The following is a 54829-nucleotide window of genomic DNA, read 5'->3' as shown; positions in this document are numbered from 1 at the left end:
ACTTTTGGCACGCTGTTGAGTTCTCAAGGAACAGACGCTCATCCATCCAGGCCATCACAACCCGTCCGGAGGCAACCGCTCAAACTTAGCGGAACCGCTTCGCGGAGTCAAACTCCGCTTCTGCCGCTCCCCACATCCCGGCGCGACCGTTCCCGACGCCGAAGCGTCGAACCCGTTCAAGTCGGAGTGTTTGGGCCCCGGGGACCGGCCTGCGAGGTGTTCCTCGCTGTCCGTTCCTCCCTTGCGGGCCGAGAGACAACACTACGTGGCGCCGGGCACCGGTGCAAGTCGGGGGCCGTTGGCCCCCGTGCCAGGCTCGTCGCGCGGCGCGCCCACGGGTGCCGGCCGCCTGGGGACTGCGCCGTGTGCCCGCTCTGGCCGGCGCTCTCGCAGCAGCTTCCCCAGCCCGCTGGCCGGCTCAGCGGAGGTCGTCGTCAGGGTCCTGGGCGCGCGGCCGCTCCGGAACGCCCTCGTGATGGCACGCGGGTGCCGCGGCGAGCGCGACCATGTCCCGTCCGGCGGCCTTCGCGTCGTAGAGCGCGGCGTCCGCGTCGTCGAGCAGCTTCCCCACCGAGCCGCGTGCAGCAAGCTGTGCGACCCCGACGCTCACCGTGACGTGGCCGTCGGGCGACCCGCCCGGGAGCGTGACGCCCACGCACCGGGTGCGCAGGTCTTCCGCGCGCTGCGCGGCGTCGGGCCCGGTCACGCCAGGCAGGAGCATCACGAACTCGTCACCGCCCGTCCGGGCGACGACGTCCTGCGGGCGTACCCCCGTCTGGAGGACCCGTGCCACCTCGACGAGCACGCGGTCGCCCGCCGCGTGTCCGCACCGGTCGTTGACCTCCTTGAAGCGGTCGACGTCGACCATGAGGACCGACAGGGGGCGGTCGTCAGCAAGCGCCGCCTGCACGGCCTCGGGGAGCACCCGCTCGAGGTGGCGCCGGTTGAACAGGCCCGTCAGCACGTCGCGCAACGCCTGCTCCGACAGCTCTGCGCGCATCCGCTCGACTTCGGTCACGTCGCGGATGACGACGACCTCGCCCTGGAGCCGGCCGGCAGCGGTCACCACCCTGCTCACCCGCACGTCGAGCGTCTGACCGTCCGAGCCGGTGATGAACCGGTGCTCCGCGCCGGCCAGCGTCTCCACGATGCGCGGCGCCACCAGGTCGGTCCACGGCCGGCCGATGACGTCACCCGCCAGCTCCGGTCGGTAGCGCAGAAGGTGAGCGGTGCCCGCCCGGTTCGCGTCCACCACCCGGCCGGCGGCATCGAGCACCACCACCGCGTCCGTCAGCGCGAACAGGACGTGCCTGGTCGTGAGCGGGACGGCCCGCAGGTCGCCGGAGAACCGCTCGACCCAGAGCCAGACGCCTGCGGTGACGAGGAAGCCCGCCGGCGCCAGGTCGAGCGCTCCCTGGCTCGGCGGACGCACCACGGACTCGACGCTCGCGACGAGCGGCACGAGCACGCCCCCGAGGGCGAGGGCGAGGAGCCGTCGCTGGCCACGCACCGTCCGCGCGACGCCACCCGCCAGGAGCCACACGACGACGGCCAGCGCGCCGTAGCTGTAGGCCGCGTGGACCCAGAACAGCGGGCCGAAGGTGATCCGGAACGTCCCGTCCGGGGTGTAGCCGATCGCCGCGAAGAGGAGCCGGTGCCACGGGTCCGTGACGACCACGAGCACGAGCAGCGTCGGTTCGACCGCGAGCCAGCGGAGGGTCGCGCGGCTCGGACGTTCCCCTCGGCCCGAGAGCACTGTCGCGTGCCACACCGCACCGGCGACGACCGCCGCGACGCCCGGCATCGACGCGTACTCGAAGGCGATCTTGACCTGCTCGTCCGCGGCGAGCGAGGCGACGGACTCCGCGAAGCCCCACTCCGCGACGCCGAACATCACGAGGGTCAGGGGCGCGGACAAGGGTGACGTCCCGTGCCGGCGCAGCACGAGCACGCCGGTCACCGCGGCGACGGCCGCGCTCACCACGCTGACGAGCTCGAGGATGGACGGCATCCCGACCTCCGGACCTAGGTCACCAGGCATACCGGGCCCGGTACCGAGCCGCGAGGCCGAAGGTCCTTGATGCCCCGTTTTCACCCGGTACCTCACCCGCACGCGCGCCGGCAGGTCAGCGCCGCGTCACGGACGGCTGTCGGCGGCGCCCTCCGGGTTGAGGAGGCTCGCGAAGTCGGCGGTCAGTGCGAAGGGGTCGACCGGGCCCGCGGCAGAGCGCCGGCCACGGCTCGCCATCATCTCCGCGAGCTCGTACGCACCCCGCTCGACACGGTCCGCGAGGGACGTGGCGTCGTCGTCCGCCGTGCCTGCCGAACGGCCGAAGTCCTCCGTCGCCGCGAAGACGCCCGTCGGGACGACGGCCGCGCGTAGGTAGCTCAGCAGCGGGCGCACCGCGTGCTCGAGGGCGAGCGAGTGGCGGGCCGTGCCGGCCGTCGCCCCCATGAGCACCGGCGTCCCGGCGAGCGAACCGTGCTCGAGGACGTCGAAGAAGGTCTTGAACAGGCCCGTGTACGACCCCGAGAAGATCGGCGTGACGGCGATGACGCCGTCCGCCGTCGTCACGGTGTCGATCGCGTGCCTGAGCGCCGCCGAGCCGAAGCCGCTGAGCAGCATCCCGGTGAGATCGGTCGCCACCTCACGGAGCTCGACGACGTCGACGGTCACGTCGATCCCGCGCCGGCGGAGCTCGCGCGCAGTCGCGTCGGCGAGGCGGTCGGCGAGCAGGCGCGTCGACGAGGGCTCACGCAGGCCCGAGGACACGACCGCGAGGCGTCGCGGCCCCGAGCGGTCCGGCGTCCCGCCGTCGGCGGTCATCGCTCCCGCCCCGTGGTGGCCGCGGCGGCGGGCTCGGGCGAGGCGCCCGTGACGTCGTCGGCCGCGGCGTAGACCGTCGCATCCTTGGACCCGCCGGCTGCGGCCACCAGCCCGGCGTGCGTCGGGGCGTCCGGGACGTGGGCGGGCCGGTTCACGGCCAGCTCCTTGCGCAGCACGGGCACGACCTCACCACCGAGCAGCTCGAGCTGCTCGAGGACGGTCGCGAGCGGGAGGCCCGCGTGGTCGATGAGGAACAGCTGACGCTGGTAGTCGCCCACGTGGTCGCGCATCGCCGCGTAGCGGTCGATCACCTGCTGGGGGCTGCCCACCGTCAGTGGCGTCTGCGCCGAGAACTCCTCCAGCGACGGGCCGTGCCCGTAGACCGGCGCGTTGTCGAAGTACGGCCGGAACTCCCGGACGGCCGCCTGCGAGTCCTTGCGCATGAAGACCTGCCCACCGAGCCCGACGATGGCCTGGTCGGCGCGACCGTGCCCGTAGTGCTCGAAGCGCTGGCGGTACAGCTCGACCATCCGGACCGTGTGCTCCATGGGCCAGAAGATGTTGTTGTGGAAGAACCCGTCGCCGTAGTACGCGGCCTGCTCGGCGATCTCCGGGCTGCGGATCGACCCGTGCCACACGAAGGGCGGGATTCCGTCGAGCGGCCGAGGCGTCGACGTGAAGGACTGGAGGGGCGTGCGGAACCGGCCCTGCCAGTCGACGACGTCCTCGCGCCACAGGCGGTGCAGGAGCGCGTAGCTCTCGACAGCCAGCGGGATGCCCTGACGGATGTCCTTGCCGAACCACGGGTACACCGGGCCGGTGTTGCCGCGACCCATCATGAGGTCGACGCGGCCGTCGGCCAGGTGCTGGAGCATCGCGTAGTCCTCCGCGATCTTCACCGGGTCGTTGGTGGTGATGAGCGTCGTCGCGGTCGAGAGCAGGATGCGCTCCGTCTGCGCCGCCACGTACGCGAGCGTCGTGGTCGGCGACGAGGAGAAGAACGGTGGGTTGTGGTGCTCGCCGAGCGCGACGACGTCGAGGCCGACCTCCTCGGCCTTCTTGGCGATCGCGACGACCGCCTTGATGCGCTCCGCCTCCGACGGCGTGCGGCCCGTCGTCGGGTCCGTGGTGATGTCGCTGACCGTGAAGATCCCGAACTGCATCATCTGAGGCTCCCGCCTATCTAGTGCAACATTCAATCAACCTGACGGCAGAACACCTCGTCGTGGCCAGCTATTCCGTCCTCCCCGCTCCCCCATGGTCGCCCGCCCAGGCCCGGCGCGCACCTACGGCCCTCGGGACCCGAGCGGGTGAAGTGCCCGCACGCGCGCCTGTGGACGGCCCCGTCAGGGCGCACCCGTACGCCATGATGAGCCCGGCGATGCGGGGGGCGCACCGCCGGCAGGGGGGCAGTGCGATGACGTCCGAGGCAACGGAGCCGGCCGGTCCCGGTGCGTGGCGACCCGATGCCGAACCACCCCTGGCGCCCTGGTCCCGACGGCTCGTCGCAGCCCTCCTCGACAACGCGCTCCTCGCCGCACTCGCCTACCTGGTGCTGCCCGTGCAGCCCGCGGGAGCACCGAGCCTCACACCCTTCCTGGACGTCGGCGCCGTCACCGGGCCCGGCCAGCCGTGGACCGAGAACGGCGTGCTCGTCGCGAGCCTGCTCGCCGTGCTCGCCATGCAGGCGTACCTCGGGTCGACGCCCGGAAAGCTCGCCGTGGGCATCGTCGTCGTCGGCGACGTCGACGCCCGGCCCGTCGGCCTGCTCCGCACACTCGTCCGAGGCGCCGCGCACCTGCTGGACGCGCTCTTCCTCGTGGGCTACCTGCGCCCGCTGTGGAACCCGGCGCGCAAGACCTACGCGGACAGCCTCATGCGGACGACCGTCGTGCACACCGACAGGCCGCGACCGCACCGCCGGTGGGCCATGTCGGACCCCGACCACGGCGCCGCGCGGCCGCTGACGTGGGAGGTCGACGCCGAACCCGTGTGGAGGCGCAGGCTCACGCACGTGATGACGCCGGTGTGCGTCGCCAGCGCGGCACTCATGCTCGTCCAGTCGTACCAGTCGGGCCCGGCACCCGCGTCGCGGTGCGTGGTCGGCGCCGCGACCGAGCGGCAGAGCCTGTCCCCGCGGCTCACGGAGGGCACCCTCACGTACGTGGACGGCACCGCGACCATGAGCCGGCTGGGGATCGAGCGCACGGTCCTGGCGCCCGGCGACGACCCTGGCCTGCGGGCCGTCTGGACGTGGGAGGGCGAGCTGAGCAGCGACGACGACGTCACCCTCCGTCTCATGCTCGGACCGGTCGACGGTCCGGCCCGGCAGATCGACCACCGCGTCGAGGGCGGGGTGGTCCAGCCCGGCGTCGGGACCCCGCTCGCGTCCCTGGAGACCGGCGTCACCCTGCCGCTCAGCGAGGTCGAGCCCCTCGGGCAGCGGTGGACGTGGACGATGACGATGGTGGTCGACGGCGTCGAGTCACCGCCGTGCCGAGCGACCATGGACCTCGACGAGGCCTGACGCCGGACCCGACGACCGACGACCGCCGCGGTCGACACCCAGCCGTGCGCGACCTTGGACCCTCCCGCCCGTCACCCTGCGGGTGGCAGCATCCGAGGTATGGCAGCGTCCGCCGGCTGTGCCGCGCGGGACCGGTCCACCGGCCCTGTCACGAGCGCGCGCCTGGTCGTGGACGGGGTGGTCCAAGGAGTCGGGTTCCGGCCGTTCGTCTGGCGCCTCGCCAACGAGCTCGGGCTCGAGGGGCAGGTGCGCAACGTCGGCGGCCGGGTGGAGATCGAGGCCACCGGGACGCCCGGCGCGCTCGCCGAGCTGACCCGGCGGCTCAGGGCTGAGGCCCCACCGCGAGCGCGTGTCGACGAGATCAGGTCCGGGCCGCTCACGACGCCCCGCTCGCGCCAGGCCCGGGACCTCGGGGCCTTCGTGATCGCCGGGTCCGCCCCGGGTACGCAGGTCGAGCGTCTCTTCCCACCGGACCTCGCCACCTGCCCGGCCTGCCTGGCCGAGCTCCGCGACCCCGGCGACCGTCGCTACCGCTACCCGTTCCTCAACTGCACGGACTGCGGGCCCCGGGCGACGATCATCGACGACCTGCCGTACGACCGGGCTGCGACCAGCATGCGGGACTTCCCGCTGTGCCCGGCCTGCGACCGCGAGTACCACGACCCGGGCGACCGGCGCTTCCATGCCGAGCCCGTGGCCTGCCCGACGTGCGGCCCGCACCTGACGTACCGACGCTCGGGCGACGCCGCACCCGGCGCGCACGGAGACGACGCGCTCGCCGCCGCGGTCACGGCTCTGCGCGCGGGGCAGGTCGTCGCCGTCAGCTGCGGGTCGCAGCGGGTTGCGGCGTCCACCGCAGCGCGGCGGCCTCCGCGGTGATGTCGATCGCGGCCGGGCACCACGTGATGCACCGTCCGCAGCCGACGCAGCCGGACATGCCGAACTGGTCGACCCACGAGGCGAGCTTGTGCGTCATCCACTGCCGGTACCGCGACCGGCTCTCCGGCCGCACGGAACCGCCGTGGATGTAGGAGAAGTCCTCCGAGAAGCACGAGTCCCACACGCGCCGCCGCTCGGCGACGTCCCCCGTGAGGTCCGCGACGTCCTCGACGGACGTGCAGAAGCACGTCGGGCAGACCATGGTGCAGCTCGTGCACGCCAGGCACCGTGAGGCCACGTCGTCCCAGCGCGGGCTCTCCGCGCTCGCGTAGAGGAGCTCCTTGAGGCCGTCCGTGTCAAGCTCACGACCCATGCGGGAGGCCGCCGACCGCGCGATCTCGTCGGCCGCGCGCACGTCGGCCTCGGGAGCGGGGACGCTCACGACGTCCGCGAGGACCTCCGCACCACGCGACGAGCCGACCTCCACCAGGAAGCGGTGCGACGCGCCGTCGAGGAGCTCGGTCAGCGCGAGGTCGTACCCCTGCGTCGGACGTGGGCCCGTGCGCATCGAGGCGCAGAAGCACGTGCCCCCGGGGTCGGAGCACGTGACAGCGACGACGAACGCCCCCTGGCGCCTGACCGCGTACCGGACGTCCGCGTACGTGCGGGACGTGAGCACCGCGTCGTGGATCGCGCTCGCGCTCGTGTCGCAGCCCCGCACCCCGAGGAACGCGTACGGGCCCGCCGGGACGGAGCCGTCGGCAGGGGCCGCGTCGTGGACCGTGAACTCCGTGCCGGTCCTGCGCCCGCGCCAGATGACCTCCTCCGCGGGGAAGAGCACCGGCTTGACGGCCTGCGGCGCTGCGGCGCTGCGGCGAACCCGAACAGCGCGTCGTCGTCCCGGCGGCGGAGCCGGTACGAGCCCGCGTCCTCGACGTCACCCCAGCCGCGCGGCAGGTCGTCGACCCGCGTCACGGCCGACAGGACCACGGCTCCGTCCCGGACGACCGGGCCCACCACGTGGTAGCCGCGCGCCCCCAGGACGTCGATGAGTCCTTGCAGGCCCGCCAGGTCGATGACCCGTGTCTCGTCCGTCATCGGACGCCTCCCCGCTGGGTGACACCTCCACGCTCGTTCGCGGGGGTGCGCGGGGCCAGGGACCTAGGTCGCGGCTCCGGGACCGTCAGACGTAGTCCGCGTACGCCGGCAGGTCCAGGACGCCGTTGCCCGACAGGCCGATGACGAGGACCTCGCCCTCGGCCGCCGTGCGCGCGTGCGCGATCGCCGCGGCCACCGCGTGCGTCGACTCGGGCGCGGGCACGATCCCCTCCGCCCGCGCGAACAGCACGCCCGCGGCGAACGCCGAGTCCTGGTCCACCGCGACGGGGTCGATGAGCCCCAGGTTCACGGCGTGCGACACCATCGGCGACATGCCGTGGTACCGCAGACCGCCCGCGTGGATGGCCGGCGGCACGAAGTCCTTGCCGAGCGTGTGCATCTTCAGCAGCGGCGTCAGCCCGGCCACGTCGCCGTGGTCGTAGCGGTACTCGCCCTGCGTCAGCGACGGGCAGGCGGCGGGCTCGCACGCGACCGCCCGCGTCGTCGTGCCCTCGCGCAGGTTCTGGCCGATGAGCGGGAAGGTGAGGCCTGCGAGGTTCGAGCCGCCGCCCGCGCAGCCGAACACGACGTCCGCCTGCCGCTCGCCCGCCGCCGCGAGCTGGGTCAGCACCTCCTGGCCGATGACCGTCTGGTGGAGCATCACGTGGTTGAGCACGCTGCCCAGCGAGTAGTGCGCGCCCGGGTCCTGCGCGGCGACCTCGACGGCCTCGCTGATCGCCATGCCGAGCGATCCCGTCGTGTCAGGCGTCGCGGCGAGGATCGCCCGGCCCGCCTCCGTGAGCTCGGACGGCGACGAGTGGCAGACGCTGCCGTACGTCTCCATCTGGAAGCGGCGGTACGGCTTCGCGTCGTACGAGGCCCGGACCTGCCACACCTCGCACGTGAGGCCGAGCAGCGAGCAGGCCATGGCGAGCGACGCGCCCCACTGACCGGCGCCCGTCTCGGTCGTCAGGCGTGTGATGCCCTCGACGGCGTTGTAGTAGGCCTGCGCGACCGCGGTGTTGGGCTTGTGGGAGCCGACGGGGCTCACGCCCTCGTACTTGTAGTAGATGCGGGCCTTGGACCCCAGGGCGCGCTCCAGGCGGTGCGCGCGGACGAGCGGTGACGGCCGCCACAGGGCGTAGATCTCCCGGACGGTCGTCGGGATCTCGACGTACCGCTCGGTCGTGACCTCCTGCTCGATGAGCGCCATCGGGAAGAGCGGTGCGAGGTCCGCCGGGACGAGAGGCTCGTGCGTCCCGGGGTGCAGGTGCGGCGGGACCGGCTCGGGGAGGTCGGCCGACAGGTTGTACCAGTGCGTCGGCACCGACGACGGGACGGCGAACCCGAGCGGGTCGGTGAGCGGCGTCGTGGGGGTGGACGTCACGGGCTGGTCGGTGGTGCTCACGGAGCCGTCCTTCGTCGTCGAGGGGAAGTCGTCGCGAGCATATCGACGCGTCCCGGTGCGGCGGACGGGCGACCGCGGACCGGCCGTCCCGTCCGTCGCGGCCGGGTCAGAGAGCGCTGGCCATCGCGAAAGCGGCGTGCACGGCGTCGCCCACCTTGGCGGGCTCGAGGCAGTCGCCGACGACGTGCACGCGCGGGTCCTCGAGGAGGCCGACGCCCGTCAGGGTCGCGTTGGGACGCATCCCCAGGGCGACGACCACCGAGTCGGCCTCGATGCGCCCGACGCCCGCGACGCCCGCCGCCACGACCGCGCCGGGCTCGACCGCGCTCACCGTGTGCCCCGTCAGGACCGTCACGCCGACCTCGTCGAGCTGCCGAAGCAGGGCGCGGCGGTTGAGCGCGAGCATGTCGCGCGCGATCTCGGCCTCCTGCTCGACGACGACGACCTCGTGCCCACCGGCGGCCAGGTCGAGCGCGAGGTCCGCACCCGAGAGGCCACCGCCGACGACGACGACCCGGTGGCCGACAGCCGCGCCGCGGTGCACGGCGAGCACGTCGAGGACCCCCTCGCGCCCGAGACCGGAGATGGTGACCGGGTGCACCGGGAGCGCACCCGTCGCGATGACCAGCTCGTCCGCCCCGGCGAGCGCGGGCGAGCCCGGCGTGATCTCCCAGTTGAGGTGGACGGTGACACCCAGCTCGCTCAGCTGGCCCCGCCACCAGCCGACCATGGAGCGGAGCTCCTGCTTGAAGCGCGGCGTCGCAGCAGGCCAGAGCACGCCGCCGAGGTGCCCGGCGCGCTCGTAGAGGTCCACGGTGTGACCGCGCAGCGCCGCGACCCGGGCAGCCTCGAGGCCTGCGGGCCCGCCGCCCACCACCACGACTCGCTTGCAGCGCGTCGCACGGCCGACCGTCACCGAGCTCTCCCGACCCGCGAGCGGGTTCACGGAGCACGCGAGCGACGCCCCGGCGGCCACGTTCCCGATGCACAGCACGTTGCAGCGCACGCACGGCCGGATCCGGCCCGGGCGTCCGGCGGCGAGCTTGCGCGGCAGGTCCGGGTCCGCGACGAGCGGGCGTCCGAACGCGACGAAGTCGATCTCCCCGTCCGCCATGGCCTTCTCGGCGAGCTCGGGCGTCATGTTCCCGGCGACCGCGACAGGGATGCCCAGGACCTTGCGGACCGCCGCGGCGGTCGCGACGAACGGGGCGTCGCCGAGGTAGTACGGCGGGAACGCGTAGTCCGCCGCGTCCTGCGCACCCTCGTCCACGACCATGAGGTCGACGCCGGCGGCCTGCAGCATGCGCGCGACCTCGAGCGACTCCTCGAGGTCGCGGCCGCCGAGGACGTGGTGGACCGTCGAGAGCCGGAAGGACACCGGGAGGCCCGGCGCCGCGTCGCGGGCGGCCCCGACCAGCTCGGCCGCGAAGCGCACGCGGTTCTCCAGCGACCCGCCGTAGACGTCGGTGCGCCGGTTCCAGAGCTCGGACATGAACTGGTCCACGAGGTGGCCCGTGTGCCCGTGCACGTCGATCATGTCGACGCCGGCCGCAGCCACGCGCGCCGCGGCCTCGCCGAACCGGCGGACGAGGAGGCGGACCTCGTCCGTGCCGAGCTCGCGGCACGTGCGCGCCGGGTCGGCGAGCCACGGCGTCGGCGACGAGGACACGGGGACCCGCCGGCCCGGCTCGGGCGCCCCGACGCGTCCCAGCCCCGGCGAGAGCTGCGCGGCGACCTTGGCCCCGGCCTGGTGGACGGCGTCGACGAGGCGTGCGAGCCCGGGCACGAACCGGTCGTCGTCCACGCGGTTCATGCCCGGCCGGGGCGCTTCGACGTCCGTCCCCGTCAGCATGCCGCCCGTGACCAGGAGCCCGGCCCCGCCGCGCGCCCGCGCCACGAGGTACGCGATCTCCCGTGCGCTCACGGTGCCGTCGGGGTGGGCCATGCGGGTCCCGATCGGGGCGAGCACGATGCGGTTCTCGAGCTCGAGCGAGCCGACGCGGCCCGGAGCAAGGACGTGGGCGAAGGAACTCATGGGGCCGTGCCTCTCGACGTTGAGCAGCAGCGGGGTCGCCCGACCACTGCTGCGGCGCTGCGGCGGTGCGGCCCACGGACGACCCATTGTCTGGACGGCGGGGGGCACGGAGCGGGGCCCATGGTCCCGCCCCGCGGTGCTCAGCCGACCCGGAAGCGCTCCACGAGCCGGTCCATGAGCGCGTCCATCCGGGTGTCGACGACCTTGCGGGCCGGGTCAGCGTCGAACCAGTCGACGATCTCCCGCGCGCCCTGCTCGAACGTGATCGTCGGCCGGAACGACGGCACGACGCGTCGCACCTTGCTGTTGTCGAAGACCATCGAGTGCGCCTTGTCGCCGAGGAGGCCCGCGCCCCAGCCGGGGTCCTCCGCCGCGATCACGTCGGACGGCACGTGCACGATGCGCGCCTCGACGCCCGCCGCCGACGCGAGCGCCCGGGTGATCTGGTCCCATGTGAGGGCGTCGTCCGAGGTGATGTGGAACGCCTCGCCGAGAGTCCGCGGGTGCCCCAGGAGCGGGACGAACCCGGTGGCGAAGTCCGCATGGTGGGTCAGTGTCCACAGCGACGTGCCGTCGCCGTGCACGACCACCTCACGGCCCTGGCGCATGCGCTCCACGGCCGTCCACCCGCCGTCGAGCGGGACGAGCGTGCGGTCGTAGGTGTGCGACGGCCGCACGATCGTCACGGGGAAGCCGTCATGCCGGTACGCCTCGACGAGCAGGTCCTCGCACGCGATCTTGTTCCGTGAGTACGCCCAGTGGGGGTTGCGGAGCGGTGTCGACTCCACCACCGGCACACGGCTCGGTGGGGTCTGGTAGGCGGAGGCGGAGCTGATGAACACGTACTGGCCGACCCGGCCCGTGAACAGCTCGAGATCCGTGCGCACGTGCTCGGGCGTGAAGGCCACCCAGTCGACGACCGAGTCGTACTGCGCGTCGCCGAGCGCCGCACGGACCGATGCGGGGTCCCGCACGTCGCCGCGCAGCACCGTGACCCCCTCGGGGAGCGGACGCGTGGTGCTCTCACCGCGGTTCAGGACGTGCACGTCGAGGCCACGCTCGACCGCCAGGCGGGTCGAGGCGGAGCTGATCACGCCGCTGCCACCGATGAACAGGACCTTGGGTGCGCTCATGGCGCCACGCTAGACCCGGTCGGCGACACGGGCCCGGCCCGGGCGCACGGGACGTCAGCGCCCGGCGCCGACCGCACCGCGCAGCACGAGGCCACGCACGTAGCCGGCCTGACCGGCGTGCTCGAGGTCGTCGTCGACGACGCTCACCAGCCGGACCCCGAGCGTCACGGGCGGGTCCCAGGACGTGTCGACGACCCGGTCGAGGTCGGCGGCGCTCGCGCCGCGCAGCGCCTCGACCGTCCGGTCGTGCACCGCGTCGTGGTAGCCGAGGAGCAGCGACGCCGGCACGACGCCCAGCGCGTCGACCTCGCCGCTGCCGTGCCCGTACCCTGTGTCCTCGAGCGGCAGCGCGAGGCCGAAGCGCGACGCCCAGCCGTCCGCGAGCCACACCTGCTCGAGGCCGAAGGCGTCGGCGACGTGGTCGTCCTGCACGCGCGTGAGGTGCCAGACGAGCCAGGCGATCGAGTTCGCCCCTGGGTCCGGGCGTGCGGCGAGCTGCTCCTGCGCCAGCCCCTCGACCGCGGCGTGGACCGCTCCCCTGACCCTGCCGAACGCGTCCTCGAGCACCCCTGTGGCGTCCATGTGCACCTCCGGTGCCAGGCTGCCCGACGACGCGGCGGCCCGCCAGTGCTGCGTCGAGCGGTGCGGTGCCTTCCGCCGACGGCGGCCGCGGCGCGCCTGAGCCTGGTCCGCGGGCCGTAGCCTGGTCCGCGAGCCGGGTGGACGCACCGCCCGGGGTCTGGAGGCGGTGTGGCGGCGACCGGGGACGCCGAGCCGGAGGGCGTGCAGCCGTCGGACGCACCCCTGCCACGGCCCGTCGAGCCCGGCCTGCGGGTCGGCATCGTCGACGGCGTCACCCTCGCGAAGTGGTCGCGCGTGTGGGCTGAGCGGCACCCGGACGTCGCGCTGCACGTCGAGGCGCTCCAAGGCGATCCCCGTGACGCCCTCGACACGCGCGCCGTCGACGCGTGCTTCGTCAGGCTCCCCGTGCGGGCGGATGGCCTGAGCGTGATCCCGCTGTACGAGGAGCGCGCCGTCGTGGTCGTCCCCGCCGAGCATCCCGTGGCCGCGTTCGACGAGGTCGGTGCCGCGGACCTCGTCGACGAGGACCTGCTGCAGGACCCGGACGAGGTGCCGGCCTGGCGCGACGCCGCGCGGGCCGGCCGTGCACGTCCGCTCCCGCCGGTGCCGCAGGGCTCCACCGCCGAGCTCGTCGCGCTCGTCGCCGCCGGCGTCGGGCTCCTCGTCGTCCCCCAGTCCGTCGCGCGGCTCCACCACCGCCGGGACCTCACCTACCGGCCCCTCACCGACGTCGAGCCGACGCGCATCGCGCTGGCGTGGCCCGCCGACCGCACCACACCGCTCGTCGAGGAGCTCGTCGGGATCGTCAGGGGTCGCACCGCGCGCAGCTCGCGGACGACCTCGGCGGTCGCCCCGTCGGACGCGCCGGCCGCGCGTGAGGACGAGCGGACACCGGGGACGAAGCGCGCCGGGACGGGTGCGCGGGGTGGCCGTGGCGGGGCCGGGGGTGCGAGGCGTGGGCTGGGCAGGTCGGGCGGGTCGGGCGGTACCGCACGCCGGGGACGGCCCGGCCGGAGCCGCTGACGCGCCCAAGCGGGCAGCCGCACCTCCGCGTCGACGACGGCGCGCGTGCACTCCCGCGTGGGCCGTGGCGCCGTCACGACCGCATGGAACTGGCTTCCATGATCGCCGGGTGAACGCGGGACTTTGGTCCGCTCACATTGTCCCTGCGCCGCCCGAAGTAAAGGCCGACGGCGCACGGATGCGCCGGAAGCCGCGGGGGCACGGCTTGTTCGACGCAGGACGGCGTCCCCCTTCGAGAGGGACGACCACCATGAGCTCCGCCCGCACCCGTACCACCCCGGTCTCCTGGTTCCAGGACCTCGGGGTGAGCACGAAGATCCTGTCCGCGGTCGCCGTCGCCACCCTGGTGGGCGTCCTCGTCGGCGTCCTCGGTGTCTCCGCGCTCGGCCGGACCAACGCCGCGACGACCGCCATGTACGAGGGGAACGTCCAGGGCATCGTCGAGATCACCGCGATCAGGCGCCTGACCCTCGAGATGCGCCTCAACACCGTCAACCAGGTGTCCTCGCTCGACGCCGCGTCGATCGCGCGGTACGAGACCGCGATCTCCGCCGCCGACGCCGACCTCGCCGAGCGCCTGGAGACCTTCCGCGCGGGCGCGGCCGACGCCCAGACCCTCGAGACCGTCGACGCCTTCGAGGCCGGCCTCGCCGACTACGTCGAGGTCCGCGACGAGCAGCTGATCCCCCTCGGCCGGGAGAACGACGTCGCCGAGTGGACGCGGGTCCGCGACGACGTGGCCGCGCCGATCATCGAGTCGATGATGGGGCACCTGAACGACCTGGTCGAGGCCGAGAAGGCGGCTGCGGCCGACGCGGCGCAGGACGCCGAGGACGCGTACGCCGCGAGCCGTCTGCAGGTGGTGGTCCTCCTCGTCGCCGGGGCGGTCCTCGCCGTCGGGCTGGGCATCGCGGTGGCCCGTTCCATCGTCACCCGCCTGCGTGGCGTCCAGTCCGTGTGCGACGCGCTCGAACGGGGCGACCTCACGGTCACCTCGGGCGCGACCGGCGGCGACGAGGTCGGCCGGATGGGAACGGCGCTCGACACGGCGCTGGTGAGCCTGCGCCAGGTCGTGTCGACCATCGAGGAGTCCGCGGGCTCGCTCGCGGGGGCGGCCGAGCAGATGTCCGGAACCGCCCAGCACATCGCCGCGGGTGCGGAGGAGACCGCCGCGCAGGCCGGTGTCGTCTCCGCGGCCGCCGAGCAGGTCTCACGCAGCGTGCAGACCGTCGCGTCGGGCACCGAGCAGATGGGTGCGTCGATCCGCGAGATCGCGCAGAACGCGACGGAGGCCGTGCGCGTCGCCGCGAACGCCGTCGACGCGGCGCACTCGACCACCGAGACCGTCAACCGCCTCGGCGCCTCGAGCAAGGAGATCGGCGACGTGATCAAGGTGATCACGTCGATCGCGGAGCAGACGAACCTCCTCGCGCTCAACGCGACCATCGAGGCGGCGCGGGCGGGCGAGGCAGGCAAGGGCTTCGCGGTCGTGGCCGGGGAGGTCAAGGAGCTCGCGCAGGAGACGGCACGGGCCACCGAGGACATCGCGCGGCGCGTCGAGGCCATCCAGGCCGACACCGGCTCGGCCGTGACGGCCATCGCCTCGATCTCCGAGGTCATCGACGCGATCAACGGCTACCAGTCGACGATCGCCTCGGCGGTCGAGGAGCAGACGGCCACGACCAACGAGATGAGCCGCAGCGTCACCGAGGCGGCCACCGGCTCGGGCGACATCGCCGCGAACATCGCGGGTGTCGCGGCAGCGGCCGACATGACCACGCAGGGGGTCGGCGAGTCGCAGCAGGCCGTCAGCGAGCTCGCGCGGATGTCCTCCGACCTGCGCGTGCTCGTGGGTCAGTTCACGGTGTGACGCCCGCGCGACCGAGGGCGCCCCACAGGTCCTCGACCCCGCGGCGCAGCAGCGTCGAGTCCGTCCCCGCGGTGAGCAGCCGCGCTCCGCGGCCCGCCCAGTCCAGCGCCATCTCGGGGTCGGAGCAGTAGAGGCCGGCGACGACGCCCGCGTCCAGGCACGTGTCGACGACACGCTGGACGAGGGCGTCGACCTCGGGCGAGTCGCGGTAGGTCGCGCGCCCGAACCCGCAGCCCAGGGCGAGGTCGTTGGGGCCGATGAACACGCCGTCGACACCCGGGACCGCCACGATCTGCTCGAGCGCGTCGACGCCTGCCTGCGTCTCGACCATGACCAGGCACATCGCGGCGTCGTCCTGCTGGTCCGGCGGCAGCGCGCCGTCGGGCCGCACGTCACCCCACATCGGGCCCCACGAGCGCCCGCCGGCCGGAGGGAAGCGGCACGCCTGCGCCGCGGCGCGCGCGTCGGCCGCGCTGTTCACCATGGGGACGAGCACCGCCGCGGCACCCGTGTCGCACGCGCGCATGATCGCGGCGGGCTCGTTCCACGGCACCCGCACGACGGGGGCGCGCCCCGCCGCGCGCATCGCCTGGAGCATGCTCGGCAGCTCGCTGAACGTCGCGAGGCCGTGCTGCAGGTCGACGACGACGAAGTCGGCCGGCCCGGCGGCGAGGAGCTCGGCGACCACCGGGTCGGCCAGCACGCTCCAGACGCCGAACGCGGGCAGGTCCTGGGCCCACCGTTCACGCAGGACGGCCGCGCTGCGTCCGGCGACGTGGTGCTGCGGTGCGGTCATGTGTGCTCCTGGCGGTGAGGGCCCGGTGGGTGCTCGTGGGTCGGGCGGCTGGGCTGGGTGAGGCGGGCAGGGCTGGGTGGGTGAGGCGGGCGGGGCGGGCAGGACGGGGTCGGGGTTCCGTGCGCGCGGGCGCGGGGTCGCGGAGTCAGTGCGACTCCCGGCCGACGGGGTGGCCGCTCGAGCCGACGAGGAAGTCGAGGTCGGCGCCCGTGTCGGCCTGCTGGACGTGGTCGACGTACAGGCGCTCCCACCCACGCGTCGGCGCGGCGTACGCGGCGACCGCGGCCGGGGCCGGCGTGCGCGCCGCGAGCTCCGCGGCCGGGACGTCGAGCTCGAGGCGTCGGCCCGCGACGTCGAGCACGATCATGTCGCCGGTGCGCACGAGCGCGAGCGGGCCGCCGGCCGCGGCCTCCGGCGCGACGTGGAGCACGACCGTGCCGTACGCGGTACCGCTCATCCGCCCGTCGCACACGCGGACCATGTCGCGCACGCCGCGGGCGAGGAGCTTGGCGGGCATCGGCATGTTGGACACCTCCGGCATGCCCGGGTAGCCCCGCGGCCCGCAGCCGCGCAGCACGAGGACGGAGTCGGCGTCGACGTCCAGGTCCGGGTCGTCGAGCCGCGCGTGCAGGTCCTCGATCGAGTCGAAGACGACGGCCGGCCCGCGGTGCTGCAGGAGGTGCGGCGACGCGGCGGCCGGCTTGATGACCGCCCCCGAGGGCGCCAGGTTGCCGCGCAGCACCGCGATGCCCGCCTCGGGCTGGAGCGGCTCGGACCGCGGACGGATCACCTCGCGGTCCCACACCACCGCGTCGTCGAGGTGATCCACGAGCGGCCTGCCCGTGACGGTCATCGCCGTGGGGTCGAGCAGGTCGCGGACCTCGGCGAGGACCGCGAGGAGCCCGCCCGCCCGGTGCAGGTCGTCCATGAGGAACCGGCCCGCGGGCTGCAGGTCCACGAGGAGCGGGACGCCCGAGCCGGTCCGGTCGAAGTCGTCGAGCGTCAGCTCGACCCCGAGGCGCCCGGCGATCGCGAGGAGGTGGACGACCGCGTTGGTGGACCCGCCGATCGCGGCGAGCGCGACGATCGCGTTGAGGAACGAGCCGCGGCTCAGCAGGGTGCTGGGTCGCCGGTCCGCCTCGACGAGCTCGACGGCGAGCCGGCCGGTCGCGTGCGACGCCTCGAGGAGGCGCGCGTCGGGCGCCGGTGTACCGGCCACCCCGGGCAGCGTCGTGCCGAGCGCCTCGGCGACCAGGCCCATGGTCGAGGCGGTCCCCATGGTGTTGCAGTGGCCCTTGCTGCGGACCATGGCGGACTCCGACCGTAGGAAGTCCTCGCGTGAGAGCGTGCCGGCGCGCACCTCCTCGCTGAGCTGCCACGTGGAGGTGCCGCAGCCGAGCGGGGTCCCGCGGAAGGTGCCCGTGAGCATGGGGCCGCCAGGGACGACGACTGCAGGGAGGTCCACTGACGCGGCGGCCATGAGCAGCGACGGGATCGTCTTGTCGCAGCCGCCGAGGAGCACGACGCCGTCGATCGGGTTGGCGCGGAGCATCTCCTCCGTGGCCATCGCCGCCATGTTGCGCCAGAGCATCGCCGTGGGCCGCACCTGGGTCTCGCCGAGCGACACGACGGGGAGGTTGAGCGGGACGCCGCCGGCCTCCCAGATGCCCTGCTTGACGGCGGTCGCGACCTCGTCGAGGTGGGCGTTGCACGGCGTCAGGTCGGAGGCGGTGTTCGCGATCGCGATGTGCGGTCGACCGTCGAACGCGTGCGCGGGCAGGCCGCGCCGCATCCACGCGCGGTGGATGTAGGCGTCTCGCCCGTCGCCGTCGTACCAGTGCGAGCTCCGTCGCTCCACGCTGCCTCTTTCCGATTGTCGGAATGCTGCACTACTATTCGGAACACCATGGACGATACAACGGCTCGGCCGCCGACGGAAGCAGAGGGCGAGACACGCCTCGTCGGAGCGGACCGCGTGCTCGCGGTCCTCACCGAGCTCGCACGGCACCCGCTCGGGATCTCGCTCGAGGACATGAGCCGCGCCGTCGCCAGCCCCAAGCCGACCGTCCACCGCGCCCTCGCCGCCCTGCGCCGCGCGGGCCTCGCCACCCAGGACGGGCCCGGCCGGTACTCGCTCGGCGACGAGTTCCTCCGCCTCGCGTTCGCGCACCACGAGATGCGCCCCGACCACGTGCGCGTCATGCCCGTCCTCGAGCACCTCTCGACGCGCTACGGCGAGACCACCCACTACGCGGCACTCGACGGCGACGACGTCGTGTACCGGTCCAAGGTCGACCCGCCCTCGGGCGGCGTACGTCTCACGTCGACCGTCGGCGGGCGCAACCCCGCCCACGCGACGGCCGTCGGCAAGCTCCTCCTGGCGCACGCGCTCCCGGACGACGACGCGGTGCGCGGCTGGGTCGGCACCCGCACCCTGGAGCGGCGCACCGCCCGGACCCTGACGACCGCCGACGAGCTCGTGGCCGAGCTCGCCACCATCCGTCGACAGGGCTTCGCGGTCGACGACGAGGAGTCCGACCCGGGGATCGGCTGCGTCGCCGTGCCCGCCTACCTGCTCTCGCCCACCGCGCCGAGCGGTGCGGTGTCGGTCAGCGCCCTCCTCTACCGGACACCCCTGCGCCGCCTCGTCGAGGACGTCGAGGAGATCCGCGCGGCCGTCGCGTCCACGCGGTCGGCCGCTGCCGCCCCCACCCCCTCTGCGACCGAGGACCTGCCGTGACCCACCTGCCCGCGCGCCCCGCGACGCCGCCGTCCCACCGCCTCGCCGAGGGCCCGTTCTGGGACCCGGCGACCGAGCGGCTGCTGTGGGTGGACATCGACGACGGCGCCGTCCGCACGGGCCGGCTGCGGCCCGGACCGGCCGCACCGACCGGCAGCGGCGCCCGCGCGCCCGGGCACGGCACGGGACCCGAGATCGAGATCGGGTCCACGCTGCGCGTCGACACGACCGTCGGAGCCGTCGTGCCCGGCCCGGGCGGCACGCTCCTCGTCGCGGGCGCCACGCGCCTGTGGCGCGTCGGGCCCGACGGCACCCGCACCGCCGGGCCCGAGATCCTCCCCACCGGCGAGCACCGGCGGCTCAACGACGGCGCGTGCGACCCCGCCGGGCGCTTCCTCGTCGGCAGCATGTCCCTGGCCGGCGACTCGGAGCAGGAGGTCCTGCGCCGCCTCGAGGACGACGGCAGCGTGACCACGCTCGACGACGACCTCGCGCTCTCGAACGGGCTGGCGTGGTCGCCCGACGGCGCAACCCTCTACTCGGTCGACACCCTGCGCGGCGTCGTCCACGCCCGCGGCTACGACGTGGCGACGGGCGCCGTCGGACCGCGCCGCACGTACCTCCGGCTCGACGACGAGCTCCCCGACGGGCTGTGCACGGACGAGGCGGGCAACCTCTGGGTCGCCGTCTACGGTGCCGGCCAGGTGCGCTGCCTCACGCCCGACGGCGCACTGCTCCACACGGTCGACGTCGGCCCCGCGGCCACCACGTCCGTCGCGTTCGCGGGACGGGACCTCGGGACCCTCGTGGTCACCACCGCCGCCGACGCGCCGGGCACGGAACCGCACCACGCCTGGGCCGGCGCCCTGCTCACCGTCGACGTCGCAGGCGCGACGGGGCTCCACGGCCTGCCGGTGCCCGCCTGGAACGGCCGCGGGCTGCGCCGGGCCGACCCGGGCGCCGACGCGTCGACGCCCGGCCCCGCACCGCACGAGAAGGAGCACTGATGCGCGCGTTCGTCGTCACGGGACCGGGCGAGGCCTGCGTCCGGGAGGTGCCGGAGCCGGTCCCCGGCCCCGGTGAGGTCGTGGTCGACGTCGAGCGCGTCGGGGTGTGCGGCACCGACGTCGAGTTCTTCACGGGCGACATGGCCTACCTGCGCTCGGGGCACGCCGCCTACCCGATGCGCCTCGGTCACGAGTGGTGCGGGACGGTCGGCGCCGTGGGCGACGGGGTCGACCCGGCGTGGGTCGGGCGGCGCACGACGGGCGACACGATGCTCGGCTGCGGCCGGTGCGAGCGGTGCACGACGGGACGCCACCACGTGTGCGACGCACGGTACGAGATCGGCATCCGCGGCGGCTTCCCGGGCGCCCTCGCCGAGCGGATGGCGATCCCGGTCGTCGCGCTGCACCCGCTGCCGGGCACGGTCGACGACGTCGCCGGAGCGCTCGTCGAGCCCGGCGCCAACGCCCTGCGCGCGGTCCTGGCCGCCGACGTCCGCCCCGGCGAACGCCTGCTCGTCCTCGGCCCGGGCACCATCGGGCTCCTCGTGGCGCTGATCGCCCGCGCCGCAGGCGTCGAGGTGCACCTCGTCGGCCGTTCGCAACGCTCGCGGGACTTCGCCGCCAGCCTGGGCTTCACGGGCGTGTGCACCGTCGACACCATCCCCGAGGTGCCCTTCCACGGCGTGGTCGACGCGACCGACGCCCCGGCGATGCCGCCGCTCGCGGCACGGCTCGTCGAGCCCGCCCGCACGGTCGTGTACGTGGGCCTGTCGACCACGCCGAGCCTCGTCGACACCCGGGACCTGCTCCTCAAGGACGTCACCGCCGTCGGGATCCTCAGCGGGTCCCCCGGCCTCGACGGGACCATCGAGCGGTACGCGTCAGGAGCCGTGGACCCGCGGCCCCTCGTCGCCGCGACCGTGGGCCTCGAGGACGTCGCCGACGTGCTCGCGGGGCGCCGCCCGGCGGGCGCGGGGCCCGGCCCCAAGTTCCACGTCGACCCGCGGCGCTGACCACGACGGCGGGTCTCCCGCCCCGAGGTCACGGCATCGGGTCCCCCGCCCGGCAGGTCACGGCGCCGCGCGGAGGCCGCGCACGGTCCGGGCCGCTCACAAGGCGCACCCGGTGGCCGATACGTCCCGTGACCGGCCGCGCCCCGCCGGTGCGCACGGCCGCGGGGCGCGACGGCCGCACGCCCACGACCGGGAGGACGAGTCATGACGGCCAGCGCCGCGGACGCCTCGCGCTCGGCCGACGTCGGCCCGCCGCCGGACCACGGCCCCCATGGCCCGGTCTGCCCCGCAGCGCCCCCGAGCCGGCGCGACCGCCGCGCGGCCCGCTGGTCCGTGCGCGGCTACGTCCAGGTCACTGTCGTCGGGCTCAGCCTCCTGGCCACCACGAGCCTCGCCGTGTCCTACACGTCGGACGTGCGCGCGCTCGAGGACCGCTCCCTCGATGTCATGGACGCGGAGGTGAGCCTCGCCTCGGGGATCGTCGACCTCTGGGCCGACGGCGCCGCGGTGCTCGTGACCGAGCAGGCCGCCAGGCGCACACCCACGCAGGCCTGCGTCCATGCGGCCATCGACGCGCTCCCCGGCGCACGGCTGGACGTCGTCGGTGCGGACGGCGCCGTGCTGTGCTCCAGCTCGACGTCCCAGTCAGCCGTGGGCAGCACCTCGCACGCGGATGCCGACTGGCTCGCCGCGGCCCGGGCCGGGACGGCCGTCCAGGTCCTCGCGACGGACCCTGCCACCGGACGGCCCGCCCTGATCACGGCGCACGAGGTCACGTCGGGCACCTCCGACGTGCCCGAGGCACCCGGCGCCGTCGTCGTGCTGGTCCTCGACGGGCCGACCGTCTCCGACCGGCTCGCCGCGCTCGCCCACCCGCACGACCGCGCGACCTTCGCCGTGCTCGACCCCGTCGAGCGGACTGTCGCGGCGGACGACGGCACGCACGCCCGGGCCGCGCTCGGCACCGCCGACGAGGACGGGACGGCGCAGGGAGTCGTCACCGGGGACGACGGCCGGGAGCTGCTCTACGCGTCGTCCGAGGTCGAGGCGAGACCCTGGCGGGTGGTCGGCGTCCTGGACCGCGCGGAGATGCTCGCGCTCGGCGGCGTCGACCCCCTGCGCACCGTCCTGATGAGCCTCAGCGCCGTCGCGGTGTTCCTCATGACGGGCCTGGTGGTCGAGCGGAAGATCATCCGACCCCTGACGTCCCTGATCGACGGAGCCGTCCGCGCCCGCACGTCCGCGAGCAGCACGCACATCCCGGAGCGCGGCACGGCCGAGCTCGTGACCCTCGCTCGCGAGCTGAACACGATGATCGACGTCCGCGCCGGCCACGAGGCGCGGCTGACCCACCAGTCGACGCACGACCTCGTCACCGGGCTGCCGACCAAGGGCCCGCTGCGCGAGACGCTGACGCAGGAGCTCGGCTCGTCCGCGGACCTCGCGGTCCTGTGCCTCGGCCTGCACCGCTTCCAGACCATCGCCGACAGCCTCGGCCGGGACGCCGCCGACCGCGTCCTCGTCGAGGTCTCCGCGCGCCTGTCCTCGACGGTCGGCCCGGACCAGCTCCTGGCGCGCTCGGGCGGCGAGGAGTTCATGGTCCTGTGCACGCGCACGTCGGCCCAGGAGGCGGCGGCCCTCGCGCGGGGCCTGCACCGTGCGAGGGCCGCGCCCGTGACGGCCGACGCCACGGTCACGGTCAGGGCGTCGGTCGGCATCGCCGTGGGCCGTCCGGGGGTCACCGCCGACGAGCTCCTGCGCGAGGCTGACACCGCGATGGCGCAGGCCCGCAGCCACGCCCAGGACGTCGCGACGTTCGACGACTCGATGCGGGCCCGCGCGGTCCAGCAGCTCGAGACCGAGGCCGGCCTGCGCGCCGCCCTGACGCAGGACGAGCTCGTCGTCCACTACCAGCCGGTCGTGTCGACCGTGACGGGCGAGGTCGTGGGCGCCGAGGCGCTCGTGCGGTGGGAGCGGCCGGGCGTCGGCCTCGTGCCACCCCTCGAGTTCATCCCGCTCGCGGAGGAGACGGGCCTCATCGGGGAGATCGGCGAGCTGGTGCTCGACCGGGCCTGCCTGATGTCGGCGACGCTCGCGGCGCGCGGCCTCGTGCTGCGCATGTCCGTCAACGCGGCCGCAGCGCAGCTCCAGGACCCCGGCTTCTTCCAAACCGTGCGTCGCACCCTGCTGCGCACCGGCGCGCGCCCGCGGAACCTGTGCATCGAGGTCACCGAGTCCGCGCTGGTCGGCTCGTCGGAGACCGTCCTGGGCAACCTGCTCGCCCTGCGCGAGCTCGGCGTGCATCTCGCCGTCGACGACTTCGGCACCGGTTACTCCTCGCTCGCCTACCTCAAGGACCTCCCGGTCGACGAGCTCAAGATCGACCGGACCTTCGTGCGCCGCATCGAGCACGACGCGCGTGACCGCGAGCTCGTGACTGCCGTCATCGGGATGGCGCGGGCCCTGGACCTCACGGTCGTCGCGGAAGGCGTCGAGAACGTCGACCAGCTCGAGACGCTCGTCGGGATCGGGTGCCCCTTCGCCCAGGGCTACCTGTTCGCACGTCCCCTGCCCGGCCCGGACTTCACCGAGCTGGTCGTGAGCGCGGCGGAGGTCGCACCGGCACCACGCGGCTGAGCGGGACCGACCCGCTCACACGTGGCGCTCGGGCGGCCCGACGTAGGCGCTGAGGGGCCTGATCAGCGCGTTCGCCGCACGCTGCTCCATGATGTGGGCCGTCCAGCCCATGACGCGGGCGAGCGCGAAGATCGGCGTGAACGTCGCGGTGTCGAAGCCCATGAGGTGGTAGGCCGGGCCCGACGGGTAGTCCAGGTTCGGCTCGATCCCCTTGCGCTCGACCATCGCCGCCTCGAGCGCGTCGTACAACGCGGCCAGGTCCGGGCGGTCGTAGTGCTCGACGAGCGTGTCGAGCGCCGCCTTCATGGTCGGTACCCGGGAGTCGCCGTGCTTGTACACGCGGTGCCCGAACCCCATAATCTTCCGCTTCGCCCCGAGCGCCTCGTCGAGCCAGGCCTGCGCGCGGGACGCGTCACCGATCTCCTCGAACGCGTGCATCACGGCCTCGTTCGCGCCGCCGTGCAGGGGTCCCTTGAGGGCACCGACGGCGGCGACGACCGCGGAGTAGAGGTCCGCGAGGGTCGAGGTCACGACCCTCGCGGTGAAGGTCGATGCGTTGAACGAGTGCTCGGCGTAGAGGATGAGCGAGACGCGGAACGCGTCGACGACGACGGGGTCCGGGACCTCGCCGAACGTCATGTGCAGGACGTTCGCCGCGTGGTCGAGGTCGTCCCGTGGCGCGACGGGCTCCTGACCGCGGCGGCGGCGCTGGTCGTAGGCGACGACCGCGGGCAGCCGGGCGAACAGCCGCACGGACCGCACGAGGTCGGCCTCACGCGACGTGTCCGTCGACGGGTCGCCCGCACCGATGACGCTCACTGCCGTGCGGACCACGTCCATCGGGTGCGCCGTGGCCGGCAGGGCGTCGATCACGGCGCGCACCTCGGGCTGGAGCCCGCGCTGCGAGCGCTCGAGCGCCTGGAGCCCGGCCAGCTCGTCGGGCGTCGGCAGCTCGCCGTGCCACAGGAGCCAGGCGACCTCCTCGACGGAGCACCGCTGCGCGAGCTCCTGGACCGGGTAGCCCCGGTAGAGCAGGGAGTTGCTCTCCGCGTCGACCTTGGACACGCCCGTCGTGTCGACGACGACGCCGACGAGGCCCTTGCGGATCTGAGGCGCGGGCGGGTCGGCCACGGGCTGGTCGGTGCCGTGCGCGGCCGGCCCCGTGGGGGCCTCGGGTGCGGTCATGATCGCTCCTTTGCGGTCAGGTGCTCGGGGTCGCGGCCCCGGGACGGGCGGCAGGGCTGGGCTGGGCTCAGGCGGGGCTGTCCCCGTAGCCGGTCGACGTGAAGACCGAGGAGTCGAACCGCGCGTAGCCGGCGTAGTCGAGCAGCTCGTACAGGCGCGCGCGAGTCTGCATCCCCGGCACCTGGGAGACGAGGCTGCCCTCCGCGTCCAGGGAGTCGAGCGCGCGCTCGGCTGCCCCCATCGCGACCCGCAGCAGGGACACCGGGTGGATGACGATGCGCGCCCCGGCGTCGGCGAGCTGCCGCGCCGTGAACAGCTCGGACTTGCCGAACTCGGTCATGTTCGCGAGCACCGGGACGTCGACCGCCCGGCAGACCGCCTCGAGCTCGGCGAGGTCGGCCATCGCCTCGGGGAACACGGCGTCGGCGCCCGCGTCGACGAGTGCCCGGGCGCGGTCGACGGCCGCGTCGAGCCCGTCGATGCCGCGCACGTCCGTGCGGGCCATGATCAGGAGGTCGGGGTCGCGCCGCGCGTCGACCGCGGCACGGATGCGCTGCACCGCGGTCCCCAGGTCGACCACGGCCTTGCCGTCGAGGTGCCCGCAGCGCTTCGGGTTGACCTGGTCCTCGATGTGCAGGCCGGCGACGCCCGCGTCCTCGAGCGCCTGAACCGTGCGGGCGACGTTCATGGGCTCGCCGAAGCCGGTGTCCGCGTCCACGAGCGTGGGCAGGTCCGTCATCCGCGCGACCTGCGCCGCCCGCGTGGCGACCTCGCTCAGCGTCGTCAGCCCGATGTCCGGCAGGCCAAGGTCGGCGGCCACGACGGCGCCCGAGACGTACACGCCGTCGAAGCCCTTGTCCTCGATGAGCCGGGCCGAGAGCGGGTTGAACGCCCCGGGGAAGCGCAGCAGGTCACCCGTGGCGAGCCGCTCGCGCAGCGCCGTCCGCTTGGCGTGCGCCGTGAGCGTCGAGTAGAGCATCAGAAGATCCCCTCGGGTGCGCTCACGGCGGCGAGCAGCCGGGCCGGCGCGGTGACGGTGAGGCCCGCGAGCTCGGCCGCGGTCAGCTCCGGGAGCCGCTGGACGGTGTCGAGGAAGCGCTCGACCTCCGCGGGTTCCAGGACGCCGTCGGACAGGGAACGGAACTTGGCGACGTACTGCTCGCGGCCGAACGGCCGGGCGCCACGGGGGTGCGCGTCCGCGACCGCGATCTCCTCGACGACCGTGCGGCCGTCGGTCAGCACGATCTCCACGCGGCCGCCGAACGCGAGCTCGTCGGGGTCGGTCGAGTGGTAGCGGCGCGTCCACTGCGGGTCCTCCGTCGTGGTGACCTTGCGCCACAGGGCCACGGTGTCGGGCCGGCTCGCGCGCTCGGGCGTGTAGGAGTCGACGTGGTGCCACGCGCCGTCCTGCAGCGCGACCGTGAAGATGTACGGGATCGAGTGGTCGAGCGTCTCGCGCGACGCCGCGGGGTCGTACTTCTGGGGGTCCCCCGCGCCTGAGCCGATGACGTGGTGGGTGTGGTGGCTCGTGCGGATGAGGATCGACGCGACCTGCTCGGGGTCAGTGACCTCGGGGTGCTGGTGGTGCAGGCGCCGCGCGAGGTCGATGAGCGCCTGCGACTGGTACTCCGCCGAGTGCTCCTTGGTGTACGTGTCGAGGATCGCGCGACGCGGCTCCCCCGGCCCGGGCAGCACGACGTCGTACGCCGCGTCCGGCCCGTCCAGGAGCCACGCGATGACGCCGTCCTCGCCCTCGTAGATGGGGGTCGGCGACGTCTGGCCCCGCATCGCCCGGTCCACCGCCTCGACCGCGACCTTGCCCGCGAACGCCGGTGCGAAGGCCTTCCACGTCGAGATCTCGCCCTTGCGTGACTGCCGGGTCGCCGTGGTCGTGTGCAGCGCCTGACCGATCGCCTGGAACACGGTCGCCGTGTCGAGCCCGAGCAGGGTCCCGATGCCCGCGGCGGCGGACGGCCCGAGGTGCGCCACGTGGTCGATCTTGTGCCGGTGCAGGCTGATCGCCCGGACCAGGTCGACCTGAACCTCGTAGGCCGTCACGATGCCGCGGAGCACGTCGGCACCCGTGAGGCCGCGGCGCTCGGCGAGGTGCTGGGCGACGGCGAGGACGGGGGCGATGTTGTCGCCCGGGTGCGAGTACTCCGCCGCCAGGAACGTGTCGTGGTAGTCCAGCTCACGCACCGCGACGCCGTTCGCCCAGGCCGCCCACTCGGGGCTCACGCGCTCGGCGGGGTCGAGCCCGAGCACGGTGGCGCCCGGCCGGTACGGGTGGGCGACGGCCTGGGCGCGTGCGGCGACGACGGGCGCACGCAGCAACGACGCGGTGGCGACGGCGGCGTTGTCGATCACCCGGTTGACGACCATGTCCGCGACGTCGGCGTCGACGGGCACGGCCTGCGTCGCGACCTCGGCGAGCGCCCAGGCGAGCTGCTCGGTGCGGGCGAGCGGCTCGGCGCTCGCGTGGACACGGACGGCGTGGTGGATCACGGGGCGGCTCCGGTGGGTACGAGGCGGGTGACGTCGTCGTGCTCCGTGCGCGACGCGAGGTTGTCGAGGACGGCCGCGAGGCTTGCTCGCACGTGGACGGCCGTGGCCTGCGACGCGAGGACCTCGTCCCCGTCGGCGATGGCCGTCGCGATGAGCGCGTGCTCCTGCGCGGCGCGGCGCAGGCGGTCCGGGTTGTCCCGCGACAGGCGCCGGGCGCGTGCGACGTGGGCGCGCAGCGTCGCGAGGGAGCGCTCGAGGTAGGGGCTCGCCATCGCCGCGTCGATCGCGACGTCGAGCTCGGTGACGAGCGCGTAGTAGGCCTCGCGCTCGGGGTCGCCGTCGTCGAGCAGGCCCGGCGCTGCGGCGAACCGTGCCGCGAGGTCGAGGAACACCGCGGGGGCGCCCCGGCGCGCGGCCAGCCGGGCCGCCTGCGACTCGAGCGCCTCGCGCAGCTCGAACAGGTGCGCGACGTCCTCGGGGCTCAGGCTCGAGACGACGAGCGTGCGGCCCTTGCCGACGGCGGCGAGCCCCTCGGCCTGGAGTCGGGCGAGCGCCTCGCGCACGGGTGTGCGCGAGACGCCCCGCAGGCCGGCCTGGTCGACCTCGCTCAGCTCCGCGCCGGGCGGCAGGTGCCCGCTGACGATCTCGTCGCGCAGCGCCCGGTAGACGCGCTCACTCGCTCGCACGGCAGCCATGCTAGGCCCGCGAGGTGACTTTGTATACAAACGACGGGCCCGCGCCCGCTGAGGGCCCCTTCACACGCACGCGACGTGCCGCTCGCCCGTCTCCGCGCATACAGCGGGGGACCCCGGACGCGCGAGAGCCCGCGGACGCGACGTGCGCGTCCGCGGGCTCTCCACCAGCACGGGGCCCCGCCGAGCGGGACCGGGACCACCTCAGGAGGCGAGCGCCACCTCGGACGCCTTGACCTCGGGCACCGCCGGCGAGTTGGCCGCGAGCACCTTCTGGTAAGCGGGCAGGTCCGTGTACAGCTCGTCCTTGAGGGGGTTCTTGCGACGCGTGACGATCCGGTGCACCTGGTACACGGCGACCGCGACGTTGGCGACGAGCGAGATCGCGCTCACCGTGAAGAGGGCCGTCGGGTTGTGCGACGACTCGACGGCGAACGTCGAGTCCGACACGAAGGACGGCACGGCCATCGTGAACATCATCCAGAACGCGAGCGTCTGCGCCCGGAACTGGAGCCAGGCACCCTTCTTGATGAAGAAGGCGGGGATGGTGCAGGAGATCAGGAGGGCCGCACCCGCGTAGAACGAGTGGTCACCGACGGCGTTGTAGACGTAGGCGAAGTTCCACAGGTCGTACGCGACGATCCAGAACCAGAGCATGTCCGGCCAGACCATGTCCTTCTTCTTGTCCTGGCTGATGATGATGCCCGCCCAGCCGCAGATCGTGACCAGGTTGAGGATGCCCGCGACGCCGTTCATCACGTTCCAGGGACCGCCGACCATCATGACGCCGTCGACCATGCCGTCCATGCTCGTGACCTGGAAGTCACGGATGACCGCCTCAGCGATGTTGATCGCGAGGATCGCGGCCGGGAACATCAGCCAGTACCGGTTCTTCGCGAACCGCGGGATGTACCGGATCGCCATGAAACCGATGCAGCCGGCGAGCGCCGAGTACACCTTGACCCAGTGGAACCACGTGCCGGTGCTCGAGCCGTCGCCCGCGGTGCTGGGCCACACGAACACGGTGAGCACGAGGGGCAGGGCCACGAACAGGGCGAGGCCCGCCCAGCGGCTGAGCCTGGCCAGCTCGTTGAGGGCCATGAGCCCCACCACGACAGCGACCCACATGAGGGCCGAGTACCAGGGGATCGACTCGAACAGGAACATCGTTCACTCGCCTCCGACTTCGTTGGGGTGGCGCGGGGGGGGATCCGCGAGAGCCACAGGACTGGGGGCGCCGGCCGACGCGCCCTGCGGCTCCTGGGCGCCCGGGGCGTCCAGGGCACCGAGGGCGCCGTCGCTCGGCGCGAGGTGGAGCGTCTGCCGCACGATCGACATGAGGACCCGGTCGTCGATGCCGGGGGTCGACCGGGCGAGGCCGATCAGGCCGTGGACCAGGACGTAGAACGTCTCGTGGACGTGCTCGATGCGGATGCGGTGGCGGCGCGCGTACGCCTCGACCGTCGTCGTCTCGAGGCAGTCCACGACCGCGCGGACGGCGCGGTCGAGGAACCGGTTGTACAGCCCCGCGTCCTCGATCCGCGGAAGGCCGGCGCCGAGCGCACCCGGGCCGCCGAGGTACCGACGGAACAGCGCGATGCAGTCCTGCACGGCCTTGTCGATGTTGCCGACCTCGCGCGCCGCGTCCCACGCCCGGACGCCCTCGACGAACTCGTCGATGTACTGCTCGAGGACCGCCTCGACGAGCGTGTCCTTGTCGACGACGTAGTGGTAGACGAGGCCGCGCGTGACGCCGACCCGCTCCGCGACGTCCGAGATCGAGGTCCGGGCGATTCCCTGCTCGGCGAACAGGGCACGGCTCGCCGCGAGGATCTCCTCGCGGCGCACGTCGGGGGCCTTGACGGCCCGGGGGCGGCGAGGAGGCGTGGCGCGGTGGCCCGCGGCCTCGCGCCGGCCGGTGCCGGCTCCTCGCGTCGCGCTCACGTCGGTCCGCCTCAGGTCTCGTGGCGCCGACCGGGTGGTCGGTTGCGCCGTCATGACCTATGGAACCGCTCATTGACAGAGTGTCAATGGGACCTTCGTCTCTCATTGACAGACCGTCAATCAGGCATAGCCAGACTCCCGCCGCACCCGCACCCGCACACGCGCCGGCGGGAGCGGGCGCCCGCGCCGCTGCGAGGGGACCGCTCCCGCCCGCCTGCAGACGCGCGACAGGCGACGGCCGCGCCCCGTCGTGCGAGGCGCGGACGCCGCCTGTCGTCCGCTCAGGCGCGCACCCGGACGGTGCGCGAACCCGTCAGGGCACCGTCACGAGGGTCTTGACCACGCCCGGCGTGCGGTCAGCCATGTCCGTGAACGCCGCCTCGATCTGCGCGAACGGCCGCGTCGAGGTGAACATCGGCGACGGGTCGAGCCGGCCGTCCGCGATGAGCTCGAGCAAGGTACCCATGCGTCCGAGGTCCCCCAGCCCGGCCCACCAGCCCACGTTCTTGAACAGGAGGTCCGCGAACGGCAGCTCGACCGGGCCGGCCGGGATCCCGACGACCGCGATGCGCCCGCCCACCGCGACGACCTGCCCCGCCGTCGCGAGCGTGGCCTGGAGCCCGACCGCCTCGACGACCGCCTCCGCGCCACGCCCGTGCGTGATCTCCTCGATCGCCGCGGCGACGTCGGGCCCCGCGGTGAGCGTGTGCGTCGCCCCCAGGCGGCGCGCGACCTCGAGCCGGTCGGGCAGCGCGTCGACGGCGACCACGGCCCGCGGACCGTGCAGGCCCGCGGTGTGGATCGCCGAGAGACCGACCGGGCCGCACCCCAGCACCACGACCACCTGGCCGGGCGCCGTGACCGCCTGGCGCACCGCGGTCCAGCCCGTCGAGAGCACGTCACCCACGGTCAGCGCCTGGGCGTCGGTCACGCCGTCGGGCACCGGCGAGAGGTCCTGGTCCGCCCACGGGACCCGGAGCATCTCCGCCTGCGCCCCGCCCCAGCCACCCCAGCCCGCACCCGAGCCGAGCACGCCGCCGCGCTCGCAGCGCTGGATCTGGCCGCGTCGGCACGCGGGGCAGGTCCCGCACCAGGGAGCCGCCGGGCCGACCACGCGGTCACCGACGCGGACGCGCGTGATCGCGGCGCCGACCTCGACGACCTCGCCCACGTACTCGTGCCCCAGCGGGAAGCCCCACGGCGTGGGCAGGTGACCGTGCACGAGGTGCACGTCGCTGCCGCACACCGTGGTCGCGGTGACCCGGACGACGACGTCCGTGGGGGTCTCGACCTTCGGGTCGGGCGCGTCGGTGAGACCGACCGAGCCGAGCGAGTCGCAGAACATCTGGCGCATGGAGCACACCTTTCTCGGGACCCCTGCACTCCCCACGCTAAGAAGGACGATCTTGGACACCAGGGCCCTTGGTCCGTCCGTTCACCCCAACGGGTGACGGCCGCGTGCGAAGCGCGTTACCGACGTGTGACAGTTCTCCTTGGCGCGGCAGCGTCCCCGAGCACGGGGGCTTCGATACCGTCGGGCCGAGATCGCGCACCGGGTCGACGACGCACCGTCGTCGGCCCCACGCCCGGCGTCGTCGACGAGGCCAGGGCCCACGCAGCACCGCCACGCACGTCCACGTCATAGTGCTCAAGGGGGTCGGTTGTCCGCTCCACGGTCGCCCGGCACCGACCTCGTCGCGCCCTCGGAGTTCGGGCCGTTCGACGCGCTGACCGACGCCGCCCACGCGCTCTACATCGAGGGCCGCTCCGAGCAGGCCATCGAGGTCTGCCGCCAGTGGCGCCGCCTCACCGAGGCCGCCGGCGACATCATCAGCACCCGGTACCTGCGCTACATCGAGGCGATCGCCCTCCAGGAGCGGGGACGCCAGCGTGAGGCCGTGCTCGTCGCGACCGAGCTCGTCGCGGGCCTCGGCGACGCGCCCGAGCCCGTGTGGCGTGCGAAGGGCCTCGCCGTCGTCGCCGAGTCGAGCGTGCGGCTGCACCAGCACGGGCGCGCCGTCGCCGCCGTCGCCGAGGCCGACTGGCTCGTCGGCGACATCCCGGCCGACACCTACGGGCACCTGTCCGCGAGCATGGCCGTGGCCCTCGCGATGCGGTCCCTCAACCTCTACGAGCCCGCGGACAAGCTGCTCCGCGCGCTCGGCGGCCAGGTCGACCTGACGCTCGAGGTGTACGTGGTCCAGGAGATGGCGCTCCTGAGCGCGTACTGGGCCACGGCCCTGCACCTCATCGGGCACGACGCCGACGCGGCCCCGCAGTTCGCGACGGCCGTGCAGCGCGCCCTGCGGATGCAGCGTGCAGCCCTGCGCGTCGGCAACGAGGTCATGCTCGCCCGGGGCGAGGTCATCGAGGCCTACGGGATCGCCGCCCTCGGCGACACACGGCTGGCAGCCGCTCGCGCCGCGGCCGCGTGCGAGCGCTTCGACCTGCGGCCCGAGCTCGCCGAGACGCACCTGGCCCACCTCGTGCTCGGCCGCGCCGCCGCCGCAGACCACAGGTTCTCCGAGGCCCGCGCGCACCTGCGGTCCGTCGTCGAGGACGCGAACGCGGCCGGTCGCGAGACCTGGGCGAGCGCCGCGACCGAGGCGCTCGCCGAGCTCGCCGTCGACGAGCTCGGCGACCACGACGCCGTGCCGCTGTGGCGCCAGCTCGCGCGGACGGCGATGACCCAGCTCTGGGAGGAGCGCGAAGGCCGGTTCGCGGCGCTCCAGGACCGCCGCAAGATCCGCCAGCTCGCGGACGAGACGAACCGGATGGGCCTCGCCGTCCTCCAGGACCCGCTCACCGGCCTCGGCAACCGCCGCCTGCTGCGCACGTCCCTCGAGACCGCGACGACGGTGCCGGGTGTCGTGTTCGTCGACGTCGACGACTTCAAGGCCGTCAACGACGAGTTCTCCCACGCGGTGGGCGACGAGGTGCTCCGTGAGATCGCGACGGTCCTGCGCGCGCACTGCCGGCACGACGACGTGCTCGTGCGGTACGGCGGCGACGAGTTCGTGATCCTCACGTCGGGCGACCTCGCCTCCGCGGAGTCCGTGGCGCGGCGCATCAACGAGGCGATCCGCGCGTCGGACTGGGGCCGGCTCGCACCCGGGCTCCTCGTCACCGTCTCCGTGGGCATCGGGCACCCGAGCCTGGGCGTGACGGACCCGTTCACGGCTGCGGACACGGCCCTCCTCGCGGCCAAGCGCGCGGGCCGCGACACCGTCGTCCTCGCCGACGCCGCGCGTCCCGACCTGACCGCGGCGACCTCGCACTGACCCTCAGCCCGCGGCGGGCAGCTCCTCGCGCGCGCCCACGCTCCCAGCGGGACGGTCCACAGGGTGCGGGAACGTCGGCGCCCGGCCCTGGAAGGACAGGATCGCGGGGTTGACGACGTGGCCGGCGCGGATCTCGATCGCGCGCCGCACGGTCTCGTCACGGTCCCAGGCCGCCGGCCCCTCGGCGACCGTCCGCACGAACGGGAGCAGCGCCTCGCTGATCTCCCACGTCGCGGCCGCCCACAGGTGCGACGGGCTGTGGTCGACGCCGTAGTACGTGACGCCCGGGGCGACGGCGAAGACGGGCTCCGCGAACGACGTGGGCCGGGCCCAGCTGAAGCCCATGCCCTCGTCGCACGACACGTCGACGATCACGCTGCCCGCGCGGAAGGCGCCCAGGTCCTGCGTGCGCAGGTAGGTGACGGGCGCCGCCGTGTCCTGCAACGTGCAGTTCACGACGATGTCGTTCTCGGCCAGGAACGGCGCGAGCGGGACCCGCCCCCGCTCGGTGATGACGTGGCTGAGGTACGGGGCACAGGCGTCGTCGTCGATCTGCACGATGCGCACCGAGTGGATCGGGGCGGCGACGGCCGCGACACCCCGGTGCGTGAGCACGCGCACGTCGTGGACGCCCAGGGCGTTGAGCGCGGTCACCGCACCGCGCGCCGTCGCGCCGAAGCCGATGACGACCGCCCGGAGCGGGCGACCGTAGTCACCCGTGAGGCCGGCGAGCTGGAGCGCGTGCAGCACGGAGCTGTACCCCGCGAGCTCGTTGTTCTTGTGGAAGACGTGGAGCCCGAACCCGCTGTCCCCCGCCCAGTGGTTCATGGCCTCGAAGGCGATGAGCGTGAGCCGCCGGTCGATCGCGAGCTGGGTGACGACCGGGTCCTGCACGCAGTGGGGCCAGCCCCACAGCACCCGACCGGGCGGGAGCTCCGCGAGGTCGCTCGCCTGCGGCTTGGGCAGCAGGACGACGTCCGCGGTCGCCAGGACCTCGGCGCGCGGGGCGACCCGCCCGACGAGGGTGGCCAGCGCCGCGTCGTCGACGCCGAAGCGCTCGCCGTAGCCGGCCTCGACGACCATCAGGCGGCGCACGTCCTCGTCGACGCGCTCGAGGTGGGCCGGGTGGAGCGGCAGGCGCCGCTCGTCGGGCTTGCGGGAGGTGGAGACGATCCCCAGGTGCAGGAGCGTCGTGGATGGGCTCGTACCGGACATGGTCGCTCCCTCGGGCACGGGCCGCGATGACCGGCGCCGCCCCGACCCTACGCTCGTGGCTCGGCAGGCCACGCCATGATGGGTGCGTCACGACACCGCCGCCGGCGCCGGTCCGTCCCCCACGGAGAGCGAGTCAGCATGGATCCCGAACCCGCCGTCGAGCCCACCCGGCCGACCGGTCCTCCCCCGCGCAGCGACGCGGCCCCCTACCCCGCCGCCGACCTGACGCCCCGGACCGAGCCCCGGCACATCGCGCTCGTCGCGCACGACAACATGAAGGTCGAGCTGCTGCGCTGGGCCGAGTTCAACCGCGAGACCCTGTCCCAGCACGTGCTGTACGCGACCGGGACGACCGGGACGATGCTCGAGTACGAGCTGGGGCTGCCGGTCCACCGGTTCCTCTCGGGCCCGGTCGGCGGCGACCAGCAGATCGGCGCGAAGATCGCCGAGGGGCAGATCACGATGCTCATCTTCTTCTGGGACCCGCTCGAGCCCCAGCCGCACGACCCCGACGTCAAGGCGCTCCTGCGCATCGGCACGGTGTGGAACGTGCCGATGGCCTGCAACGTCGCGTCGGCCGACCTGATGATCTCGAGCCCGCTCCTCGCGAGCGACTACGAGAGCCGGCGGCCGGAGCTCGGCCCGCGGACCTGGGACGGGACGCGCCCCGTCTGACCGTCGGGACGGGCGAGGGCAGGGCCCGTGGACCGGACCCTGCCCTCGATGCGCCGTCCGCGGCGCGCCCGCTGCGCGTGACCGGGCGGGCAGCAGCTGGGCGGCCCGCCCGTGTGCGACGTCAGCGCAGCCAGGTGTTGCCGACGATGCGGCCCCAGATCTTGCCGACGCCCCAGGTGTCACCCGACAGCGTGACGGCGGAGATGATCAGCAGGAGCGCCTCGTGCCAGTGCGAGTCGACGATCGGGTTGTTGCCGCCCAGGGCGAGCGGGAACTCGGCGAGGTACATGAACAGCATGAGGAGCGTGCCGGTCGCGGCCGCGATCCGCAGGCCGGCACCCAGGACCATCGCGATGCCGATGCCGAAGAGGCCGATCATGAACAGCGCGTCGCCGAACGGGTTGAGGAACATCCCGAAGAGGCCCGCGAACGGGCCCTCGATGCCGCCGATGAAACCTTGCGCGGGCGTGCCGCCGTTGACCCAGGCGCGCTCGGCCGGGGTCGCGAAGCCGAGGCCGAAGAGCTTGTCGACGAAGGCCCACAGGAACGTGAACCCGATGGTGATGCGGGCGACGGCGAGGACCTTGCGGACCCCGGCGCTGGTGACGATGGACTCTTGGTCGCCTCGTGCGGGTGCGGTGCGGTCGGTCCGGCCGGTCGCGTCGTTGCGGGTGGTGGCCATGGTCTCTCCCCCAGGAGAAGTGAGCTGACGTGTGATGGAGCCGGCGGGTTCGCCATGACGAGCGTCACACCGCGAGGGTGCCCGCGTCGCCGGACTTAGGTCCGGTGCTGACCGGGACAAACACCGCGGGTGACGCACGACCGTCACGCCCGACGCGCTCCGCCCGCCCTCGGACCGCCGCGCCCGGCCGCAATCGCCTGTCGCCGGCGGCCCCCGCACGCCAGACTCGTCCCATGCGAACCAGTGGGGCCGGCACGCGCACGCCCGGGGAGCCGGTCGTGGGCCTCGTGCTCAGCGGCGGTGGATCCCGGGCCAGCTTCCAGATCGGCGCGTTGACCTACCTCTACGACCGGGTCCAGATCGAGCCGTCCGTCATCGCGGGCGCGTCCGTGGGGTCGATCGTCGGTTCCACGCTCGCCCAGCATGCCGACCGCGCCGGGCAGCGCCGGGCCCTGGGCCAGCTCGAGGAGCTGTGGCGTGCGATGGACGAGAGCGCGGACATGTTCGTCGAGCTCGAGTGGTTCGCCCGGCTCCGCGACGTCGGACCCACGTGGGCGGGCACCATCGGCGCCCTCGAGCGCCGCCGCGGGGCCGCCCACCCGCTCGGCCGCGGCCTGTCCCGGGCGCCCGTCCGGACCTCCGAGGCACCCGCGGACGGCCCGATGGCGAGCGCAGCGCGGATCGCGGGGCGCATGACCCGGGCTGCCGCACGTGCGCGCGCCAACATCACCGCCGTCGCGCCCACCGGTCGCGCCACGCCCCAGGAGACCGCCGACGACGGGACCGAGGTCACGGCCCCAGCCGCTCCGGCCACGCCGGCCGGTCGGCCCCCCGCCGTCGGGAGCGACTCCGGGACCGAACCCACCGAGCAGGTCGCTGCGCTGGCCGACGGCGAACGCAACAGCACCAGGACCGCCGCGGGCGTCGTCGAGCTCATCGCCGGCCTGCGCGTCATCGCGCGCGCCAGGCCCGACCTCGCCGTGATCCTGCGCGGGGCGCGCGACGAGCGCTCCTTCTACCGGCCCGGCCCCATCGTCGACCGACTGCTCGACCCCGACGTGTTCGCCCCCGCACGCGTCGCCGCCTCAGGCGTGACGCTGCGCGTCGCGGTCGTCGCCCTCGAGTCCGGCGAGCTGCGCTTCGTGACCGAGACGGGCGAGATCGTCGACCGCACGGGCGCGCGCACCGACGACCCGGTCACGGTCGACCTGGTCGACGCGATCCGCGCCTCCTGCGCGATCCCCGCCGTGTTCCCGCCGGTGCGCCTCGGTGACGAGCACTACGTCGACGGCGGGGTGCGCGAGGTGCTGCCCGCCGCGATGGTCCTCGAGCACCAGCGGGTCGACCGGTGCTACGCCGTCGTCGCGACACCGACCGGCGTCCCCGCGGAGGCCTCGTTCGCCGACCGCGACCTCCTCTCGATCGTGCTGCGGAGCACCGCCGGGATCATGGCGGACGAGGTCCTCCGCGACGAGGTCGCCTACGCCCGGGCCGCCGGAGCCGTCGTCGTCGCACCGGAGATCGAGATCCACGACGGCCTCACGGTGGACCCCGGCCTGACCGCGATCGCCATGGACTACGGGTACGTGCGCGCGGCCGAGGCCGTGCTGCGCGCGAGCGCCGAGGAGCAGGCCGTCACGCGCGAGCTGTTCACGCTCCGGCGACGCATCTGGCAGGTCGAGGCGGCGCTGCTCGCCCAGGACGCGGACGGGCTCGACACGCGCCGACGTCCGGGCAGCGCCGAGCCGGGCGGGCCGTTCGCGGCCCTCGGGCCGCTCGACCCGCAGGACCCGTCGGTGGTCGCCGACGAACGGTCGCTGCGGGCGATGAGGCGGGACCTGCGGGCCCTCGTCGCCCGGGTCCCGCCCGAGCGGCTGCCACCCGGCGCGGACACCTGGTCGCGCCGGCGCGAGGGCCACGGGACGAGCGGCGCGGCCAGCGGCAGGCAGGCGCGCCTCGTCTGACCGACGACGCGCCCGATGGCGGACCACGCCGGGCGCAGGAGGATGGTGGCGTGCTCCTCGCCGATCTCGCGGCCACGTCGGCCGCTCTCGCCGCGACCCGCTCGCGCCTCGCGAAGCGCGCGCTGCTCGTCGACCTGCTGCGGCGCGCGGACCCGCAGGAGGTGCCCGTCGTCGCGCGATACCTCGCCGGCGAGCTGCGGCAACGCAGGACCGGCCTGGGGTGGCGCTCGCTGGCGGCGCTCCCCTCGCCGGCGGCGGAGGCCACGCTCGAGGTGCTCGCCGTCGACGCCGCCTTCGAGCGTATGTCCCAGCTGTCCGGCGCGGGCTCGGGGGCCGCACGGCTCGCCCTGGCCGGCGAACTCTTCGCGGCGGCGACCGAGGCCGAGCAGCACCTGCTGCGCGGGCTTGTGGCCGGCGAGGTGCGGCAGGGTGCCCTCGATGCGCTCCTGCTCGACGCCGTCGCCGAGGCCGCAGGTGTGCCGGCGGAGGCCGTGCGGCGCGCGGCGATGCTCGCCGGTGCGGCCGAGCCCGTGGCCTCCGCCGCCCTCGGTGCCGCCTCGCCCGAGGAGGCACTCAGCGCGCTCGCGACGTTCGCCCTGACGGTCGGCACGCCCGTGCGACCGATGCTCGCCGCGTCGGCGCCCGACGTCGCGAGCGCCGTCGCCGGGCTCGAGGGACGGCCCGTCGTGGTGGACGCCAAGCTCGACGGGATCCGCGTGCAGGTGCACCGCGACGGCGACGACGTGCGGGTCTTCACGCGGAGCCTCGACGACATCACGGCGCGCGTCCCCGAGGTCGTCGCCGTCGTCCGCGCGATGCCCGTCCGCTCCGTGGTGCTCGACGGCGAGGCCCTCGCGCTGGATGCGACGGGCCGCGCGCGGCCGTTCCAGGAGACCTCCGCCCGGACGGCGACCCGCGACGCCGAGGTCGCGTCGGCGACCGCGCTCACCCCGTTCTTCTTCGACGTGCTGCACCTCGACGGCCGCGACCTCATGGGCGAGCCCCTGGCACGGCGGCTCGAGGTTCTCGACGCCGTCGCGGCGGGGCACGTGGTCGAGCGCCTCGTGACCGACGACGCCGCGGCCGCGCAAGGCGCGTTCGAGCGCTGGGTCGCCGCGGGCCACGAGGGCGTGGTCGTCAAGGACGCCGCCGCCCCGTACGACGCCGGGCGGCGCGGGAGCGCCTGGGTCAAGGTCAAGCCGAGGCACACGCTCGACCTCGTGGTGCTCGCGGTCGAGCGCGGGTCCGGGCGGCGCAGCGGGCTACTCTCGAACATCCACCTCGGCGCCAGGGACCCGGCGGGCGGCTTCGTGATGCTCGGCAAGACGTTCAAGGGCATGACGGACGAGATGCTCGCGTGGCAGACGAGACGGTTCCGCGAGCTGGAGGTCGACGACGACGGCTGGACGGTGACACTCCGGCCGGAGCAGGTCGTGGAGATCGCGTTCGACGGCGTCCAGCGCTCGACGCGCTACCCGGGGGGTCTCGCCCTGCGGTTCGCGCGCGTGCTGCGGTACCGCGACGACAAGACGGCGGCCGAGGCCGACACGATCGAGACCGTGCGCGCCGTCACGGGGCCAGCCGCGCCCGAGCGGTTCGGTACGGGCGAGACCGCCGAGGTCTCCGAGGGGCCGGAGGGCACCGGGTGAGCGGCGCCGAGGGCATGCGCCCCTTGACGGTCGAGACGCCGCACGGCGAGGCCGTCGCGCACGTCCATGCCGTCCCCGAGGCGCGCGGGACGCTCGTCCTCGGACATGGTGCGGGCGGCGGCGTCAGCGCGCCGGACCTTCTCGCGGCCGTCTCGGCGGCGCACGGCGCGCGGTTCTCGACGGCGCTGGTCGAGCAGCCGTACCGGGTCGCGGGGCGTCGGGCACCACCACGTGCGCCGGTGCTCGACGAGGCGTGGACGGCGGTCCTCGGGCACCTGAGGTCCGCGGGCCTGGCCACGGGTCTCGTCGTCGTGGGTGGACGGTCCTCGGGTGCGCGCGTGGCGTGCCGGACGGCGCACGCGTCGGGCGCGGCCGGCGTGCTCTGCCTGGCGTTCCCGCTCCAGCCCGTGGCGCGCGCCGGGCGCCCGCCCGCACCGAGCCGCCTGCCCGAGCTCGAGGCGGTCGACGTGCCGGTGCTCGTGGTCCAGGGCGTGACGGATCCCTTCGGCATGCCACCGCCGGGTCCGGGCCGCCGGGTTGTGCCCGTGCGGGGCGACCACTCGCTGCGCGTGGATACCGACGCGGTGCGGGCCGCGGTCGTCGCGTGGCTGGCTGCGCTGCCCGACGCCTGACGGTCGTCGCAGGCCGGACGGCCACCCCGTGGGACGGCTGCCCGACACGCGTCAGGCGGCGCCGACCCCCGAGCCGACAGGCAGCGCACCGGCCGTGACCTCGAGCTCCCGCACCCTCGCGTCGTCCTCGTCCGACGTCGCGGAACCGACGGGCAGAGCCGGGGAGGCGGCCTCCGCAGGCACGTTCCGCGCGGCGAGCCGGCGGTGCTCGCGCAGGTACGCGGGTGCGAGCACGGCGACGGCGCCGATCCACGCGAGCGGGTTGCCCCACACCACGCCCGTGAAGCCGAACGACGCGCCGAGCACGACGGCTGCACCGACGCGCATGACGAGCTCGATGATGCCGGTGAGCGTCGGCACGACGGTGTGCCCCAGTCCCTGGAGCGCGCCGCGGAGCACGAACAGCACCCCCAGGAGGACGTAGAGCAGGCCGTTGACCAGCAGGAGGTAGGACGCCATGCTCACGACGCGCCCCTCCTCCGGCCCGACGAAGAGGCTCACGATCGGGCCGCCGGCCGTCACGAGCACTGCGCCGAGGAGCACCCCACCCACCGCGGACATCCACACGGACTGGACGACGCCGCGACGGATCCGGTCGGGCCGGCCCGCGCCGTGGTTCTGGGCCACGAACATGGACACAGCGAGGCCGAGCGACGCGAGCAGCGCGACGGCGAGCCCGTCGACGCGTGCGGCCGTCGTGTACGCCGCGACGGCGTCGGAGCCCAGCGAGTTGAGCCGCACCTGAACGGCGAGCGCACCGATCGCGATGATCGACGCCTGGAACCCCATGGGCAGGCCGAGCCGAAGGTGCAACGCCAGGTCGGCCCTGGCGACGTGCCAGTCCTCCCGGTGCACGCGCAGGACGGGCACGCGTCGTCGGACGAACCACAGGCAGAGCGCGACGGAGACGGCCTGCGAGATCACGGTGGCGAGCGCGGCACCGCCGACCCCGAGCCCGAGGTTCGCGACGAGCACCACGACGAGCCCGATGTTGAGGGTGCAGCTCAGCGCGAGGAAGAGGAGCGGCGTGCGGGAGTCCCCGATGGCCCGGATGATCGCCGAGAGGTAGTTGAAGAACATCATCGTGCTCGCACCCAGGAAGCTGACGACCGCGAAGGTCGTGGCCTGGGGCACGAGCTCCTCGGGCGTGCGCAGGAGCCGCAGCGCGGGGCCCGCCAGCAGTGGTGCGGCAACGGTGAGGACGACGCTCATCGCCGCGGTCAGGAGGGCGCCGGACGCCACGGAGCGGCGGACCGCGGCGGCATCGCCGGCCCCGAACGCCTGGGCCGTCGGGATGGCGAAGCCGGAGGTCAGACCCCACGCGAAGCCCAGGAGGAGGAAGAGGAGGCTCCCGGTCGCCCCCACGGCCGCGAGCGCCTCCACGCCGAGGTGGCGGCCGACGACGATCGCGTCGACCACCTGGTACAGCTGCTGGACGACGTTGCCCACGAGGAGCGGGACGGCGAACACCAGGATCACGCGCCACGGAGATCCGGTGGTCAGAGCCTTCGACATGACGCGGCAGGTCCTTGAGAACGATGGGGCGGGGGGCTGTGGTGCCGTTCCACGACGGTCCGGCACCACCGAATCGTATCGTTCCGACCCACTCTGACCTGAGGGTTTTTCCTCGTCGCTCAGATGTCTCGTGCGTCACAGGACGAGGCGCCTCCGCGGTCTGTGCCGCCCCGACTCACGTCGGTTGGCCGCGAACGCCGACAGGCCCTCGAGCGTGAGCCCGCGCTCGAGGGCCTGCGCCACGACCGAGTCCTCCTCCGCGCCCGGCGGCAGGTGCAGGATCGCGTGGATGCCTGCGGGCACGCCCGACAGCGGCGGGACGACGCCGGCGTGGCCCGGCAGCGTCCCGGAGACGGGCTGCCGGGCCACGGGCCGACCCCGCGGCGTCAGCCGGCAGCGCGTCGGACGAGCTCGGCGACCCGCTCCTCGTCGGCGGGGCCGAGCGTCGTGAGCGCGTAGGCCGTGGGCCACATCGCGCCGTCGTCGAGGGCTGCGGCGTCGTTGAAGCCGAGCGTGGCGTAGCGCGCCTTGAACTTCGCGGCGTCCTGGAAGAAGCACACGACCTTGCCGTCCTTCGCATAGGCAGGCATGCCGTACCAGGTGCGCGGCACGAGCTCCGGGGCGACCTCGCGGACGATCTCGTGGATGCGCTGCGCCATCACACGGTCCGCCTCCGGCATGCCGGCGATCTTCGCGAGGACCTCGGTCTCGGGGTCGACCTTGCCCGCCCCGGCCCGCTTCGCGGCCTTGACCTCACGTGCGCGCTCCTTCATGGCGGCGCGCTCCTCGGCGGTGAACGCCTGCCCGGTGTCCTCGGTCGTGCTCGTCGTGTCCGTCACGGGTGCGCTCCTCGTGGTCGTTGCTTCAACTCGGTCCGTCACGGTCATGCTAGGAATGCGGCTCGTGGCGCTGCTTCTTCGAAACTGATCGATCCCGGCGCCTGGGGGCGCCGGGCGGTCAGAGCCGTTGGCCGCCCGAGATCTCGATGCGCTGCCCGGTGATCCATCCCGTGCCGCCGGTGAGCAGCGTCGCGACCGCGGCGCCGACGTCGTCGGGCAGGCCCGGTCGGCCCATGGCCGTCATCGCCGCGACCGCCCGGTTCACACCGGGGTCGTCGCGCACCACGCCGCCCGAGAAGTCGGTCTGGATCGCGCCCGGCGCGATCGTGTTCACGGCGATGCCGCGGGGGCCGAGCTCGAGCGCGAAGTAGCGGGCCAGGACCTCCACGGCCCCCTTGACGGCCGCGTACGCGCCGTACCCGCCGGGCAGGGTGAACCGGGTGAGCCCGGTCGACGTGAAGAGGATCCGGCCGCCGTCGGGGATCAGCGGCAGCAGGGCCTGGGTCAGGAGGAACGGGGACGTCAGGTGGATCGTCACGAGCTCGTCGAGCTCCGCCTCCGTCGTCTCGGCGAGCGTGCGGTGCATCCCGACCCCCGCGTTGTTCACGAGGTGGTCGATCGTGTCGCGGCCGAAGTCCTGCGCGAGCACGCGACGGACCTCGTCGACGAACGCGGGGATCGCGCCCGTCGTGGCGGTGTCGAGCGGCAGCGCTGCGGCCCGATGACCTGCCGCCTGGACCTCCGCGACGGCAGCCCGCGCCTCCGCCTCGTTGGTGCGGTAGGTGAGCAGCACGTCCACCCCCGCTGCCGCGAGGTGCTTGACGCTGCTGCGCCCGAGCCCACGGCTGCCGCCGGTGACGAGCGCGAGGGTGTCGACCATGATGCCTCCTGAGGTGTTAGCGCTGATACTCACAACGCTAACACGCCGCTAACGGCTACGGGGTATCGGCGCTAATAGCGTCATCGCGTCGGGGTGTTAGCGTCGGTACGTGGCGGACACGGTGCGGGAGAGAATCGTCGAGGTCGCGCTGCGACTGCTCGAGGAGGGCGGCCCCGAGGCGATGTCCACCCGTGCCGTGAGCGCGGGCGCGGGCGTCCAGGCGCCCACGATCTACCGCCTCTTCCGCGACAAGCAGGGCCTGCTCGACGCCGTGACGGCCCTTCGCTTCGAGGACTACCTCGTGGAGAAGACCACGCGCGACGTCGCGGAGGACCCTGTCGACGACCTGCGCCGCGGCTGGGACGTCCACGTGGGCTTCGGCCTCGCGCACCCGGCCGTCTACGCCGCGATCTACGGCAGCCCACGCGTCGGGGACCCGCCACCCGCGGTCCGGCGCGCCGAGGAGATCCTGCTCGCGATGATGCGACGCATCGCCGCCGCCGGCCGGTTGCGGGTCGACGAGCACACCGCCGCGCACGTCGTCGGGGCAACCGGACGCGGCGCGACCCTCCTGCTCATCGCGACACCCGAGGCCGAGCGTGACCACCGCGCCGCGGAGATCGCGAGGGAGGCCGCGATCGCCGCCGTCACGACGGACGCCGTCCCCGCGTCCGCAGGCGAGCCGCTCGCCGTCGCGGCGCGCACCGTGCGCGCCGCGCTCCCCGGCGTCGACGCGCTCAGCACGGCCGAGCGAGGGCTGATGGCTGAGTGGCTGGGGCGCCTCGCCTCCCGGTGAGGCGCCCCAGCGCTCAGCGCAGCCCGGCGAAGAACGCGACGCCCACCGGCGCCGGCGCAGCTACGGCTACGGCTACGGCTCGATCAGCATCGCCAGGTGGACCCTGTCCCCCAGCTCGACGCGCTCGGCCCGCCGCACGGCGACCTTGAGCGGCACGACGTAGCCGCCGTCCCGCGGGAACAGCGAGGTCGTGAACCGTGTGCGGCCGAGCAGGACCGTCACGGGGATCACGCCCCACCCATAGCTGACCAGCGGCGACGCCGCACGCAGCGCCCCGGCCTCGGCGTCGGGCACGGGGACGAACCAGTAGGGCGACGGCCCGCGCCAGTGGATCACCTCGCCGTCGAACTCGAGCTCGAGCTCCATCGCGCCAGCGTACGGACGGGTGCGCGGGCGGGCGCCGGTCATAGCTGCGGCGGGCCCTCGCCCCCCAGCGCTTGACGCGAGCACGGTGCTGAGCGGGTTCTCGGTCATGGCGCGACGGTAGGGTCCGTTCCGGACGTTCCCCTTCCGGATCCGGAGGATCCTCGTGCGACCCGACGCCGGCCCCGTCTCGCGGGCGCTCCTGACGCTCGAGCTCGTGCAGGCGCAGCCCGGGATCACGGCCGAGCGCCTGGCGGACCGCCTCGGCGTGAGCGAGCGCGCCGCGCGGCGCTACGTCGGCATGCTCCGCGAGGCCGGCATCCCGATCGAGTCGACCCGCGGGCCCTACGGCGGGTACCGGGCGGGACGCGGCCTGCGGATGCCCCCGCTCGTGTTCACCGCGACCGAGGCGACAGGCCTCGTCATGGCCGTGCTCGACGGGCACCACGCCGCGAGCGACCCCGCCGACCCGGTGGGCAGCGCGCTCGGCAAGCTCATCCGCGCGCTGCCCGAGCCCGTCGCCGAGACGGCCGAGGCGGTCCGCCGCACCGCCGCGGCGGCGCCGGACCGCGCCGCGGTCCGCCCCGACCCGGCGATCGCGACAGCACTCGTCCGGGCCTGCGGCGAGCGCCGGCTCGCGCGTGTCGAGTACGCGAGCGAGTCCGGGCGGGAGTGGACCGTCGACGTCGAGCCGTGGGCCGTCGTCGTGCGGCACGGCCGCTGGTACCTGCTCTGCCTGCCCGTCGGCCGCGACGGGAGCCGCAGCTACCGGATCGACAGGGTGCGCGGCGTCGAGGTGCTCGACCAGACGTTCCACCCGCCCGTGGACCTCGACCCGGTCGCCGCGCTCGAGGAGAGTCTCGGCACCGGCTGGGAGCACGTGGCCGAGGTCCTCGTGGACGCGACGCCCGACGTCGTCGCGCACCACCTCCCCCGCACCCTCGGCCGCTTCGAGCCGACGGCGGACGGTCGCACCCGCGTCGTAGGCAGCACGAGCAACCCCGCGTGGTACGCCCACGAGCTCACCGCCCTACCGGTGCCGTACCGGGTCGTCGGCGGCGACGCGCTGCTGGCGGCGGCGCGCGAGGTGGCCGCGCGGCTCGTCGCAGCAACCGAGCGACCCGGCGCGCCCGACGGTCCGGGGAGCTAGGCCTCGGCCGGTCGGGCGCAGAGGGCGCGGGGCACCGACGGTGCCGTCATCGCTCGAGCCACGGCGGCACCGGGTCGGCCACGGGACCCATGGACCGGTACCCGGCGATCAGCGCGTGCACCGCGTCGCCCAGGCCCGCGGTCGGCTCGTCGAGGCGGGCCGGCCCCCCGGCCAGCTCCGCGCGACCGTGGATCAACGCCCAGTAGGCGAAGCAGGCCGCTCCCGGGCTCTGCGGGACCGCGCGCTCGAACTGCCGACGGAGGTGGTCCCACACGGCGGCCCAGGGCTCGATCCTGGGGTCGCCGGGTGCCGGCTTGCCCTGGAGGAGCGCCGCGAACGCGTGCGGGCGGGCGAGCGCGAAGCGCACGTAGACGTCGGCGACACCCGTGAGGTGGTCCTCGCCGTCTCCCCCGACCTCCGCGATCGCGCCGTGCAGCGCCCAGGCCGCGCACTCGCCGATCGCGACCACCAGACCCTCGCGACCGTCCACGTGCCGGTAGAGGGCGTTGGGCGACACGTGGAGGTCGGCGGCGACGTCGCGCAGCGACCACCTGTCCCAGCCGCGCTCCTCGACCACGGCCAGTGCGCGGGGACCGATCTGCGCGGGGTCGATGAGGTTGGGGTACGGCACCCCGTCACGGTAGTGGGGGCACCGCGATGCCGACCAGGTCGGCACCCTGCTGCCACAGCTCGTCCCTGAGGTCGTCGCGCTGGGCGTCGGCCGACGGGGCCTTGGGGCGCAGCCCGTCGAGGTACAGGAAGCCGCGACCGTGCCAGCGCTCATCGAGCACCAGCGACGCGACGGCCCGGGCCGTCGTGCTCGAGAGCCGCATGTTCGCGACGAACGGGGTGGCTGCGTAGCCGACGGCCCGCACGACGGGGACCAGCCATCGCGGGAGCTCGCGGCCCAGGCCCGTGTCGACCATGAGGCCTGGGTCCAGGGCGAACACGTCGACGTCTCGGCCGGCGGCGCGCAGGTGCTCCTGGAAGGCGCGCGCCTGGAGGGCGTTGCCGAGCTTGGACGTCGAGTAGCGGACGGCCCCGACGGCGATCCTCCGGCTCTCGGGTGCGACGTCGGGCAGGGCCAGGTGCCGCGTCCCGAGCCACGTGGGCGCCGGCACGCCGCTGCGCCGCGCGAGCCGGTTGTCCGGCTCGTGCACGCCGCTGCTGAGCACCACGACCCTCGCGCCGTCGACGAGGTGGTCGCGCAGGGACCACAGGACGAGCTGGTGCGCGAGGACGTTGACGCCGAAGGTGAGCTCGAACCCGTCCTCCGTGCGTGCGTCCCGCTGCGTGCTCAGGCCCGCGTTCGCGACGACGGCCCGCAGGCGCACGTCGTCGAGGGTCCGGAGCCCGTGCCGGACCGAGGCGAGCTCGGCGAGGTCGGCGACGAACGGCAGCGCCGAGCCTCCGCGCGCCCGGACGTCGGCGACGACGGCCTCCACGGCCTGGCGGCGACGGCCGCCGACGACCACCGGCACGCCTCGGCGCACCAGCTCGTCGACCGTCTTGCGACCCAGTCCACCGGTGGCCCCGGTGACCAGCACGAATCCCTCGGCCATGGCACTCTCCTCGCTCTCCCATGATGATTCACACCGTGAACTTTGAAGGTAGACGCCATTAACGTTCGCCGCAAGAGGCGGCCCGGTACTCGGCGCCGCCGTCGCCCACTCCTGCCCGCCGAGGCTGCGCCGAGGTCACGATGAGGACACGACGCTTGACAGCCTTGTGTGGGTCAGATCACACTCTCAGCACGTGCTTAATCGGTTTAACAGCCGGATGTGCCCGCCGCCCGCGCTCACAGGGCACGGGCTGGACACCCTCGACGAGGAGGAGCGTGTGACGACACGGGTCGGCATCAAGGAGGTCGCGCGGCTCGCGGGCGTGTCCACCGCGACCGTCTCGCTCGTCCTCAACGACCGGGCCGCCGAGCGGATCCCGGCAAGCACCCAGGAACGGGTCCGGCGCGCGGCCCTCGAGTCCGGCTACGCACCCAACCGGCTCGCCCGCAGCCTGAGGACCCGCCGCACCCACACCATCGGGCTCATCTCCGACCGGATCGCCACGACGCCCTACGCGGTCCGCATGGTCGAGGCCGCTCAGGAGACCGCGCGCCGGCACGGCCACCTGCTGTTCCTCGTCAGCACCGGAGGCGACAGGGAGCTCGAGCAGGAGGCCGTGGCGGCACTCCTCGACCAGCAGGTCGACGGACTCGTCTACGCGTGCATGTGGCACCGCGTCGTGACCGACCTCCCGCAGGGCCTGCCCCCGGGCACGGTCTTCCTCGACGGCCGACCCGCCGGCGGCGGCTTCCCGGCGGTCGTCCCCGACGACCGGGGCGGGGCCGTCGCAGCGGTGCAGCACCTGGTCGACGCCGGGCACCGACGCATCGCCTACGTCGACATCGACGAGGAGCCACCGCCCGAGGCGTCGGGCCTGCGCCACCAGGGCTACCTCGAGGTGCTCGAGCGCGCAGGGATCCAGGCCGACCCGGCCCTGCACGTCCGGGGCCGCTCCGACGCGGCCGGCGGCGCCGAGGCCGCCTCCCGGGTGCTCGACCTGCCCGCGGACCGCCGCCCGACAGCGCTCTTCTGCTTCAACGACCGGATCGCGATGGGCGCGTACGCCGCGGCGCGGCGCCACGGCCTCGAGATCCCGCGCGACCTGTCGGTCGTCGGGTACGACGACCAGCAGCTCATCGCCGCCGAGCTCGACCCCGGCCTGACCACCGTCGCCCTCCCGCACCACGCGATGGGCCGGTGGGCGGTCGAGGTGCTCCTCGGCGAACGCGAGCGCCCGACGCAGGACGACGGCGTGGTGCTCATGCCGTGCCCGCTGATCCGTCGGGAGTCGGTGGGCCCACCGTCGGTCCGGGACCCGGACCGACGGCGGGTGTGACACAACCCCGTGGCCGCCTCCCAGCGGCCACCGAGCCGGAGCGCCGACCTTGCCCGTCGACGCCCCACAGAAGGGAATCACGATGAGTCGCAAGTCCTTCACCGGAATGCTAGCCACCACGGCCGTGCTGGCCACGACCCTCGCCGCCTGCGGGCAGGCCGGGCAGTCCGACGACGACGGTGGTGGTGGTGACGGCGGGGCCGCCGAGATCACCATGTGGACGCACTCCGCGGGCAACCCCGCGGAGCTCGAGGTCTACGAGACGATCGTCGCCGACTTCAACGCGTCCCAGGACGACTACGAGGTCGTCATGGAGTCGTTCCCCCAGGGCGCGTACAACGACGCCATCGTCGCCGGCGCCGCCGCGGGCGACCTGCCGTGCCTGCTCGACATGGACGGCCCGATCGTGCCCAACTGGGCGTGGGCGGGCTACATCCAGCCCCTCGAGCTCGACCAGGCGATCATCGACTCGCTGCTCCCCACGGCCGTCGGCCGCTACCAGGACGAGGTCTACTCGGCCGGGTACTGGGACGCCGCGCTGTCGGTGTTCGCGCGCAGGTCCGTGCTCGACGCGAACGGCATCCGCATCCCGACCATCGCCGAGCCCTGGACGCTCGAGGAGTTCGACGCGGCGCTCGTGACGCTCCAGGGCGCGGGCTACGCGACGCCGCTGGACATCGGCGCGGAGGACACCGGCGAGTGGTGGCCGTACGCGTACTCGCCGATGCTCCAGAGCGCCGGCGGTGACCTCATCGACCGCGACACGTTCCTCACGGCCGACGGCGCGCTCAACGGACCCGAGGCGGTCGAGTTCTTCACGTGGTTCCAGAGCCTCTTCGAGCGGGGGCTCGCGAGCGACGCCGGGACCATCGGCAACGAGGAGTTCAACAACGACGAGGCCGCGCTGAGCTACACCGGCGTGTGGAACGCGATGGACTCCCTCGAGACCGTGGGCGACGACCTGCTGATCCTGCCCCCGCCGGACCTCGGCACGGGCCCCACGATCGGCGGCGGCTCGTGGCAGTGGGGCATCTCGGAGTCGTGCGACGCCGCCGACGGCGCCCGCGCCTACCTGGAGTTCAGCTTCACCCCCGAGTACATCGCCGCGTTCGCCGACAAGCAGGTCGTGATCCCGGCGACCGCCGAGGCCGAGGAGCTCTCGGCGAACTTCGGTGCGGGCGACCCGCTCCAGCCCTTCGTCGAGCTCTCGCAGCAGTACGCGCTCGAGCGCCCGCCGACACCTGCCTACCCGGTGATCTCGAGCACCTTCGAGCGTGCCGCGAAGGACATCATGAACGGCGCGGACGTCCAGTCGACCCTGAACCAGGCCGTCGACGACATCGACGCGAACATCGAGTCCAACGACGGGTACGGCTTCTGAGCCGACCGTCCTGAACGGCGGCCGGGGCGGCAGGCCCCGGCCGGCGGCCCCCTCGACCCCTCCGGGCGTCGAGGGGCCACCGAGGGCTGCGTTGTCGCCCCCGGCCGCCGGAACGGATGTGCACCATGACCGTCCCCACCCAGCAGGTCGAGACCCACGGCCTGCCCCTGCGCGAGGCCCGCGCCGGCGCCCGACGACGGCGTGCCGCCCGCGGCGCGCGCGAGGGCAACCGCTCCGCCTACTGGATGGTCGCCCCGGCGACCGTCCTGCTCGTCCTCTTCCTCGTCGTCCCGGTGCTCCTGGCCTTCGGGCTCTCGTTCACCAACGCCCGGCTGATCTCGCCGAACCCGCCGCGGTTCGTCGGGCTGGACAACTTCGTCCGAGCCTTCACCAGCGACCCCACCTTCGTGCGTTCGCTGGTCAACACCTTCGTCTTCGCGGCCGTCGTCGTCCCGCTCCAGGCGGGGCTCGGTCTGGTCATGGCGATCCTCGTCAACCAGAAGCTCAAGGGCGTGACGTGGTTCCGGGTCATCTTCTTCGTCCCCGTGGTCACGTCGATCGTGGTCATCTCGATCCTCTGGGACTTCATGTACCAGGGCGACGGCCTCATCAACTCGATGATCGACACGATCACGTTCGGCGCGTCGCAGGGCACCGACTGGCTCGGCAACCCGGACACGGCGCTCGGCGCGATCATCGTCCTGTCCATCTGGCAGGCCGTCGGCTTCCACATGATCATCTGGCTGTCGGGGCTGCAGACCATCCCCGAGGAGCTCTACGAGGCCGCCCGCATGGACGGCGCCAACGCGTGGCAGCAGTTCAAGGACGTCACGTGGCCCGGGCTGCGCTCGACCATGGTCTTCATCCTCGTGACGATCACGATCGCCGCGCTCGGGCTCTTCGTGCAGATCGACGTCATGACCCAGGGCGGCCCGCGCGACTCCACCACCACGCTCGTCTACCACGCGGTGCGCAAGGGCTACCGCGAGCAGGAGACCGGCTACGGCGCCGCCATCTCGCTGATCTTCTTCGTCATCGTGCTGGTCGTGGCGCTGATCCAGCGGTTCCTGACCCGAGAGAAGGACTGACCATGAGCGCAACGACCACCACCGGTGCACCGCGCCGGGAGGCGCCCAGGGTCCGCAGCGCCGAGGCCGGCCGACGCGGCCGCCGCCGGAAGGTCCTCGGCTACCTGCCGATGGTCCTGCTCGCCCTGTTCTTCCTGTTCCCGCTGGTCTTCATGTTCGTCTCGAGCCTCAAGCCGGACGCCCAGATCCTCGGTGACATCGACTCGCCGCAGGCCTTCCTGCCCGTGGGCGACATCAGCACGGACAACTACGTGGGCGTGTTCGAGCGGGTGCCGGTCGCCCGGTTCCTGCTCAACTCGGTGCTCGTCACCGTGCTCATCGTGGGCCTCGGCGTGATCGTCAACAGCATGGCCGGGTTCGCGCTGTCCCGCCTCGAGTGGCGGGGCCGCAAGGTCCTGCTCACCGTGATCATCGCGACCCTGATCGTCCCCTTCGAGACCATCGCGATCCCGATGGTCTACTGGGTGTCGAAGCTGCCGACCATCGTGATCGAGGACGGCCTGCCCATGTACGACTTCGGCTGGCTGAACTCCTACCACGTGCAGATCGTCCCGTTCATCGCGAACGCGTTCTCGATCTTCCTGTTCACGCAGTACTTCTCCACGATCCCGAAGTCGTTCGACGAGGCCGCGCGGATCGACGGCGCGGGGTGGTTCACCATCTACCGCAAGATCATCGTGCCGTTGTCCGGGCCGGCGTTCGCGACCGTCGCGATCCTGACCTTCCTGCCCGCGTGGAACCAGTACCTGTGGCCGCTCATGGTGGTCCAGCAGGAGGAGCTCCGGCCGGTCATGGTCGGCATGCAGTACTTCTTCCAGGTCAACCCGGCGTGGGGCGAGGTCATGGCGTACACCTCCCTGATCACCCTGCCGGTCCTCGTGATGTTCCTGGCGTTCCAGCGCGCGTTCGTCAGCAGCATCGCCTCCTCCGGCGTGAAGGGATGACGAGATCGTGCTGAGACTCACCGACCACTGGGTGTGGGACAGCTGGCCCGCCTGGGACGGCACGCACCACCACCTGTTCTTCCTCCGGGCGTCCCGTGCGCTGCACGACCCGGACCGGCGCCACCAGCGCGCGTCCATCGGGCACGCACGCTCGACCGACCTGCGCACGTGGGACCTCCTGCCCGACGCGCTCGTCACGGCCGACGCCCCGGCGTGGGACGACCAGGCGACCTGGACCGGCTCCACGGTGCAGGCACCGGACGGGAGCTGGCGCCTCTTCTACACGGGGGTCAGCCGAGCCGAGCGGGGCCTTATCCAGCGCGTGGGCGTCGCCCGCTCCGACGACCTCACGACGTGGCACCGCATGCCGGGGCCCGTCTGCGAGGCCGACCCGCGCTGGTACGAGAAGTACGACGGCGAGGCGTGGTTCGACGAGGCGTGGCGCGACCCCTGGGTCGTCGCCGACCCCGGTGGCGACGGCTGGCACATGCTGGTCACCGCCCGCGCGCGGACGGGCGACCCGGCCGGCCGCAGCGTCATCGGGCACGCCACCAGCCCGGACCTGGAGACGTGGACCGTGCAGGCCCCGCTCTCGGCCCCCGCGGGGTTCGGCCAGATGGAGGTCCCGCAGGTCGTGGAGGTCGAGGGGCAGGCCTTCCTGCTCTTCTGCTGCTGGCCCGCGCAGGCCGCGCCCGAGCGTCAGGCGGCGTGGGGCGTCGGCGGCATGTGGGCCGCGCCCGGCGAGTCGCTGCTCGGGCCCTGGGACCTGTCCCGCGCGCGGACCTTCGACCACCCCAGCCTGTACGCCGCGCGCCTGGTGCAGGACGTGGACGGCCGGTGGGCGCTCATCGGGTTCCGGGACATCGAGGACGGGCGGTTCGTCGGCGAGATCACCGATCCCCTGCCCGTGGTGCGCGACGGCGACACGCTGCGGCTCGCCGGGGAGGCGTAGCGACTCGCCGGGGACGCGTGGCGGCTCGCCGGGGAGGCGTAGCGCCGGGGCACCTCACCCGGCGGCGAACGGGCCGCTCGTCGCGAACGCGTGGGCCGCGAACCGCTCCCCGATCAGCCGGTGCGTCGCCGCGTCGGGGTGCAGGGCGTCGGGCAGGGGGTGGGCCGCGGCATCGCGCTCGCCGTACAGCGCGGTGCCGTCGAGGAGGTGCAGGTTCGGGTCCTCCCCGCGCCGTTCGACGACGGACGCGAGGGCGTCACGGATCACGCGGAGCGTGAGGCGTCCCTGCGCGGTGTCCCCCGGCCGACCCGTCGCGGTGAAGGTGACCTGTCCGGTCCCGAGCGAGGCGGGGTCGACCGCTCCCGGACCCGGGGTGTCCTCGTGGATGGGGCAGAAGATCGGCGTGACGAGCACGAGCGGGACGTCCGGGTGGCCGTCACGGATCGTGTCGAGGAAGCCGTGGACGGCAGGCACGAACGAGCGGAGCCGCATCGCGTCGGCGTTGACCACGTTGATCCCGAGCTTGACGCTCACGAGGTCGGCGGGTGTGTCGCGCATGACGCGCGCCACGGCCGGGTCGACGAGCGCGCCGCCGCCGAAGCCCAGGTTGTGGAGCTCGACACCGCCCAGGCGTGCGGCGACCGCCGGCCAGGTGCCGGTCGGCGTCGCCGCGTTCGACCCGTGGCTGATCGAGCTCCCGTGGTGCAGCCACACGCGCCGGTCCTGCGGGGCCGGCGCGACGGGCGCGTCCGTGCGCAGCTCGACCAGCTCGACGGACTCGTTGTGCGGGAGCCACAGCTCGACGACCTTCTCGCCGGCCGGGAGGTCGTCGAACACCGTGGTGTGCGGGGCCCCCGGGACGTGCTCACCCGCACCCGTCATGAGGTCCACGACGACGACGTCCCCGCCGGCCAGCACCTGGCTGCCGGCGACGCGGCCGTCGACGACGAGGTCGATGCTCCCGCGCGGACGGTCGGCCCCGCGGTACGCGACCCGCGACGGGTGGGTGACGAGCTCGACGCGCCGCGCGGCGGTCACCAGGGCCAGCCGGACGCCCGAGGGCTGGGCCTCGACCATGAGGAGCTGGGGGTCGGGGAGCTGTGCGCGGACCCACGCCGGCAGGCGGTGCGGGCGCAGCCCGCGGGCGGTGGGCTCGAGCTCGGCGACGCCGCGGACGAGTGCCTGCGTGACGGGTGTGGCGATCATGACGACCTCTCGGTTCAGGTGCGTGCGGGCCAGGCCCGCAGGACGGCGTCGAGCGCGTCGAGGATGCGGTCCCACGACGCCTGCGGGGGCGGGCTGCTGTGCGCGAAGCTCCCGATGCCCTCGAGCGTCAGGTAGCCGTTGATGGTGCTGCCGAGCAGCCGGGTCGCGTGCACGCGCTCGTCGGGCGGCAGCCCGTAGCCGCCGAGCACGGCGTCGGTCAGCGCGACGACGGCCCGCGCACCGTCCGCCCCGACGGCGGCGGGCCCTGCCCGGCGCTGGAGCGAGCCCCACCGTCCGGGCCGCTCCCGGGCGAAGGTCCGGTGGGCGTCGGCGAGGCCCTCGAGCGCGGCACGCCCCGAGCGCCCGGCGACGCCGAGCGCGATGCGGTCCGCGAGGTCGCGCAGCGCGAGGTCGGTGATCCCGTCACGCAGCGCGGCGAGGTCCCGCACGTGCGAGTAGAGGCTGGGGGTCCGCACGCCGAGGCGGCGGGCGACCTCGGACAGGGTCACGGCGTCGAAGCCCGCCTCGTCCGCGAGCGCTGCGGCCTCGGCGACGACGAGCGCGGCGGTCAGCGGGGCACGTGCCATGCCCCCAGCCTAAAGCATGTAGGACGGCACCTACGCCCTTGAGGCAGACCTCCGCCGCTCGCCCGCCACCCGTGTCAGCAGCTCGGCGAGCACCCCCGCCGACGTCCCCCAGTCGAAGCGGGCCGCCTGGAGCCGCGACGCGGCCGAGCGGCGGTCCCACTCCACCGGGTCGTCCAGCTCACGGACCGCCCGCGCGAAACCCTCTGGGTCGTCCGCGGCCACGTACGTCCC

Annotated in this window: 49 protein-coding genes (1 of these 49 running past the window's edge); 20 read left to right on the top strand and 29 right to left on the bottom strand. The window is 74.0% G+C overall.

Translation table 11 applies throughout. The annotated features are described in order from the left end of the window. Nucleotides 1–418 precede the first annotated feature (418 nt). The 3 genes from FZ988_RS17175 to FZ988_RS17165 all read right to left on the bottom strand — a co-directional run bounded on the left by FZ988_RS17175 (nucleotide 419) and on the right by FZ988_RS17165 (nucleotide 3990). Entirely contained in the window at nucleotides 419–2011 is a 1593-nt protein-coding gene (locus tag FZ988_RS17175; RefSeq protein ID WP_188079162.1) for a histidine kinase N-terminal 7TM domain-containing diguanylate cyclase, read from the bottom strand. A 126-nt stretch (nucleotides 2012–2137) separates the two neighbouring features. Continuing rightward, nucleotides 2138–2827 (bottom strand): CE1759 family FMN reductase, encoded by a 690-nt coding sequence (locus FZ988_RS17170; protein ID WP_149205256.1) that lies wholly within the window; start codon nucleotides 2825–2827, stop codon nucleotides 2138–2140. Continuing rightward, the gene (locus FZ988_RS17165; protein ID WP_149205272.1) at nucleotides 2824–3990 is read right to left on the bottom strand and encodes an LLM class flavin-dependent oxidoreductase; all 1167 of its coding nucleotides are present in this window, start codon (nucleotides 3988–3990) and stop codon (nucleotides 2824–2826) included. The genes FZ988_RS17170 and FZ988_RS17165 overlap by 4 nt, the downstream gene beginning before the upstream one ends. A 254-nt stretch (nucleotides 3991–4244) precedes the next feature. Between FZ988_RS17165 and FZ988_RS17160 the strand changes: the two genes are divergently transcribed. Both FZ988_RS17160 and FZ988_RS17155 read left to right on the top strand, forming a co-directional pair. Beyond that, on the top strand, nucleotides 4245–5354 hold the full coding sequence (locus FZ988_RS17160; protein ID WP_188079161.1) for an RDD family protein: 1110 nt from the start codon (nucleotides 4245–4247) through the stop codon (nucleotides 5352–5354). Nucleotides 5355–5453: 99 nt separating this feature from the next. Next, the gene (locus FZ988_RS17155; protein ID WP_149205254.1) at nucleotides 5454–6233 is read left to right on the top strand and encodes an acylphosphatase; all 780 of its coding nucleotides are present in this window, start codon (nucleotides 5454–5456) and stop codon (nucleotides 6231–6233) included. Here FZ988_RS17155 and FZ988_RS17150 read toward each other — a convergent pair. The 5 genes from FZ988_RS17150 to FZ988_RS17130 all read right to left on the bottom strand — a co-directional run bounded on the left by FZ988_RS17150 (nucleotide 6175) and on the right by FZ988_RS17130 (nucleotide 12489). Next, the gene (locus FZ988_RS17150) at nucleotides 6175–7074 is read right to left on the bottom strand and encodes a 4Fe-4S dicluster domain-containing protein (RefSeq protein WP_223145176.1); all 900 of its coding nucleotides are present in this window, start codon (nucleotides 7072–7074) and stop codon (nucleotides 6175–6177) included. The genes FZ988_RS17155 and FZ988_RS17150 overlap by 59 nt on opposite strands. A 342-nt stretch (nucleotides 7075–7416) precedes the next feature. After that, nucleotides 7417–8739, bottom strand: a complete 1323-nt coding sequence (locus FZ988_RS17145; RefSeq protein ID WP_246169591.1) for a TrpB-like pyridoxal phosphate-dependent enzyme — start codon at nucleotides 8737–8739, stop codon at nucleotides 7417–7419. 106 nt (nucleotides 8740–8845) lie between these two features. Next, nucleotides 8846–10774: an oxidoreductase gene (locus FZ988_RS17140; protein WP_149205253.1), complete on the bottom strand. Its 1929-nt coding sequence runs from the start codon at nucleotides 10772–10774 to the stop codon at nucleotides 8846–8848. 140 nt (nucleotides 10775–10914) lie between these two features. After that, nucleotides 10915–11907, bottom strand: a complete 993-nt coding sequence (locus FZ988_RS17135; protein WP_149205252.1) for an SDR family oxidoreductase — start codon at nucleotides 11905–11907, stop codon at nucleotides 10915–10917. Nucleotides 11908–11961: 54 nt separating this feature from the next. Then, nucleotides 11962–12489 (bottom strand): mycothiol transferase, encoded by a 528-nt coding sequence (locus FZ988_RS17130; RefSeq protein ID WP_149205251.1) that lies wholly within the window; start codon nucleotides 12487–12489, stop codon nucleotides 11962–11964. A gap of 168 nt (nucleotides 12490–12657) precedes the next feature. Between FZ988_RS17130 and FZ988_RS17125 the strand changes: the two genes are divergently transcribed. After that, nucleotides 12658–13512: a LysR family transcriptional regulator substrate-binding protein gene (locus FZ988_RS17125; RefSeq protein WP_223145175.1), complete on the top strand. Its 855-nt coding sequence runs from the start codon at nucleotides 12658–12660 to the stop codon at nucleotides 13510–13512. Nucleotides 13513–13762: 250 nt separating this feature from the next. Then, nucleotides 13763–15382, top strand: coding sequence for a methyl-accepting chemotaxis protein (locus FZ988_RS17120; RefSeq protein WP_149205250.1), 1620 nt, complete (start codon nucleotides 13763–13765; stop codon nucleotides 15380–15382). On the opposite strand, the gene FZ988_RS17115 is transcribed toward FZ988_RS17120, so the two are convergent. After that, nucleotides 15372–16178, bottom strand: a complete 807-nt coding sequence (locus FZ988_RS17115) for an HpcH/HpaI aldolase family protein (RefSeq protein ID WP_149205249.1) — start codon at nucleotides 16176–16178, stop codon at nucleotides 15372–15374. The genes FZ988_RS17120 and FZ988_RS17115 overlap by 11 nt on opposite strands. A gap of 145 nt (nucleotides 16179–16323) precedes the next feature. Further along, nucleotides 16324–18036: a dihydroxy-acid dehydratase gene (locus FZ988_RS17110; protein ID WP_149205248.1), complete on the bottom strand. Its 1713-nt coding sequence runs from the start codon at nucleotides 18034–18036 to the stop codon at nucleotides 16324–16326. 48 nt (nucleotides 18037–18084) lie between these two features. On the opposite strand from FZ988_RS17110, the gene FZ988_RS17105 reads away from it, so the two are divergent. The 4 genes from FZ988_RS17105 (at nucleotide 18085) to FZ988_RS17090 (ending at nucleotide 23575) form a co-directional block, all read left to right on the top strand. Next, the gene (locus tag FZ988_RS17105; RefSeq protein ID WP_149205247.1) at nucleotides 18085–18918 is read left to right on the top strand and encodes an IclR family transcriptional regulator; all 834 of its coding nucleotides are present in this window, start codon (nucleotides 18085–18087) and stop codon (nucleotides 18916–18918) included. Then, complete coding sequence (locus FZ988_RS17100) at nucleotides 18915–19925, top strand: SMP-30/gluconolactonase/LRE family protein (protein WP_149205246.1); 1011 nt, start codon at nucleotides 18915–18917, stop codon at nucleotides 19923–19925. The genes FZ988_RS17105 and FZ988_RS17100 overlap by 4 nt, the downstream gene beginning before the upstream one ends. Further along, a complete protein-coding gene (locus tag FZ988_RS17095) occupies nucleotides 19925–20938 on the top strand; it encodes a zinc-dependent alcohol dehydrogenase (RefSeq protein ID WP_149205245.1) in 1014 nt (337 codons plus the stop codon). The genes FZ988_RS17100 and FZ988_RS17095 overlap by 1 nt, the downstream gene beginning before the upstream one ends. A 204-nt stretch (nucleotides 20939–21142) precedes the next feature. Then, nucleotides 21143–23575 (top strand): putative bifunctional diguanylate cyclase/phosphodiesterase, encoded by a 2433-nt coding sequence (locus FZ988_RS17090; RefSeq protein ID WP_149205244.1) that lies wholly within the window; start codon nucleotides 21143–21145, stop codon nucleotides 23573–23575. A gap of 15 nt (nucleotides 23576–23590) precedes the next feature. Here FZ988_RS17090 and FZ988_RS17085 read toward each other — a convergent pair whose 3' ends face one another. The 7 genes from FZ988_RS17085 to FZ988_RS17055 form a co-directional block, all read right to left on the bottom strand. Next, nucleotides 23591–24760 carry a bifunctional 2-methylcitrate synthase/citrate synthase gene (locus FZ988_RS17085; RefSeq protein ID WP_149205243.1) on the bottom strand — a complete coding sequence of 390 codons (1170 nt, stop codon included), beginning with the start codon at nucleotides 24758–24760 and terminating at the stop codon, nucleotides 23591–23593. Nucleotides 24761–24827: 67 nt separating this feature from the next. Then, nucleotides 24828–25739: a methylisocitrate lyase gene (gene prpB / locus FZ988_RS17080; protein ID WP_149205242.1), complete on the bottom strand. Its 912-nt coding sequence runs from the start codon at nucleotides 25737–25739 to the stop codon at nucleotides 24828–24830. After that, nucleotides 25739–27265: an MmgE/PrpD family protein gene (locus tag FZ988_RS17075; RefSeq protein ID WP_149205241.1), complete on the bottom strand. Its 1527-nt coding sequence runs from the start codon at nucleotides 27263–27265 to the stop codon at nucleotides 25739–25741. Before FZ988_RS17075 ends, prpB begins: the two co-directional genes overlap by 1 nt. After that, entirely contained in the window at nucleotides 27262–27960 is a 699-nt protein-coding gene (locus FZ988_RS17070) for a GntR family transcriptional regulator (RefSeq protein ID WP_425458000.1), read from the bottom strand. Before FZ988_RS17070 ends, FZ988_RS17075 begins: the two co-directional genes overlap by 4 nt. 201 nt (nucleotides 27961–28161) lie before the next feature. After that, the gene (locus tag FZ988_RS17065; protein WP_149205239.1) at nucleotides 28162–29124 is read right to left on the bottom strand and encodes a DUF5692 family protein; all 963 of its coding nucleotides are present in this window, start codon (nucleotides 29122–29124) and stop codon (nucleotides 28162–28164) included. A gap of 3 nt (nucleotides 29125–29127) precedes the next feature. Continuing rightward, nucleotides 29128–29901 carry a TetR/AcrR family transcriptional regulator gene (locus FZ988_RS17060; RefSeq protein ID WP_188079160.1) on the bottom strand — a complete coding sequence of 258 codons (774 nt, stop codon included), beginning with the start codon at nucleotides 29899–29901 and terminating at the stop codon, nucleotides 29128–29130. Nucleotides 29902–30214: 313 nt separating this feature from the next. Beyond that, nucleotides 30215–31255: an alcohol dehydrogenase catalytic domain-containing protein gene (locus FZ988_RS17055; protein ID WP_149205237.1), complete on the bottom strand. Its 1041-nt coding sequence runs from the start codon at nucleotides 31253–31255 to the stop codon at nucleotides 30215–30217. Between the two features lie 307 nt (nucleotides 31256–31562). Here FZ988_RS17055 and FZ988_RS17050 point away from each other — a divergent pair, with 307 nt between their 5' ends. Continuing rightward, nucleotides 31563–33182 carry a GGDEF domain-containing protein gene (locus FZ988_RS17050; RefSeq protein WP_149205236.1) on the top strand — a complete coding sequence of 540 codons (1620 nt, stop codon included), beginning with the start codon at nucleotides 31563–31565 and terminating at the stop codon, nucleotides 33180–33182. Nucleotides 33183–33185: 3 nt separating this feature from the next. Here the strand turns inward: FZ988_RS17050 and FZ988_RS17045 are convergent, their stop codons facing one another. Further along, complete coding sequence (locus tag FZ988_RS17045; protein ID WP_149205235.1) at nucleotides 33186–34397, bottom strand: N(5)-(carboxyethyl)ornithine synthase; 1212 nt, start codon at nucleotides 34395–34397, stop codon at nucleotides 33186–33188. Between the two features lie 138 nt (nucleotides 34398–34535). Here FZ988_RS17045 and FZ988_RS17040 point away from each other — a divergent pair, with 138 nt between their 5' ends. Continuing rightward, complete coding sequence (locus FZ988_RS17040) at nucleotides 34536–35072, top strand: methylglyoxal synthase (protein ID WP_149205234.1); 537 nt, start codon at nucleotides 34536–34538, stop codon at nucleotides 35070–35072. 121 nt (nucleotides 35073–35193) lie between these two features. Here the strand turns inward: FZ988_RS17040 and FZ988_RS17035 are convergent, their stop codons facing one another. Next, nucleotides 35194–35754, bottom strand: a complete 561-nt coding sequence (locus FZ988_RS17035; RefSeq protein ID WP_246169590.1) for a DoxX family protein — start codon at nucleotides 35752–35754, stop codon at nucleotides 35194–35196. A 233-nt stretch (nucleotides 35755–35987) separates the two neighbouring features. Here FZ988_RS17035 and FZ988_RS17030 point away from each other — a divergent pair, with 233 nt between their 5' ends. From FZ988_RS17030 to FZ988_RS17020, 3 genes are read left to right on the top strand one after another with little or no spacing between them, the layout of a single operon-like run. Next, nucleotides 35988–37718 (top strand): patatin-like phospholipase family protein, encoded by a 1731-nt coding sequence (locus FZ988_RS17030; protein ID WP_149205233.1) that lies wholly within the window; start codon nucleotides 35988–35990, stop codon nucleotides 37716–37718. A 50-nt stretch (nucleotides 37719–37768) separates the two neighbouring features. Continuing rightward, nucleotides 37769–39367, top strand: coding sequence for an ATP-dependent DNA ligase (locus tag FZ988_RS17025; protein WP_149205232.1), 1599 nt, complete (start codon nucleotides 37769–37771; stop codon nucleotides 39365–39367). Continuing rightward, a complete protein-coding gene (locus tag FZ988_RS17020; RefSeq protein WP_223145174.1) occupies nucleotides 39364–39999 on the top strand; it encodes an alpha/beta hydrolase family protein in 636 nt (211 codons plus the stop codon). Before FZ988_RS17025 ends, FZ988_RS17020 begins: the two co-directional genes overlap by 4 nt. A gap of 51 nt (nucleotides 40000–40050) precedes the next feature. On the opposite strand, the gene FZ988_RS17015 is transcribed toward FZ988_RS17020, so the two are convergent. The 4 genes from FZ988_RS17015 to FZ988_RS17000 all read right to left on the bottom strand — a co-directional run bounded on the left by FZ988_RS17015 (nucleotide 40051) and on the right by FZ988_RS17000 (nucleotide 43233). Continuing rightward, nucleotides 40051–41514 (bottom strand): MATE family efflux transporter, encoded by a 1464-nt coding sequence (locus tag FZ988_RS17015; protein ID WP_149205231.1) that lies wholly within the window; start codon nucleotides 41512–41514, stop codon nucleotides 40051–40053. A gap of 135 nt (nucleotides 41515–41649) precedes the next feature. Continuing rightward, on the bottom strand, nucleotides 41650–41883 hold the full coding sequence (locus FZ988_RS17010; protein ID WP_149205230.1) for a hypothetical protein: 234 nt from the start codon (nucleotides 41881–41883) through the stop codon (nucleotides 41650–41652). A gap of 17 nt (nucleotides 41884–41900) precedes the next feature. After that, nucleotides 41901–42353: an iron chaperone gene (locus tag FZ988_RS17005; RefSeq protein WP_246169589.1), complete on the bottom strand. Its 453-nt coding sequence runs from the start codon at nucleotides 42351–42353 to the stop codon at nucleotides 41901–41903. 118 nt (nucleotides 42354–42471) lie between these two features. Further along, the gene (locus FZ988_RS17000; protein ID WP_149205228.1) at nucleotides 42472–43233 is read right to left on the bottom strand and encodes an SDR family NAD(P)-dependent oxidoreductase; all 762 of its coding nucleotides are present in this window, start codon (nucleotides 43231–43233) and stop codon (nucleotides 42472–42474) included. Nucleotides 43234–43342: 109 nt separating this feature from the next. Here FZ988_RS17000 and FZ988_RS16995 point away from each other — a divergent pair, with 109 nt between their 5' ends. Next, a complete protein-coding gene (locus FZ988_RS16995; protein ID WP_149205227.1) occupies nucleotides 43343–44029 on the top strand; it encodes a TetR/AcrR family transcriptional regulator in 687 nt (228 codons plus the stop codon). Nucleotides 44030–44101: 72 nt separating this feature from the next. Here FZ988_RS16995 and FZ988_RS16990 read toward each other — a convergent pair whose 3' ends face one another. Further along, nucleotides 44102–44395, bottom strand: coding sequence for a DUF1905 domain-containing protein (locus FZ988_RS16990; RefSeq protein WP_149205226.1), 294 nt, complete (start codon nucleotides 44393–44395; stop codon nucleotides 44102–44104). A gap of 163 nt (nucleotides 44396–44558) precedes the next feature. Between FZ988_RS16990 and FZ988_RS16985 the strand changes: the two genes are divergently transcribed. Beyond that, the gene (locus FZ988_RS16985; RefSeq protein WP_149205225.1) at nucleotides 44559–45542 is read left to right on the top strand and encodes a helix-turn-helix transcriptional regulator; all 984 of its coding nucleotides are present in this window, start codon (nucleotides 44559–44561) and stop codon (nucleotides 45540–45542) included. 46 nt (nucleotides 45543–45588) lie between these two features. Here FZ988_RS16985 and FZ988_RS16980 read toward each other — a convergent pair whose 3' ends face one another. After that, complete coding sequence (locus FZ988_RS16980) at nucleotides 45589–46173, bottom strand: TetR/AcrR family transcriptional regulator (protein WP_188079159.1); 585 nt, start codon at nucleotides 46171–46173, stop codon at nucleotides 45589–45591. Between the two features lie 4 nt (nucleotides 46174–46177). Further along, nucleotides 46178–47104, bottom strand: coding sequence for an SDR family NAD(P)-dependent oxidoreductase (locus tag FZ988_RS16975; RefSeq protein ID WP_149205223.1), 927 nt, complete (start codon nucleotides 47102–47104; stop codon nucleotides 46178–46180). Nucleotides 47105–47381: 277 nt separating this feature from the next. Between FZ988_RS16975 and FZ988_RS16970 the strand changes: the two genes are divergently transcribed. The 5 genes from FZ988_RS16970 (at nucleotide 47382) to FZ988_RS16950 (ending at nucleotide 52805) form a co-directional block, all read left to right on the top strand. Then, nucleotides 47382–48440 (top strand): LacI family DNA-binding transcriptional regulator, encoded by a 1059-nt coding sequence (locus FZ988_RS16970; protein WP_246169588.1) that lies wholly within the window; start codon nucleotides 47382–47384, stop codon nucleotides 48438–48440. 82 nt (nucleotides 48441–48522) lie between these two features. After that, nucleotides 48523–49821, top strand: coding sequence for a sugar ABC transporter substrate-binding protein (locus tag FZ988_RS16965; RefSeq protein ID WP_149205222.1), 1299 nt, complete (start codon nucleotides 48523–48525; stop codon nucleotides 49819–49821). A gap of 125 nt (nucleotides 49822–49946) precedes the next feature. After that, nucleotides 49947–50909, top strand: coding sequence for a carbohydrate ABC transporter permease (locus FZ988_RS16960; RefSeq protein ID WP_149205221.1), 963 nt, complete (start codon nucleotides 49947–49949; stop codon nucleotides 50907–50909). 2 nt (nucleotides 50910–50911) lie between these two features. Then, a complete protein-coding gene (locus tag FZ988_RS16955) occupies nucleotides 50912–51853 on the top strand; it encodes a carbohydrate ABC transporter permease (RefSeq protein WP_149205220.1) in 942 nt (313 codons plus the stop codon). Between the two features lie 7 nt (nucleotides 51854–51860). After that, complete coding sequence (locus FZ988_RS16950) at nucleotides 51861–52805, top strand: glycoside hydrolase family protein (RefSeq protein ID WP_149205219.1); 945 nt, start codon at nucleotides 51861–51863, stop codon at nucleotides 52803–52805. Between the two features lie 54 nt (nucleotides 52806–52859). Here FZ988_RS16950 and FZ988_RS16945 read toward each other — a convergent pair whose 3' ends face one another. The 3 genes in view from FZ988_RS16945 to FZ988_RS16935 are tightly spaced (at most 30 nt apart) and all read right to left on the bottom strand, a layout consistent with a single transcriptional unit that may run on beyond the window. After that, the gene (locus FZ988_RS16945) at nucleotides 52860–54011 is read right to left on the bottom strand and encodes a GDSL-type esterase/lipase family protein (RefSeq protein ID WP_149205218.1); all 1152 of its coding nucleotides are present in this window, start codon (nucleotides 54009–54011) and stop codon (nucleotides 52860–52862) included. 14 nt (nucleotides 54012–54025) lie between these two features. After that, complete coding sequence (locus tag FZ988_RS16940) at nucleotides 54026–54598, bottom strand: TetR-like C-terminal domain-containing protein (RefSeq protein ID WP_149205217.1); 573 nt, start codon at nucleotides 54596–54598, stop codon at nucleotides 54026–54028. 30 nt (nucleotides 54599–54628) lie between these two features. After that, nucleotides 54629–54829, bottom strand: partial view of a glycosyltransferase family 4 protein gene (locus FZ988_RS16935; RefSeq protein WP_149205216.1) — the 3' end only. Its footprint extends 891 nt past the window's final position; 201 of the gene's 1092 nt are visible here — the last part of the coding sequence; the start codon falls outside the window, past its right edge — the gene reads right to left on this strand; its stop codon occupies nucleotides 54629–54631.

Source organism: Actinotalea subterranea (assembly GCF_008364845.1).
Classification (GTDB): Bacteria; Actinomycetota; Actinomycetes; order Actinomycetales; family Cellulomonadaceae; genus Actinotalea; species Actinotalea subterranea.
The sequence above is the reverse complement of the archived record's forward strand: the minus strand, read 5'-3'. Positions and strand labels throughout refer to the sequence as shown.

What these genes read in the sequence shown, in the direction of transcription:
- FZ988_RS17175 (WP_188079162.1), bottom strand. Translation starts at nt 2,011, where the DNA reads ATGCCGTCCATCCTCGAGCTCGTCAGCGTGGTGAGCGCGGCCGTCGCC.
- FZ988_RS17170 (WP_149205256.1), bottom strand. Translation starts at nt 2,827, where the DNA reads ATGACCGCCGACGGCGGGACGCCGGACCGCTCGGGGCCGCGACGCCTC.
- FZ988_RS17165 (WP_149205272.1), bottom strand. Translation starts at nt 3,990, where the DNA reads ATGCAGTTCGGGATCTTCACGGTCAGCGACATCACCACGGACCCGACG.
- FZ988_RS17160 (WP_188079161.1), top strand. Translation starts at nt 4,245, where the DNA reads ATGACGTCCGAGGCAACGGAGCCGGCCGGTCCCGGTGCGTGGCGACCC.
- FZ988_RS17155 (WP_149205254.1), top strand. Translation starts at nt 5,454, where the DNA reads ATGGCAGCGTCCGCCGGCTGTGCCGCGCGGGACCGGTCCACCGGCCCT.
- FZ988_RS17140 (WP_149205253.1), bottom strand. Translation starts at nt 10,774, where the DNA reads ATGAGTTCCTTCGCCCACGTCCTTGCTCCGGGCCGCGTCGGCTCGCTC.
- FZ988_RS17135 (WP_149205252.1), bottom strand. Translation starts at nt 11,907, where the DNA reads ATGAGCGCACCCAAGGTCCTGTTCATCGGTGGCAGCGGCGTGATCAGC.
- FZ988_RS17130 (WP_149205251.1), bottom strand. Translation starts at nt 12,489, where the DNA reads ATGGACGCCACAGGGGTGCTCGAGGACGCGTTCGGCAGGGTCAGGGGA.
- FZ988_RS17120 (WP_149205250.1), top strand. Translation starts at nt 13,763, where the DNA reads ATGAGCTCCGCCCGCACCCGTACCACCCCGGTCTCCTGGTTCCAGGAC.
- FZ988_RS17115 (WP_149205249.1), bottom strand. Translation starts at nt 16,178, where the DNA reads ATGACCGCACCGCAGCACCACGTCGCCGGACGCAGCGCGGCCGTCCTG.
- FZ988_RS17105 (WP_149205247.1), top strand. Translation starts at nt 18,085, where the DNA reads ATGGACGATACAACGGCTCGGCCGCCGACGGAAGCAGAGGGCGAGACA.
- FZ988_RS17095 (WP_149205245.1), top strand. Translation starts at nt 19,925, where the DNA reads ATGCGCGCGTTCGTCGTCACGGGACCGGGCGAGGCCTGCGTCCGGGAG.
- FZ988_RS17090 (WP_149205244.1), top strand. Translation starts at nt 21,143, where the DNA reads ATGACGGCCAGCGCCGCGGACGCCTCGCGCTCGGCCGACGTCGGCCCG.
- FZ988_RS17085 (WP_149205243.1), bottom strand. Translation starts at nt 24,760, where the DNA reads ATGACCGCACCCGAGGCCCCCACGGGGCCGGCCGCGCACGGCACCGAC.
- prpB (WP_149205242.1), bottom strand. Translation starts at nt 25,739, where the DNA reads ATGCTCTACTCGACGCTCACGGCGCACGCCAAGCGGACGGCGCTGCGC.
- FZ988_RS17070 (WP_425458000.1), bottom strand. Translation starts at nt 27,960, where the DNA reads ATGGCTGCCGTGCGAGCGAGTGAGCGCGTCTACCGGGCGCTGCGCGAC.
- FZ988_RS17065 (WP_149205239.1), bottom strand. Translation starts at nt 29,124, where the DNA reads ATGTTCCTGTTCGAGTCGATCCCCTGGTACTCGGCCCTCATGTGGGTC.
- FZ988_RS17055 (WP_149205237.1), bottom strand. Translation starts at nt 31,255, where the DNA reads ATGCGCCAGATGTTCTGCGACTCGCTCGGCTCGGTCGGTCTCACCGAC.
- FZ988_RS17045 (WP_149205235.1), bottom strand. Translation starts at nt 34,397, where the DNA reads ATGTCCGGTACGAGCCCATCCACGACGCTCCTGCACCTGGGGATCGTC.
- FZ988_RS17040 (WP_149205234.1), top strand. Translation starts at nt 34,536, where the DNA reads ATGGATCCCGAACCCGCCGTCGAGCCCACCCGGCCGACCGGTCCTCCC.
- FZ988_RS17035 (WP_246169590.1), bottom strand. Translation starts at nt 35,754, where the DNA reads ATGGCCACCACCCGCAACGACGCGACCGGCCGGACCGACCGCACCGCA.
- FZ988_RS17030 (WP_149205233.1), top strand. Translation starts at nt 35,988, where the DNA reads ATGCGAACCAGTGGGGCCGGCACGCGCACGCCCGGGGAGCCGGTCGTG.
- FZ988_RS17015 (WP_149205231.1), bottom strand. Translation starts at nt 41,514, where the DNA reads ATGTCGAAGGCTCTGACCACCGGATCTCCGTGGCGCGTGATCCTGGTG.
- FZ988_RS17000 (WP_149205228.1), bottom strand. Translation starts at nt 43,233, where the DNA reads ATGGTCGACACCCTCGCGCTCGTCACCGGCGGCAGCCGTGGGCTCGGG.
- FZ988_RS16990 (WP_149205226.1), bottom strand. Translation starts at nt 44,395, where the DNA reads ATGGAGCTCGAGCTCGAGTTCGACGGCGAGGTGATCCACTGGCGCGGG.
- FZ988_RS16975 (WP_149205223.1), bottom strand. Translation starts at nt 47,104, where the DNA reads ATGGCCGAGGGATTCGTGCTGGTCACCGGGGCCACCGGTGGACTGGGT.
- FZ988_RS16965 (WP_149205222.1), top strand. Translation starts at nt 48,523, where the DNA reads ATGAGTCGCAAGTCCTTCACCGGAATGCTAGCCACCACGGCCGTGCTG.
- FZ988_RS16960 (WP_149205221.1), top strand. Translation starts at nt 49,947, where the DNA reads ATGACCGTCCCCACCCAGCAGGTCGAGACCCACGGCCTGCCCCTGCGC.
- FZ988_RS16955 (WP_149205220.1), top strand. Translation starts at nt 50,912, where the DNA reads ATGAGCGCAACGACCACCACCGGTGCACCGCGCCGGGAGGCGCCCAGG.
- FZ988_RS16945 (WP_149205218.1), bottom strand. Translation starts at nt 54,011, where the DNA reads ATGATCGCCACACCCGTCACGCAGGCACTCGTCCGCGGCGTCGCCGAG.
- FZ988_RS16940 (WP_149205217.1), bottom strand. Translation starts at nt 54,598, where the DNA reads ATGGCACGTGCCCCGCTGACCGCCGCGCTCGTCGTCGCCGAGGCCGCA.